The sequence below is a fragment of the Flavobacterium sp. genome (assembly GCF_029945805.1).
GTDB lineage: Bacteria > Bacteroidota > Bacteroidia > Flavobacteriales > Flavobacteriaceae > Flavobacterium.
In genome coordinates this window covers 1-57,671 of sequence record NZ_JAQSDH010000017.1, presented here as the reverse complement: position 1 = coordinate 57,671, position 57,671 = coordinate 1, and the positions used below count along the sequence as shown (strand labels likewise).

The 57,671-nt window shown below is 34.6% G+C and carries 50 protein-coding genes and 2 tRNA genes (1 of these 52 running past the window's edge); 26 read left to right on the top strand and 26 right to left on the bottom strand.

The genetic code is table 11. The features are described 5' to 3' along the window. Positions 1-713, top strand: partial view of a DNA primase gene (dnaG, locus tag PSU83_RS04225; RefSeq protein ID WP_300587054.1) — the 3' end only. Its footprint begins 1,267 nt before the window's first position; only the last 713 of its 1,980 coding nucleotides appear in the window; the start codon falls outside the window, past its left edge; the stop codon is at positions 711-713. A 79-nt stretch (positions 714-792) separates the two neighbouring features. On the opposite strand, the gene PSU83_RS04220 is transcribed toward dnaG, so the two are convergent. The 7 genes from PSU83_RS04220 to PSU83_RS04190 form a co-directional block, all read right to left on the bottom strand. Then, a complete protein-coding gene (locus PSU83_RS04220) occupies positions 793-2,901 on the bottom strand; it encodes a peptidylprolyl isomerase (RefSeq protein ID WP_300587052.1) in 2,109 nt (702 codons plus the stop codon). A gap of 108 nt (positions 2,902-3,009) precedes the next feature. Further along, positions 3,010-4,269, bottom strand: a complete 1,260-nt coding sequence (locus PSU83_RS04215) for a hemolysin family protein (protein ID WP_300587050.1) — start codon at positions 4,267-4,269, stop codon at positions 3,010-3,012. A 3-nt stretch (positions 4,270-4,272) separates the two neighbouring features. Beyond that, positions 4,273-4,464: a hypothetical protein gene (locus PSU83_RS04210; protein ID WP_300587048.1), complete on the bottom strand. Its 192-nt coding sequence runs from the start codon at positions 4,462-4,464 to the stop codon at positions 4,273-4,275. A 2-nt stretch (positions 4,465-4,466) separates the two neighbouring features. Beyond that, positions 4,467-4,964: an LPS export ABC transporter periplasmic protein LptC gene (gene lptC / locus PSU83_RS04205; protein WP_300587057.1), complete on the bottom strand. Its 498-nt coding sequence runs from the start codon at positions 4,962-4,964 to the stop codon at positions 4,467-4,469. Positions 4,965-5,020: 56 nt separating this feature from the next. After that, complete coding sequence (locus PSU83_RS04200; protein ID WP_300587046.1) at positions 5,021-6,292, bottom strand: hypothetical protein; 1,272 nt, start codon at positions 6,290-6,292, stop codon at positions 5,021-5,023. A gap of 10 nt (positions 6,293-6,302) precedes the next feature. After that, complete coding sequence (locus PSU83_RS04195; protein ID WP_300587044.1) at positions 6,303-7,562, bottom strand: hypothetical protein; 1,260 nt, start codon at positions 7,560-7,562, stop codon at positions 6,303-6,305. Then, positions 7,559-8,287, bottom strand: coding sequence for a type III pantothenate kinase (locus PSU83_RS04190; protein ID WP_300587042.1), 729 nt, complete (start codon positions 8,285-8,287; stop codon positions 7,559-7,561). The genes PSU83_RS04195 and PSU83_RS04190 overlap by 4 nt, the downstream gene beginning before the upstream one ends. A gap of 99 nt (positions 8,288-8,386) precedes the next feature. Here PSU83_RS04190 and PSU83_RS04185 point away from each other — a divergent pair. From PSU83_RS04185 to PSU83_RS04160, 6 genes are all read left to right on the top strand, one after another. Beyond that, positions 8,387-8,459 (top strand) — tRNA-Phe (locus PSU83_RS04185). A gap of 470 nt (positions 8,460-8,929) precedes the next feature. After that, entirely contained in the window at positions 8,930-10,621 is a 1,692-nt protein-coding gene (locus PSU83_RS04180; protein WP_300587040.1) for a peptide MFS transporter, read from the top strand. Between the two features lie 76 nt (positions 10,622-10,697). Next, on the top strand, positions 10,698-12,356 hold the full coding sequence (locus tag PSU83_RS04175) for a peptide MFS transporter (protein ID WP_300587039.1): 1,659 nt from the start codon (positions 10,698-10,700) through the stop codon (positions 12,354-12,356). A gap of 3 nt (positions 12,357-12,359) precedes the next feature. Next, the gene (locus PSU83_RS04170; protein ID WP_300587037.1) at positions 12,360-13,871 is read left to right on the top strand and encodes a peptide MFS transporter; all 1,512 of its coding nucleotides are present in this window, start codon (positions 12,360-12,362) and stop codon (positions 13,869-13,871) included. A gap of 12 nt (positions 13,872-13,883) precedes the next feature. After that, positions 13,884-15,689 carry an oligopeptide:H+ symporter gene (locus PSU83_RS04165; RefSeq protein ID WP_300587035.1) on the top strand — a complete coding sequence of 602 codons (1,806 nt, stop codon included), beginning with the start codon at positions 13,884-13,886 and terminating at the stop codon, positions 15,687-15,689. A gap of 52 nt (positions 15,690-15,741) precedes the next feature. Further along, positions 15,742-16,209 (top strand): thioredoxin family protein, encoded by a 468-nt coding sequence (locus PSU83_RS04160; protein WP_300587033.1) that lies wholly within the window; start codon positions 15,742-15,744, stop codon positions 16,207-16,209. 12 nt (positions 16,210-16,221) lie between these two features. Here the strand turns inward: PSU83_RS04160 and PSU83_RS04155 are convergent, their stop codons facing one another. The 4 genes from PSU83_RS04155 to surE form a co-directional block, all read right to left on the bottom strand. Further along, complete coding sequence (locus PSU83_RS04155) at positions 16,222-18,246, bottom strand: ComEC/Rec2 family competence protein (protein WP_300587031.1); 2,025 nt, start codon at positions 18,244-18,246, stop codon at positions 16,222-16,224. 42 nt (positions 18,247-18,288) lie between these two features. Next, on the bottom strand, positions 18,289-18,906 hold the full coding sequence (locus PSU83_RS04150) for a C40 family peptidase (RefSeq protein WP_300587029.1): 618 nt from the start codon (positions 18,904-18,906) through the stop codon (positions 18,289-18,291). Between the two features lie 80 nt (positions 18,907-18,986). Continuing rightward, positions 18,987-20,099 (bottom strand): lipid-A-disaccharide synthase, encoded by a 1,113-nt coding sequence (gene lpxB, locus PSU83_RS04145; protein WP_300587027.1) that lies wholly within the window; start codon positions 20,097-20,099, stop codon positions 18,987-18,989. A 9-nt stretch (positions 20,100-20,108) separates the two neighbouring features. Next, positions 20,109-20,879 (bottom strand): 5'/3'-nucleotidase SurE, encoded by a 771-nt coding sequence (gene surE, locus PSU83_RS04140; protein WP_300587025.1) that lies wholly within the window; start codon positions 20,877-20,879, stop codon positions 20,109-20,111. Between the two features lie 202 nt (positions 20,880-21,081). On the opposite strand from surE, the gene PSU83_RS04135 reads away from it, so the two are divergent. Continuing rightward, positions 21,082-23,352 carry a carboxy terminal-processing peptidase gene (locus PSU83_RS04135; RefSeq protein WP_300587023.1) on the top strand — a complete coding sequence of 757 codons (2,271 nt, stop codon included), beginning with the start codon at positions 21,082-21,084 and terminating at the stop codon, positions 23,350-23,352. 56 nt (positions 23,353-23,408) lie between these two features. Here PSU83_RS04135 and PSU83_RS04130 read toward each other — a convergent pair whose 3' ends face one another. The 7 genes from PSU83_RS04130 to purH form a co-directional block, all read right to left on the bottom strand. Beyond that, positions 23,409-23,546: a hypothetical protein gene (locus PSU83_RS04130; RefSeq protein ID WP_300587020.1), complete on the bottom strand. Its 138-nt coding sequence runs from the start codon at positions 23,544-23,546 to the stop codon at positions 23,409-23,411. 426 nt (positions 23,547-23,972) lie between these two features. Beyond that, positions 23,973-25,232, bottom strand: coding sequence for a rod shape-determining protein RodA (rodA, locus tag PSU83_RS04125; protein WP_300587018.1), 1,260 nt, complete (start codon positions 25,230-25,232; stop codon positions 23,973-23,975). A gap of 11 nt (positions 25,233-25,243) precedes the next feature. After that, entirely contained in the window at positions 25,244-27,199 is a 1,956-nt protein-coding gene (gene mrdA / locus PSU83_RS04120) for a penicillin-binding protein 2 (protein WP_300587016.1), read from the bottom strand. Next, positions 27,196-27,702, bottom strand: coding sequence for a rod shape-determining protein MreD (locus tag PSU83_RS04115; protein WP_300587013.1), 507 nt, complete (start codon positions 27,700-27,702; stop codon positions 27,196-27,198). The genes mrdA and PSU83_RS04115 overlap by 4 nt, the downstream gene beginning before the upstream one ends. Then, complete coding sequence (gene mreC, locus PSU83_RS04110; RefSeq protein ID WP_300587011.1) at positions 27,695-28,522, bottom strand: rod shape-determining protein MreC; 828 nt, start codon at positions 28,520-28,522, stop codon at positions 27,695-27,697. The genes PSU83_RS04115 and mreC overlap by 8 nt, the downstream gene beginning before the upstream one ends. Positions 28,523-28,577: 55 nt before the next feature. Beyond that, positions 28,578-29,606, bottom strand: coding sequence for a rod shape-determining protein (locus PSU83_RS04105; protein WP_121312631.1), 1,029 nt, complete (start codon positions 29,604-29,606; stop codon positions 28,578-28,580). A 52-nt stretch (positions 29,607-29,658) separates the two neighbouring features. Beyond that, on the bottom strand, positions 29,659-31,185 hold the full coding sequence (purH, locus tag PSU83_RS04100; protein ID WP_300587008.1) for a bifunctional phosphoribosylaminoimidazolecarboxamide formyltransferase/IMP cyclohydrolase: 1,527 nt from the start codon (positions 31,183-31,185) through the stop codon (positions 29,659-29,661). 196 nt (positions 31,186-31,381) lie between these two features. On the opposite strand from purH, the gene PSU83_RS04095 reads away from it, so the two are divergent. Further along, on the top strand, positions 31,382-32,635 hold the full coding sequence (locus PSU83_RS04095; RefSeq protein WP_300587006.1) for an ABC transporter permease: 1,254 nt from the start codon (positions 31,382-31,384) through the stop codon (positions 32,633-32,635). A 239-nt stretch (positions 32,636-32,874) separates the two neighbouring features. Here PSU83_RS04095 and PSU83_RS04090 read toward each other — a convergent pair whose 3' ends face one another. Both PSU83_RS04090 and nadE read right to left on the bottom strand, forming a co-directional pair. Beyond that, complete coding sequence (locus PSU83_RS04090) at positions 32,875-33,504, bottom strand: response regulator transcription factor (protein WP_300587004.1); 630 nt, start codon at positions 33,502-33,504, stop codon at positions 32,875-32,877. 79 nt (positions 33,505-33,583) lie between these two features. Beyond that, a complete protein-coding gene (gene nadE / locus PSU83_RS04085) occupies positions 33,584-34,396 on the bottom strand; it encodes an NAD(+) synthase (protein WP_300587002.1) in 813 nt (270 codons plus the stop codon). Between the two features lie 93 nt (positions 34,397-34,489). On the opposite strand from nadE, the gene gldB reads away from it, so the two are divergent. Both gldB and gldC read left to right on the top strand, forming a co-directional pair. Then, entirely contained in the window at positions 34,490-35,455 is a 966-nt protein-coding gene (gldB, locus tag PSU83_RS04080; RefSeq protein ID WP_300587000.1) for a gliding motility lipoprotein GldB, read from the top strand. Then, entirely contained in the window at positions 35,448-35,783 is a 336-nt protein-coding gene (gene gldC / locus PSU83_RS04075; RefSeq protein WP_300586998.1) for a gliding motility protein GldC, read from the top strand. Before gldB ends, gldC begins: the two co-directional genes overlap by 8 nt. Before the next feature lie 4 nt (positions 35,784-35,787). On the opposite strand, the gene PSU83_RS04070 is transcribed toward gldC, so the two are convergent. The 3 genes from PSU83_RS04070 to PSU83_RS04060 are packed head-to-tail and all read right to left on the bottom strand — an operon-like array spanning position 35,788 to position 37,794. After that, on the bottom strand, positions 35,788-36,369 hold the full coding sequence (locus PSU83_RS04070; protein WP_300586996.1) for a hypothetical protein: 582 nt from the start codon (positions 36,367-36,369) through the stop codon (positions 35,788-35,790). 1 nt (position 36,370) lies between these two features. After that, the gene (gene yihA / locus PSU83_RS04065; protein WP_300586994.1) at positions 36,371-36,991 is read right to left on the bottom strand and encodes a ribosome biogenesis GTP-binding protein YihA/YsxC; all 621 of its coding nucleotides are present in this window, start codon (positions 36,989-36,991) and stop codon (positions 36,371-36,373) included. 38 nt (positions 36,992-37,029) lie between these two features. Next, positions 37,030-37,794, bottom strand: coding sequence for an alpha/beta hydrolase (locus PSU83_RS04060; protein WP_300586992.1), 765 nt, complete (start codon positions 37,792-37,794; stop codon positions 37,030-37,032). 381 nt (positions 37,795-38,175) lie between these two features. On the opposite strand from PSU83_RS04060, the gene mraZ reads away from it, so the two are divergent. From mraZ to PSU83_RS03985, 15 genes are all read left to right on the top strand, one after another. Next, a complete protein-coding gene (gene mraZ / locus PSU83_RS04055) occupies positions 38,176-38,649 on the top strand; it encodes a division/cell wall cluster transcriptional repressor MraZ (RefSeq protein WP_300586990.1) in 474 nt (157 codons plus the stop codon). Then, positions 38,624-39,532, top strand: coding sequence for a 16S rRNA (cytosine(1402)-N(4))-methyltransferase RsmH (gene rsmH / locus PSU83_RS04050; RefSeq protein ID WP_300586988.1), 909 nt, complete (start codon positions 38,624-38,626; stop codon positions 39,530-39,532). Before mraZ ends, rsmH begins: the two co-directional genes overlap by 26 nt. 4 nt (positions 39,533-39,536) lie before the next feature. Next, entirely contained in the window at positions 39,537-39,884 is a 348-nt protein-coding gene (locus tag PSU83_RS04045; protein ID WP_300586987.1) for an FtsL-like putative cell division protein, read from the top strand. Beyond that, entirely contained in the window at positions 39,875-41,884 is a 2,010-nt protein-coding gene (locus PSU83_RS04040) for a penicillin-binding protein (protein WP_300586984.1), read from the top strand. Before PSU83_RS04045 ends, PSU83_RS04040 begins: the two co-directional genes overlap by 10 nt. After that, positions 41,881-43,344 (top strand): UDP-N-acetylmuramoyl-L-alanyl-D-glutamate--2,6-diaminopimelate ligase, encoded by a 1,464-nt coding sequence (locus PSU83_RS04035; protein ID WP_300586982.1) that lies wholly within the window; start codon positions 41,881-41,883, stop codon positions 43,342-43,344. Before PSU83_RS04040 ends, PSU83_RS04035 begins: the two co-directional genes overlap by 4 nt. 6 nt (positions 43,345-43,350) lie before the next feature. Further along, on the top strand, positions 43,351-44,580 hold the full coding sequence (gene mraY / locus PSU83_RS04030; protein ID WP_300586980.1) for a phospho-N-acetylmuramoyl-pentapeptide-transferase: 1,230 nt from the start codon (positions 43,351-43,353) through the stop codon (positions 44,578-44,580). Further along, positions 44,580-45,914, top strand: a complete 1,335-nt coding sequence (murD, locus tag PSU83_RS04025; RefSeq protein ID WP_300586977.1) for a UDP-N-acetylmuramoyl-L-alanine--D-glutamate ligase — start codon at positions 44,580-44,582, stop codon at positions 45,912-45,914. Before mraY ends, murD begins: the two co-directional genes overlap by 1 nt. Before the next feature lie 69 nt (positions 45,915-45,983). After that, positions 45,984-47,273, top strand: coding sequence for an FtsW/RodA/SpoVE family cell cycle protein (locus tag PSU83_RS04020; protein WP_300586976.1), 1,290 nt, complete (start codon positions 45,984-45,986; stop codon positions 47,271-47,273). Position 47,274: 1 nt separating this feature from the next. Beyond that, positions 47,275-48,366, top strand: coding sequence for an undecaprenyldiphospho-muramoylpentapeptide beta-N-acetylglucosaminyltransferase (gene murG, locus PSU83_RS04015; RefSeq protein WP_300586974.1), 1,092 nt, complete (start codon positions 47,275-47,277; stop codon positions 48,364-48,366). A 66-nt stretch (positions 48,367-48,432) separates the two neighbouring features. After that, positions 48,433-49,773 (top strand): UDP-N-acetylmuramate--L-alanine ligase, encoded by a 1,341-nt coding sequence (gene murC / locus PSU83_RS04010; protein ID WP_300586972.1) that lies wholly within the window; start codon positions 48,433-48,435, stop codon positions 49,771-49,773. Further along, entirely contained in the window at positions 49,770-50,492 is a 723-nt protein-coding gene (locus tag PSU83_RS04005; protein WP_300586970.1) for a cell division protein FtsQ, read from the top strand. Before murC ends, PSU83_RS04005 begins: the two co-directional genes overlap by 4 nt. Before the next feature lie 6 nt (positions 50,493-50,498). Then, the gene (gene ftsA, locus PSU83_RS04000) at positions 50,499-51,899 is read left to right on the top strand and encodes a cell division protein FtsA (RefSeq protein WP_300586968.1); all 1,401 of its coding nucleotides are present in this window, start codon (positions 50,499-50,501) and stop codon (positions 51,897-51,899) included. A gap of 97 nt (positions 51,900-51,996) precedes the next feature. Next, the gene (ftsZ, locus tag PSU83_RS03995) at positions 51,997-53,973 is read left to right on the top strand and encodes a cell division protein FtsZ (RefSeq protein WP_300586966.1); all 1,977 of its coding nucleotides are present in this window, start codon (positions 51,997-51,999) and stop codon (positions 53,971-53,973) included. 140 nt (positions 53,974-54,113) lie between these two features. Beyond that, complete coding sequence (locus PSU83_RS03990) at positions 54,114-54,563, top strand: GatB/YqeY domain-containing protein (protein WP_300586964.1); 450 nt, start codon at positions 54,114-54,116, stop codon at positions 54,561-54,563. Positions 54,564-54,626: 63 nt separating this feature from the next. Next, a tRNA-Arg gene (locus tag PSU83_RS03985) sits at positions 54,627-54,700 on the top strand. Here the strand turns inward: PSU83_RS03985 and PSU83_RS14770 are convergent. The 3 genes from PSU83_RS14770 to PSU83_RS03975 form a co-directional block, all read right to left on the bottom strand. Further along, complete coding sequence (locus PSU83_RS14770) at positions 54,654-56,207, bottom strand: recombinase family protein (protein WP_363319866.1); 1,554 nt, start codon at positions 56,205-56,207, stop codon at positions 54,654-54,656. The genes PSU83_RS03985 and PSU83_RS14770 overlap by 47 nt on opposite strands. Position 56,208: 1 nt before the next feature. Continuing rightward, complete coding sequence (locus PSU83_RS03980; RefSeq protein ID WP_300586962.1) at positions 56,209-56,346, bottom strand: hypothetical protein; 138 nt, start codon at positions 56,344-56,346, stop codon at positions 56,209-56,211. Between the two features lie 79 nt (positions 56,347-56,425). After that, positions 56,426-57,367 (bottom strand): hypothetical protein, encoded by a 942-nt coding sequence (locus PSU83_RS03975; protein WP_300586959.1) that lies wholly within the window; start codon positions 57,365-57,367, stop codon positions 56,426-56,428. Positions 57,368-57,671 lie beyond the last annotated feature (304 nt).

Genomic DNA, 57,671 nt, shown 5'->3' with positions numbered 1-57,671 from the left:
TTTTGCTGAATACGTTGGCGCAACTCGTTCAAAAAGATCTATCGGAAGCCGGAAAAAAACAAAAACAGGAATTCAAAGCATTAGAAGTTGTAAAGCCTGATACGTCGTCATCGCTTGAGAAAGTCAATATTATTTATGAACTCGAACGCAAGATTATCGAAATGTTGTTGCTTTACGGTTCACAGGAAGCCGATTTCGAGGACTTTATTTTAAAAGCCAACGAGGAAGGTGAAATGATTGAAGAAATGGAAACCAGCACCGTTAAAGTCCACCAGAGGATTTATCTGAGTCTGCAAGAAGATGAGGTAGAACTCGCTAATCCATTATTTAAGGAAATCTACACTGATTTGATTGCTTATTATAATCAAAATGAGAATTTCAATATTGAGCATTATTTGATGCAGTTGTCTATCGAGCATTCGCAGATGGTTACCGATATTTTAATGTTGGAAGAAAAGGAAGTGTTACACAATTGGGAAGCCAAACACATTTATGTAAAAACGAAGGATAAGAACGTTTCTCAATATGTTGCTGAAACCATTACTTCGCTTCGGGAATACCTTATCAACAAACTGATTATGGATTTGATGAACAGTTTTACTAATGATGCGGAAAGTGATTTGGAAGAACTAAAATCCACTATAAACGACTACAATAAACTAAAAGTCAATCTAACGAACAAGATTGGAAGGATACGTTCGACTTATTTGTAAAGCATCTTTGTATTAAAACCTAAACAAAAAACCCGAAGCGTTTGCCTCGGGTTTTTTGTATTTTGAATTGAGCTTTTTGTTAATAGAAATTAGCTCTATCATCTGTAATATCAGCATCATTTTTCAACGCAGGCAACACTCTTCCTGAATAGTTTGCTACTTGTTGCTTTATTTTGTTGATGTAATCTGTGTATTTCTGAATTGCGGGCGCTTTAGTAACCATTTTAGTATTGATTACATAAACACCAGAATTTCCTTGAATTGGTTTAGAAACCTGACCTGCTTTTGATGTAAATGCCATACCCACTACTTTTGGTTCAAAACCTGCGCCAAGAAGATTTGGATTTTCGATTGTAGAGTCAACAGCGTTCATAACAGCAACTTTGTTTTTTGAAGCGATGGCTGCAAGAGAACTATCTTTCATGTTTGCTATAATTTTTTCCGCTTTTTTGTTGTTTTTCAATACAGTTTCCACTTGTGGTCTTGCTTCTTCAACAGACATTAAACCTTTTTCAGCGATGCTTTTTAGCTTAACAATAACATGACCCATATTTACAATTTCGAAACGTTTTACGCTACCTATTTTGGTTCCGCTTTCAAAAGCCCATTTCACAATTTGTCTTTGGTTTTGCATAGTTCCAAAACTTTCGTCAATTGCTTTTACTCTAACCGCTGGATTAACGTTAAGTTTCATTTCTTTTACTAATGCACCAAAATCTTTCTTTTCAGCATCAGCTTCAAATTTAGTTGCAGTCGTATAGGTTACGTCATTTGTAGCTTCCGAAGGCTCAATTTTTTCAGCAATAGTAGCTAATTTAATCGCATCTTGTTTGTCAGTTACATTGATGATGTGATACCCAAATTCAGTTTCAGCTAAACCAATTTTTCCAACAGGATTACCGAATACGAAATCTTTGTACCCTTTTGCAAAGCCTGTGTCTCTTGAAATATATCCCATATCTCCACCATTTTGTTGGACAGATGGATCTTCTGATGAAGTCATTGCAAGCATTTGGAACATTCCAGGATTAGCTACTGCTTGAGCTAATATACCTTCTGCTTTAATTTTTGCTTGTTCTTTAGTTCTTTGTTCTTTTGGTTGCGCTCTTTCAGCACCAACCCAGCTAATTAAAATATGACTTGATTTTGCTTTTGCTCCAGGATTTCTTCCTAATGCTTTTGAAATACAGTAGTAATCATTGTTCATGTATGGACCATAAACTTGTCCAACAGGCAAATTAAATAATTGTTCAGCTACTGCTGCAGGCAAATCTTGTTTTGCGATATAAGTTGAATCAAATGGAATATCAGAATTTGCATTTACAAACTCAGCATTATCAGTAACTGTTCTGAAACCTGGAATGGTATCGGTTACACCTGTTTCTTTGTTGTAACGAGCACTAGATGATAACAAACCGTCAATGTGTTTCTTTACATCCGCTTCGTCTTGTGCAGATGGTTTTTCCTGAACCAATACATAATCCAATTCACGAGATTCTTCTGATTTGAATTTTTTCTCTTTCGTTTTCATGTAAGCAACGATTTCTTCGTCGGTTACTTTAATATCACTGTCTTTTACAGACGAAAATGGAACCATTACAAAGTCAAAATTTACTTTATTAGTTTCTGATTCGTATTTGAATTTCCCTTCAGCATTTGTGGTGTACATGGCACCTTTTACTAAAGAATTATAAATTTGATATTTTGCATTCAAATCAGCATCTTTTTCTCTGTCTTTTAGTGCTTTTTTACCTTCTGGTGTTGCTTCAAAATAATCTTTAAACTTTTTCAAATCAAATTTCTTAGCAGCATTTAAAAACATCGGGTTTTGCCCAATATTTGGATCCGCCTTGAATACTTCGATTAGGTGTTTTTCACCTACACGAATTCCCAATTTATCGAATTCTGCTTTTAGTAACTCAATTTGAACTTGTTGGTTCCAAACTTGGTTTGAAGCTTGCATCGAAGTAACATTCTGGCCTTGAGCCTGAGCATTTTTTTCGGCATTTGCCACCATGATTCTGAATTCGTCATAAGAAATATCTTTTCCGTTCACGCTTCCAACATCCGTAGATATACTTTTCATGCCGCTGCTGAATAGATCTTGTACTACAAAAGCCAATAAAGCAAATCCAATGGCTAACAAAAGTAAGCCCGAACGATTTCTAATTTTTGATAAAACTGCCATTTCTATTTTTTGTTAATTTTATTTCAGTTTGCGAAAATACAATTATATGTGTAATAACAAAACTCACAAAGCTATAATTTCGTTTAAATGTATATTTTTTACGAGAAACTAATCTAATATCGTCAATTTTACCAATTCTATTTTCTTATTCGTCGCTTCTTCAATGACGAACTGGAAATTTCCAATGGTAATCTGATTTCCTTTTTGTGGAATTTCTTTAGAAAAATCTACAATAAATCCACCCAAAGTTCCATAAGAATCACTTTCGGGAATGTTGAGCTTGTATTCTTCGTTAAGATATTCAACATCGAGGCGCGTTGAAAAAATGTAATTGAATTCATCTATTCTAGTCTCAGTTAGTTCTTCGGCGGAATCATGTTCGTCTTCAATTTCACCAAATAATTCTTCGACAATGTCTTCCATTGTCATGATGCCCGAAGTTCCGCCGTATTCATCCAAAATTACGGCGACACTTTTACGTTTTTTTGTCAGTAAGCTCATAGCATCTTTTATCAGAATTGATTCGGGAACAAACTCTACAGAAATCATAATCGATTTAATGCTTCGCGGCTTTTTGAAAAGTTCAAAAGAATGCACATAACCTACAATATCGTCAAGCGTGTTGATGTAGACTAAAATTTTAGAATAACCAGTTTTTATAAATAGTTCTCTCAAATCAACCACCGAACTGTGTAATTCTGCGGCAACCAATTCGGTTCTGGGTGTCATAATATCTCGAGCTTTTACAGCCGAAAATTCTAAGGCGTTCTGGAAAATCTGAATTTCTGAATCCACGGTTTCATGATCTTGAACGGCATTCATTTGTTCCGATATGTAATTCCCTAACTCAATCTTGCTGAACGAAAGGTTGATTTGGTCGCCTTGGGTTTTGAAGAATTTACGCAGTACATAATCTGAAATCCAAATCAGGAAAGATGAAATATAATAAAATAGTCTGTAGAAAAAATAGGCTGGAACCGCAAAAAACTTGATAAAAGTATTCGCGTAAATTTGGAAAAACACTTTCGGTAAAAACTCTGAAGTCATCAAAACAATCAGTGTGGAAACTACCGTTTGTAATAATAAATTGGAAAAAGGAGTAAGGTTTAATTCAAAAGTATCAAACCACCGCATCAATAAATCGCCCATAAAAAAACCGTACACAACCATTGCGATGTTATTGCCTACAAGCATGGTAGCAATAAACTTAGAAGGTTTACGGGTTAATTTGGTAAGGATTTGGGATATGAAATCGTCTTGCTTTTTTTCAATCTCGAGATAAATTTTATTCGACGAAACAAAAGCAATTTCCATCCCAGAGAAGAAAGCGGAAAGTATCAAGCATATAATGATTATTCCGATTTCCATGAATTAGGGTTTTTTGTTTCGTTCAGCAAATTTCTTTCCAAAATTTCTTCTGAAAAAAAACATAAAGATACCAACGAATGCAAATAGTAATTGGATCGTATAATTTTCTTTTTCTTGCCATTTTAAATAAGCATCAACTGCAAAAAGAAGTGCGGCAATTAAATAAGCGTATTGCGTAAATTTTAAATAGTTCATGATTAATCCGTTGACTGGACTTCTCCAGATATTTTTTGTGAGTTTACTTTTTTGAAATCCTTACTAAAGTCGATTCCTTCTCCGTAGGAGATTCCTTTCGGCGAGGTAAATTTAAACTTTTTTTCGGTAAAAAACCATTCATTTTTTTGATCGTAATACAATTGTTGTGTTTCCAATAATTGCCCTTCTTGATTGGATATTTTCACATCATTCTGTAAATCTATTATATTAGTTGCTTTGTGAGTGACCGCATACTTAGAATCAATATAGGTTTCCTTGCCGTTTTTATCGTACAACGTCAAATGAATACCTTTTGGAAATTCGGTGAAAGGATATTCAACAGTGGTATAATCCAACATTTTCGGACTTACCAAATTTGCGGTAATTCTACCCGAATCCGTATATTTTAAATTAATTCCGTCCGCATCGCCGCTCGGAGAAAATTCGGCAAATCCCATTTTTTGAACTTCACGAAAGTTACTCTCGCAGCTTATCATCATAGAACAAAAAATTATTGCCGCTAAAAAAGGGATGCTGTTTCTGGAACTACTTTTCATTATTTTGATGGAAAAGTGATGGTTTCATTTATCCAACAACCCACAGTTATTGATTTGCCATTCATTTTTTCTTTCGAAATTTCTGCAGACGTCAATGATTTGGAGGTCAATCCCTCATTAAGTTTATCGGCAGTTGGTTTAAGTCTTGGTTGTGCAATAGCCGCTTTTTTATTGGTTTCGATAGCCAAATAAACAATTGCTTTCTTTTCAAAATTGGTTTTACCGCATTGAGCTGCATTGTTCGTGTACAGTTGTGCTAAAAAAAGATACGCTCTACCCATTTTTGGATCAAGTGCTAAAGCTTTGTTTAAAAGTTCTTTTGATTTTGATGCATCGCCAGCTTCTAAACCCGTCGCAAGTGTATAATATATTTTCGCTTTTTCAATAGGATTGCTTTGTAATTCAGCCGATTCAGTATAGAACGTTTTCGCTTCAGGAAACTTTTTTAAATTCAGGTTTGCCAATGCCATAAAATTAGCTGATTGCGCCGTTGCTTTAGTGCTGTATAACTTTTCAGCTAAAGTATAGAAAATTGGTTTTGAAGCACATTGTCCCGAAAGGTTAATCAGTGCCGACATAATCCAGTCGCTGTTTTCTTTATTGGTTTCAAAGTTTTTGGCATAGAAGTCGGAAAGGTTTTCACAAGTAGCTAATTCTTTAATTTGCTTATTAATAGATCTTAGAGCAGTTGCATACTCTTTCTGTTCCGGATGCGTATTTTGAAGTTGTAAAAGCAATGAATTTACTAATGTGTATTTGTCTAAAACCGAATTTGAGGTAATATTTTTATCTCCCGATTTGAATTTATCAAGATATAAGTTAAAGTAAGTGGAAATTGCATTAGCAGAAGTAACGCTAGAAGCAGCTTTTGAGAAACCGTTATCTAGTAAATTAAATATTTCTTCTTTACTGTCAATATTATTTTCAACTAGTGTCATTCCTTTGTTCACCTCATAATCACTGGCAAGTAAAGGGAAGTTTTTATAATACTGGTCGTATAATTTTAAAACATCGCGAACTAACTTTTCTTTTTCTTCCGCAGAAGATGCGTTGTCAATTTTATATTGCAGAATTTGAACTCCATCCGTATAAATAACATTATTCTCTTTAGGACAATTTTTTCGAATTTCGTCCCAAGTATTAAACGATTCAGTAAATTTCTTTGCCTCTAAAAGCTCTTGATAGACCTTTGTTTTTGAAATACAATCATACTTTTGAGCCGCACCATTTGTAATAAACAAAATCCCAAGTAGTAAAATAATTGCTTTCATAATTAAAGTTTTAGTCGTATTTACGTTTCACGAACCATCTATCACTTAGTGATAAACCTACGCTGATGTTAAAGTAATTTTCTTGTACTAAGTTATAATATTTAGTTCCTCTTTTTCCAATTTCAAGACCAATATTTATGTTGCTAAACGTTCCGCTTAAAGGTAAGCCCATGCCAAAAGTTCCTGCAATATCATTTATGGACTTGTTTTGAATAACCAATCCAGTGTTCTCATAGCGCAATCCACCGCGATATACAATTCTCTTAAAATAGTTAGAATACGAATTGTAGTTAGGGATGAAAAATCCACCAATACTATAGCGCACCGTATTTTCAAAAGTCGCACCTTGAATGTCGGTAAAACGATTGGATAACACGCTGTTTTGGAGTAAAGTAATTTCTCCACCAACTAACCATTTTTTTACTTCGCCAAAACCACTTCCAAAAGCAAGTTTAGAAGGAAGTTTTATTTTGGTATCTGAAATCGGAATATCATTTGTTTCAACAACACTCACTGCGCCAGACGCTAAGAACTGCACTAGTTCAATGGTACGTGAGTTTTGAAATGTTAGTGTAGCTTCCGGACTATATATCAAACTGCTATAAAAAGAATATTTTGAATTCAGTTTGGTTTGATAACTTAAACCTAAATCAAAATTTACACCTCTCACATCTGAGATGTTGTTTTCTCTAGTTCCATATTCAATAAAATCAAGCCCACTCAAATAGCGTGCATTGGTAGTTTCAATTTTTCCGAAATTGTATTGTATGTCAGCGCCAATGTTCAAGTCTTTCGTTATTTTATATCCCAACCCAGCAAAAACCTTATTGATTCCTCCAGTTCCTGTGTAATTTGAATACGTTGTATTAGTTGCGCTAGTTCTTTTTTCAATTTTGTATCCCACAGATGAATAAGGAATAAGTCCAAATCCAATACCTAATTTTCCAACGGGAACAGCAATGGCGAGGTAATCTAAAGATGTTCTTCTGGCTTTTCCTTCTTGAACTTCTGTCTTAGATTTTGAGTTAGCATAAGTTCCTCCGATGGCAAAATTTGTCAGCTTTAAACTAGCATAATGTGCTGGATTTTGGATGTTCATATGGATGCTATCCGGTAAAACTGAAAGGCCTCCCATAGAACGGTTTTCCACTGTTCCTTTAAATTTAACATCGCCAATTCCGTAAAAAGAATAGGGAGAAGAGGTGCTTTCCTGAGCAAATAGTGTCAATGAAAAAAGTAAACTAATGCTTACTATAATTTTTTTAATCATTTTTGATTGTATTGAAATGTTTGGTTCAAGCTTTCTAGTAGAAAATTTGAATTGGCAAATATGGTATTTTTTAATCGCACCGCCAAAAAATCTGCATCACCACCCGTTAAAATTATGATAAATTTAGCGTATTGTAATTTGTAAAGTTCAATAAATCCGTCAATTTCTAGAGCAACACCATTTATTATCCCAGAGTGAATTGATTCGTGAGTAGAATTTCCAATAAAGTTGTCGGGTTGCTTTTTAGTAAGCAAAGGCAATTTTGCAGTATATTGAGGTAATGATTCATAACGCAATCGTACTCCAGGAGAAATGGCACCGCCAAGATAATTGTCATTTTCATCAATAAAATCATAGGTTATGCAAGTTCCGGCATCAATAACAAGACGATTTTGTTTGGGATAAGTCAGAACGGCACCGGCAGCTAAAACCATTCGGTCAATTCCGAGTGTATTGGGTGTGCTATATAAATTGGTAAACGGAAAGTGGCTTTCGTGACTTATAAAATGGATTTTAACCTTAACGGTTAAAGATAAAAAAAGTTCTTTTTCGACATTTCCGACCGAAGCAACAACTATATTTTCAATTTTTTGAAACTTATTCAGAATAAAATGCACTTGATTTAAAAGTTCTTCTTTCGTGAAAAAAAAATATTCAACTGCCGTATTATGTTCAAATACAGCGGCTTTGATTCGGGTATTTCCAACATCAATTGTTAAAATCATGACAATGTTTTAGAGGGTCAAAGTTACGAATAGTTTTTTTTTAGTATTTGTTTTGGATAAATTAAAAATCATCTTATATTTGCACCCGCAACAAAGCAAGGTACCTTAGCTCAGTTGGTAGAGCAATGGACTGAAAATCCATGTGTCCCTGGTTCGATTCCTGGAGGTACCACAACAAAACCCGTCACTGAAAAGTAGATGGGTTTTTTGTTTTACACTTAACTTCAGGCACAACTAGTGTAGCTGTAAAAATGATTAGAAGCACAACCTTGTTTTATTCCGGACGTTCGGTCCCGCTATCCACTCTATCTTTTTCTAAAAAAATAGAAAAAGGATGCCGCTACTATCGGGGCTAAAGAGTACTTATTGAATTCGATATAGAGTACTATTTTCTAATTGATATGGAGGTGTTTTAGTATCTTAAAAAACTGCATAATCATAAAAATCAAGCCAGTAAATCAAAAACAGATGTTCCTACATTTAGCGATGTATTTCGTTTTTCAAAATTAGTTTTTAAACCGTATCGTATCAAATAATGGCATTTAACATAAAAAAGTACTGTTTATTGTAATTTTTTCACTAAAATTGACGGTTTTTATAAAGCAAACTAAACTATTCAAAACCAATATAAAATAATTTAAAATGAGTGAAACAACTGTAAAATCAGGACATCCAAAAGGACTTTGGGTATTATTTGGCACAGAAATGTGGGAACGATTCAACTTCTACGGAATGAGAGCCATATTAACATTGTTCATGATAAATGCTTTAATGATGAAAGAGGCCGATGCTTCAATTATCTATGGAGGATTTTTAGGACTTTGTTATTTGACACCAATGTTAGGCGGTTTTGTTGCAGATCGATTTTTCGGAAATAGAAATTGTATCCTTTTAGGAGGATTAATGATGGCGGTTGGTCAGTTTTTACTTTTCTTTAGCGCAACTGTTTTCGGTAGCGATTTAAGTTTAGCAAACACTTTACTGTGGTCAGCACTTGGAATTATTATTTTCGGAAATGGATTTTTCAAACCAAACATCTCCTCTATGGTGGGCAGTTTGTATCCAAAGCAAGAAAAAAGTAAATTGGATACTGCTTTCACAATTTTCTATATGGGAATTAATCTCGGAGCATTCCTTGGACAATTAATTTGTCCACTTGTTGGCGATGTTAAAGATGCCGGTGGAATTAGAGATATTCATGCATTTAAATGGGGATTTTTAGCTGCGGCGATTGCAATGCTTCTGGGAACACTAATATTTTATATCCTAAAAAATAAGTACGTTGTAACTCCTGAAGGTAAGCCGCTTGGAGGTTTGCCCTCTCAAAATGACGGATCAGAATATGAAGAAGGTGAAGCTCAGAAAGCTGTTTTTTCTCCAACATCACTGATTGTAGCTGGAGTTGCTTTCGTTGGTTTGTTTTTTCTTTTCCGATATGTTCTGGGCGGAGAAAATTTTGTAAAAACAATAATTTATCCAATAATTTATGCCAGCGGACTGACCTTGGCAGGATTAATTGTTTCAGACAGTTCGTTAACGAAAGTGGAAAGAGATCGAATTTTTGTAATTTATATTGTTGCCTTCTTTATCATATTTTTCTGGGCTGCGTTCGAACAAGCAGGTTCATCATTGACATTTATTGCAGACAATCAAACTGACCGGAATTTCTTTGGTTGGAATATGCCACCTTCAATGGTTCAAATTTTTAATGGTGCTTTCGTATTTGCATTTGCTTTGCCCTTTAGTATTTTATGGGATAAATTAAGAGCAGCCGGAAGAGAACCAATTTCTCCTGTAAAACAAGCAATAGGTCTAGCTTTAATTGCTTTAAGTTATTTTATTCTAGCTTACAATGTAAAAGATTTAGGAAATAGCGGATTATTGGCTATCAAATGGCTAATTCTTTTATACTTAATTCAAACTTTTGCTGAGTTGTGTTTGTCTCCTATCGGATTGTCTTTAGTGGGAAAATTATCTCCAAAGCGTTTTTCTTCGCTACTTTTTGGTGTTTTCTTTTTGTCAAACGCTGCAGGGTACGCTTTAGCAGGAACGTTAGGGTCAATCCTTCCTGCAACTGGAGATAAATTTGTAAAAGCAAAAGAATTAGGAATCGATTTACAGGCGGTGTTAAATAAATCAGTAGTAGCAACGCCAGAGCAATTAGGATTATTGGAGAAAGCACAAATAAGTGCGTCAAATCCTGTAATTGCTGGTTTTGAAATTCATAATCTTTTCGAATTCTTTATGGTCTTTGTTGTTTTAACTGGATTTGCTGCCGTATTGTTATTGTTATTAACACCGCTTTTGAAAAAAATGATGCACGGAGTTCGTTAATTAAATTTCAAAATATTTTTATATCTTTCAAACCTACAAGAAATCCTTGTAGGTTTGTTTTTTAAATTCAATCATTATGTGGAAATCACATCCAAAAGCACTGCCTTACTTGTTTTTATCTGAAATGTGGGAGCGTTTCGGTTACTATTTAATGATAGGGATTTTCACCCTTTATCTTAAAGATGTAGAAGCCGGTTTCGCCATGACCGAAAAAGAAGCATCGGATTTATATGGAACCTTCATTGCACTGGTTTTCTTAACGCCATTTGTAGGCGGACTCGTAGCCGACAGGTATTTAGGCTACAAAAAATCGATTGTAATTGGCGGTTTAATGATGGGCGCTGGTTATTTTATGATGGGCATCCATAGTTTGACCATGCTGTATGTTGCGATGACCTTGGTAATTGTGGGAAACGGATTCTTTAAACCCAATATCTCTACCTTATTGGGAAATTTTTATAACGAAGATAAATTTAAAGACAAAAAAGATGAAGGCTATAATATTTTCTATATGGGAATCAACGTTGGCGCTTTTATTTGTAACTTTTTTGGAGCAGCATTACAGATCCTTCTAGGATGGCAGTATGCCTTTATGGCTGCCGGTTTGGGAATGTTTATAGGTGTGATTGTATTCTTATTGGGAACAAAACATTACGGAAACAAAACTGAGAAAAAAGGAATTCAAGAAGGTGATATGCCTTTTTATAAAATCGTACTTTATATTTTAGTTCCATCAGTTATATTTGGGATTATCGGATGGTTTCTAAAAGGAATAACATCGGATGCAAATCCAGACAGTTATATCTTTGGTTCAGACAGTACAGATGCTTTTATCTTTGCCTGTATTCCGATCGTTTATTTTTACGGAAGTCTTTATTTTAAAGCTAAAGTAGAGGACAAACGACCAATTGGTGCATTACTTTCCATATTTGCCGTAGTGATATTATTTTGGGCAGTTTTTAAATTAAACGGCTCTGCATTAACAACATGGGCAGATCGATATACTGATCGAGAAATCACAGGAAATACGCAGGCAGTTTTCAGCAATCTTAAATTGTCAAAAGAAATAACTTATGAAAAAAGTTCCACTGAATTATATGATGCCAATTTCAGATTGCAAAAGGTAAACGGCGAAGTGCAGAAAGTGGTGGATTATCCAATTTATTTCAGAAATGTCCATAAAGAAAAAATACCACAAGAAGGCAGTAAGATAAGTATTTGGGCAACCAATCTGAGCCAATCCATTAATCCAGGTTGGGTGATTATACTGACACCATTAGTTGTTGCGTTTTTTACCTTTTTACGTAGTAGAAAAAAAGAACCTTCAACACCAACAAAAATAGCCTTCGGATTATTAATTTCGGCATTATCCGTATTGGTTATGGTTGCTGCAGTTCATATAGGGAATAACGGGATGGAAAAAGTTTCCGTTTGGTGGCTCGTTGCAAATTACGGAATCATTACTATTGGTGAACTATTTCTGAGTCCGATGGGATTGTCAGTAGTATCCAAATTATCGCCAAAAAATATAACAGCATTAATGATGGGCGGATGGTTTTTATCTACGTCTATCGGAAATAAACTCAGCGGCGTTTTAGCCAGTATGTGGGACACTTATGATGATAAAGCGAACTTCTTTTGGGTAAACTTTGCATTATTAATGTTCGCCACTTTACTGATGTTTGCCTTGGTGAAAAATTTAAATAAAGTAATGAAAGAAAAAGGAATTAATTAAAATATGGAACAACAAATTACACTAGACCAAATACAAAACTTTAAAGGAAAGTATCCAAAACAATTATGGTACTTGTTTTTTAGCGAAATGTGGGAACGTTTTTGTTTCTATGGAATGCGAGGAATGTTGGTAGTTTTCATGGTAAATCATTTAGCCATGGATGAAAAAAATGCAAATCTTCAATACGGTGCAACGCAAGCATGGGTTTATGCTTTCACCTTTATTGGTGGATTATTTGCCGATAAAATTTTAGGATTAAGAAAATCGCTTTTTTGGGGAGGAATACTCATGATCGTAGGAAGTGTTATTCTCGCAATAGATCCAAAAAATTTCTTTTTTATTGGTTTGGGTTTTACAATAGTTGGAACAGGTTTCTTTAAACCAAACATATCCTCAATGGTAGGCCAATTATACACCATTGATGATCCTAGAAGAGATGCTGGTTTTTCCTTCTTTTACATGGGTGTAAATTTAGGCGCTTTAATTGGTGGTTACATTTGTATAGCCGTTGCTGAAGGTTCTATGTGGCAATCGTTAGTTCCTGAAAATCTTCGTTGGAATGTTGGTTTCGGGTTTGCCGCGATTGTGATGATTATTAGTTTGCTAACCTTTACTCAAACTCAAAAAAGCTTGGGACCAATTGGACTTTCGCCTTTAATGAATATTGAAAGTTCAAAGAAAAAAACGTTAGAGATTGTAACTTATGTAGGTTCACTGTTAATAGTTCCAGTAATTATTGTCATGGTTGCCAATACAAGATATACAGATTATTTCATGATGGTTATCGGACCAGCATCTATCCTCTATTTGTTCTATGAAATGAAGAATTTCTCTTCTGCAGAAAATAAGAAGTTGTTAGCCGCTTTAGTTTTTATTATCTTTTCAATTTTCTTTTGGGCATTTTTTGAGCAGAGTGGAGGTTCCTTGAGTTTATTCGCAGCGAATAATTTAAATAATGAAATCTTAGGTGTTAAATTAAGTCCAAATGGCGTCAACAATTCGGCCAATTCCTTTTTTGTGATTGGTTTTGCAGCCTTAGTAGGATTAGTTTGGTTGTGGATGGCAAAAAGAAAAATCGAACCTAATACTGTCGTTAAATTTGGATTAGCGTTTATATTCCTTGCCGGTGGTTTTTGGGTATTCTATTACACCAAATTCTTTGCCGACTTTAACGGAAAAACTTCATTAGGGATTTTTACTTTTGGATGGTTTATTATCACTTTTGGCGAGCTGTGTTTATCTCCGATCGGAATGAGCGCCATGACAAAATTATCACCACAGAAAACGCAAGCAGTTATAATGGGAATGTGGTTTTTAGCGAGTGCTTATGGTCAATATTTTGCTGGATTATTAGGGGCAAATATTGCTGAAGCTGCTGAAAACGCTACGAATTTAGAAAAATTAAACACGTATGCCAATGGATATCAACAATTGGCTATTTACGCCTTAGTAGCAGGAATAGTTTTGCTTCTTATCTCTCCGCTAGTTAAAAAATTAATGCAGGAAGTACGTTAAAATTAAATTTATATGAGTCAGAATTCAACCGATCAGTTTTTTAAAAATAATGTTTTAGGCCATCCTGCCGGATTATTCGTTTTGTTCTTTACTGAGATGTGGGAACGTTTTTCGTTCTACGGGATGCGCTCCTTGTTAATATTATTCTTCACAGCTTCTATTGCAGATGGTGGCTGGGGTTGGGTAAGAGAAAACGCTTCCTCTTTGTTTGGGTCTTATGTTGGATTGGTTTATCTTTCAACTATGTTAGGAGGTTATTTTGCCGATAAAGTCATTGGCTTTAGATGGGCAATTGTTATTGGAGCTACCTTAATGACTTTAGGTCACGCTTCAATGGCAGTCGAAAGCGAGACTTCCATTTATTTAGGATTGGTCTTATTGGTTTTCGGAAACGGATTTTTCAAACCGAATATGACTTCAATTATATCTGAAATGTACAAAGACCGACCTGAAAAAAAAGACGGTGCCTATACTTTGTTTTATATGGGTGTTAATGCTGGAGCTTTCTTCGGAATTCTGCTTTGCGGGTATTTGGGTGAAAAAGTTGGGTGGAGTTATGGTTTCGGATTAGCTGGAATTTTTATGTTTTTCGGAACATTACAATTTTGGTTGTCACAAAATATTTTCGGTGATATCGGTTTAAAACCTAATAAAGAAAGCAAAGCACTGAAAGAAGCTTCAGATACAGATAAAAGAAATCCTTTTCATGCTTGGCAGTTAGTGGTGATTGCTATTTCAGTTACTTTAGGATTGTTTTGGATTATCAATGCACCTGCTTCAAAGATATCGGGTGGCGAAATAGATGTTTTCCGATTTTTAGGACCAAATGGAAATTCAATTGCTATTCTAACTGCATTAAGTTTATTCATACTTCTGTTGATGTATCGTTTAACGCAGTATTCTAAAATCACACGCGAAAAATTAATTGCGGTTACTTTCTTTGCCTTTTTGACTATTTTCTTTTGGGCAATATTTGAACAATCACCAAACAGTTTAACCATTTTTGCAAGCGATTATACCAATAGAATTTTAGTGGGCAATTGGAGTATGATATTTTTAATTGTAAATTCTTTAATTACTATTTTACCTTTAGTAATTATTACTTGGGTATTGTATTTAATGTTTAAGCAAACGTTTAAAGACTATGCAGTGGCCAATGTGATTTTAAGTACAAGTTTCGTTATCATTTGGGGTATTGCCATTTGGATGTTGGTCAAAGATTATTATACAGCTGGAGTTTTATCCCTTTCTGATGGTACGCTTGAAATTTTAAAAATTGCTAAAGTTACAACGCCTTTGACAGAAGTTCCAGCAACGTGGTTTTCAACACTAAACTCTCTATTCATTATTTCTTTGGCACCATTATTTTCTAAATGGTGGGAAAGCAAATACAATCCAACAGCTAATATTAAATATGGAATTGGTATGTTGCTTTTAGGATTGGGAATGGCTTGTGTGGCCATCGGTGCATCCGGAATCGAGCCTGGAGCTAAAACAGCTTCGGTCAGTATGATTTGGTTGATCTTAGTGTATCTTTTTCATACAATGGGAGAATTGTGTATTTCACCCGTTGGATTGTCCTACGTAAGTAAGTTGGTTCCGGCCCGAATGATAGCCTTTATGTTTGGGGTTTGGTATTTAGCCGTAGCCATCGGAATGAAAGGAGCCGGAATATTTGGTGAAAATATTGATAAAGTGGCCAATGAACATGGATTGAGTTATTTCTTCTGGGTTCTGACCATAATTTCAGTTATTATGGCGCTGTTATCAATAATTATGTCGCCAGTTATTAAAAAATTAATGCATGGTGTCAGATAACTGACATTTATTTGGCATTCTTTTTGTTATATTTGAAAAAAAATTTAGAACAATGAAAAAAATAGCACTTACCTTATTTTTAGTATTGGGCTCGTTAACAATACAAGCTCAAGAATTATCTTGGCAAACAGATATGAACAAAGCAATGGAGATTTCTAAAAAATCTAAAAAACCATTGTTTTTATTTTTCACAGGAAGCGACTGGTGTGGCTGGTGTATCCGTTTGCAAAAAGAAGTATTTAAAACACCAGAATTTCAAAAATGGGCAAAAGCAAATGTAGTTTTGGTTGAATTGGATTATCCAAGACAAACGCCTCAATCTCCGGCAATTCAAAAACAAAATCAGGAATTACAACAAACCTTTATGGTGCAAGGATATCCAACGGTTTGGTTTGTGAATGCAAGTAAAAAAGATGGTAAAATAAACCTTGAAAAATTAGGAAGTACAGGATATGTTGCTGGTGGACCAGATGCATGGTTAAAAGTAGCAAATGAAATTTTGACAAACAAAAAGTCATAATTTTTAATAGAATTAAATCTGATAAAATCCCTTTTCATTGGTATAGTGAAAAGGGATTTTTGCTTTTTTACAAGTTGCTTCCCAAAGCCGAACATAGGATTTAAAATTAGATCCGTCAACAATAATTTCTTTTGGCTTATAAGTTTTCACCAAGCGTTCAATGTTCAGTTTTGGCGATTGAATGATAAGTAAAATATCCGGATGGATTCCTTTTGTGTAAACACAGGAACTATCGATAATTAGTATCTTTTTGTTTTTAAAGTACAGTAGATTCTTTAGCGGATGCTGTGCTCTAATGTTGCAGAAATTTTCAACTAAATAGGATTGAATCAGTACATTTTTGCTTATATTTTTCAAAATACTGTCATTGCTATAAATGGTTACGTCTGCACCTAGTCTTTCCGTTATGATTGTATTTTTCGAAACATGAAAAACAATCAATTCCTCTTTTTTTAAGGTTGCGTGTTTCTGATAAATGAATATAGTCTGCAACAGTATTATATTAAAAAACACCATAACTAATCGTTTAAAATCAGAGGTTTTTATCCAAAGAATAATTAGAATTATTGTGAGATAAGAGCTTATTAGCATTTCTTTTGAAAACGAAATGTTAGTGATGACAAAGGAATCAAAATCAGCAACCCAATGAATAATTTCATTTAGAAAACGAATTAAAAGCTCAATAGTTTTAGCAATATAAAAAGGAACAGTAGTATAAGTTGCAATCAAAATTGCAATAATACCAAAAGCCATAATTACGCCAAGCAGCGGAAGAACCAACAAATTAGTCACAAAAAACAATCCAGGAAACTGATGAAAATAGTAAATGCTCAACGGCATGGCTCCAATTTGAGCTGAAAAGGAAACGGTAACAATATCCCAAAAGTAGTTGATGATTTTATTTTTGGGTTGCCAAATACTAGCTAAAATCGGCTGCAGCCAAATAATGAAAAATAAGGCGAGATAACTCAATTGGAATCCGACATCTGATAAAAAGGAAGGTTTGAATAGCAAAATTAACAACATTGATACGAGTAAGGTGTGGTATATATTGACCGATCTTCTTAAATGTAGTCCAATAGCCAAAAACGAAAACATCGTTGCTGAGCGTACAATAGAGGGCGATAATCCAGTTAGGACAGCAAATGACCAAAGTGACACAATAATAATGCACAGTTTAATCAATGATCCTTTTCTCGAATTGCCAATAGTTTTGAGAAAAAACGTAAGGAATAACATAATGAATCCGACATGTAAACCCGAAACGGACAACACATGCACTGCTCCTGAATACTGATAATCTTGCAGAATTTCAGGAGAAATGTCTTGTTGCTGACCCAGAATCAAAGCATTTAAAACATTCAATTCTTTTTCGGAGATTGCCGACTGTTCCAGATTTGAAATGATTTTTTCTCTAAAATTTGAAAAATAGGACCATATACTTGATTCGTAATTACCAACCACAATTTTTTTGGGATAAATCTGCGCATATATTTCTTGATTTTCTAAATACTTTCCGTAATCAAACAAGTTGGGATTTGATGGGGCTTTGTTTTTGAAAACGATTCCGTTTACTTGTAAATGAGTTCCGATTTGAAGCTTACTAATCGTATCTTTTTTAGCGATGTTCAAAATTATTTTTCCAAAACTTTTTTTTCCATCTAGTTCATTTACAACACATAAATAGCGAATGTTTTTAGTCGTGTTTTTAAGCTTTTCAACTAGTACCAAATCCAGATAACGAATTTGCTCGTAATCTGAAATTTGATTGCTGTAATGATTCGGATTGGTATTTTCTTTGTGGATTATGGCCGTTGTAAATCCAATCATCATCGAAATTACCAGAACAAAACAACCAAAAATAAGATTGTATTTAGTATTCTTTTTACTGTGGAAGTAAGAAATTAATAATCCGCTTAGCCCAATTATTAAAACATAAATCACAAAACTGCCGTTTGGATTAAGTATCCTAAACAAAAGAAGACCGGATAAAAATCCGATAAAAATTCGAGCTAAAGGGAATTTTAAAATTTTCACATAAATTTAATTACGCAAAAATTCAGATAATTGTGGTGGGAATTACTGTATTACTCTATTGATTTGCTTGAACGTTCGGTCATAATAGGATTCTTTTAAAGAGGAAATGATTACGCCGCTTTGGGTTGATGAATGAATAAATTTAATTTCGTCACCCTTTACATCCACGATCATTCCCACATGATTAATTCTACTCTGACCTCTATTAATAAAGAAAATTAAATCACCTTTTTTAGCTTCATTCAAGTCAATATTTTTCCCAACCTCCGCCATCTGATAAGAGGAACGTGGAAGGGAAATATCAAACTTTTTGAAAATGGAATACATCAAACCCGAGCAGTCAAACCCGGCTTTTGTTGTTCCGCCGCCGCGATAAGTAACTCCTAAATTATCCGAAGCGGTATTTATTAATTGTGAAATCAAATAATTAGGATTGTCGCTATCAGTAAATATATCATTATCGTTCTGTTCATTTACTTTGGAAGGTTTTTTAAATTGTAAAATTTGAGTAATACCTTGTTTTGAACGAGTTTCTTTTTGTGGTTTCGTTGCTTTACTAGTACTAGTTTTTACTACAGCCGGTTCTTTGTAAATACCTTTTTTAATAGCATCATCTTTAGAAGTAATGATACTAGATGTTGGTTTACATGCAGTAAACAAGAAAAGGATTGATAATATGTATAAATAATTTTTCAGAAAAAAGATTTTTGTAAAGTTAAAGAAATCAAGTTAAACACCAACTATTTTATGTCATTTAAGATTAATTTAGCAGTTTTTTCACTTGCGCCAATGCCGCCAAGTTTGGTTTCTAAAATGTCGTACTTTAGCAACAAAGCCTTTCTGTGCTTATCATCCAAGATTTTTGACAGTTCTTTTTTTATGTTTTTTTTATTGAATTTATCTTGAATAAGTTCGGTTACAACTTCTTCATCCATTATTAAGTTTACCAATGAAATGTATTTTAGTGTAACGATTCGCTTTGCAATTTGATACGAAGCCCAACTTCCTTTATAGCAAACAACTTCTGGAACTTTGAATAAGGCGGTTTCTAATGTTGCTGTACCGGATGTAACCAATGCTGCACTGGCAATACTCAGCAAATCATAAGTTTTATTCGAAACAAATTTTACGTTATTAGTAGTAAGAAACTGCTCGTAAAAAAGATAATCCTGACTTGGAGCGCCGGCAATTACAAATTGATAATCGGGAAAGTCGGAAACTATGCTTAGCATTACACTCAGCATTTTCGAAATTTCCTGTTTTCTACTTCCTGGGAGAATGGCTATGATTGGTTTTTCGTCTAAATTATTTTCTTTTCTAAAGGCATCGCCATCTGATTTTTTGCGATTGTGAATTGCGTCAATTAGCGGATGACCAACAAAATCAACGGGAAAATTGTGCTTGACTTCGAAAAAATCTTTCTCAAACGGAAGAATTACAAATAGTTTATCAAAATCTCGTTTTACTTCTTTGATGCGACTTTCGTTCCAAGCCCAAATTTGTGGGGCGATATAATAATGTGTTTTGATACCGTTCAACTTAGCCCATTTTGCAATACGCATGTTGAATCCCGGATAATCTATGAAAATAATTACGTCAGGTTTAAATTGTTCAATGTCTGCTTTACATATTTTGATATTATTTAAAATAGTTCGCAAATTCAGTACAACTTCTGCAAAACCCATGAAAGCTAATTCACGATAATGTTTGACCAAGGTTCCGCCAACATGTTTCATTAAATCACCACCCCAAAACCGTATATCAGCTTTAGGATCTCCTTTGTAAAGCGCTTTCATCAAATTGGAACCGTGTAAATCGCCCGATGCTTCGCCGGCAATGATGTAGTACTTCATGATATAAATTTATAAATCCCAAGTATTCAATTGCTGAATCGCATGGTACGCCGTTAAATCAAATTGCACAGGAACTACAGAAATATAGCCATTTGAAAGTGCCCATTCATCCGTGTCTTCTCCTTTATCCTGATTAACAAATTCTCCGGTTAACCAATAATAATCTCTTCCGTAAGGCGTTTTTCTTTTATCAAATTTCTCCATCCAAATGGCTTTCGCTTGACGACATATTTTGATGCCCTTAATTTCGTCTGTTTTCAGTTTCGGGAAATTAACATTTAAAATGGTGCTTTCCGGTAATTTTTTTGATAAAACTTCCAGCGTAATTTTTTTTATAAATGGTTTTATCTGTTCAAAATCTGCATTCCAATCATAATCTAATAAGGAGAATCCTATCGCGGGAATTCCTTCAATCCCAGCCTCAACAGCGGCACTCATAGTTCCAGAATAAATCACATTTATAGAAGAATTTGAACCATGATTTACTCCGGATACGCATAAATCGGGTTTTCTTTTTAAAATTTCATTGACTGCTAATTTTACGCAATCAACAGGAGTTCCTGAACAACTATACTCGGTGATTTCAGCATTTTCTGAGGAAATTTTATTCAAATATAAAGTACTATTAATAGTAATAGCATGTCCAGTTGCACTTTGCGGACTATCAGGCGCCACTACGATAACTTCGCCAATTTCTGCCATGACCGAGATTAATGCTCGGATGCCAGGTGCGTTAATACCATCGTCATTGGTCACTAAAATTGTGGGTTTAAAAGTCATATTTTGATGATTTGTAATTTATCTGTATTTACTGTCTGATTGTGTGGCAAAATTAAACTATTTTTAAGATTAGTATTGATGCATTTTCATAACTTTGAACCTGAATGGTATACAGACCAACCGAAATAGGGATTTTTAACAAAAATTTATCGCAATTTGAAATTCTTGGCATGGTTTTTTGTTTACTTTAGACTAAAATTTAATGAATAAAATAATTCAATTTATGAAAAGGAACTATAAGATTATTCTATTAGTCACAGCCCTAGCCGCTGGACTTTGGAGTTTTATTCCAAAAGAAAAAGCCTCTGATCCAGAAAAAGATAAAATGTTGATAGAACTGTTAACATTTGTAATCGAAAAAGGACATTATAATCCTGCTGCTATAGATGATACATTCTCAAAAGGAGTTTATAAAGATTATTTAAATGCGATTGATCCTTCTAAACGTTTCTTTCTTCAGTCTGATATTGATGAATTTGCAAAATATGAAACTCAAATTGATGATGAAATTTTAAACAAAGATTTGACATTTTTTGATTTGACATATTCTCGTTTGATGAAACGGATGGAAGAGAGCAAAGAGTACTACAAACAGGTTTTAAGTTCCCCATTTGATTACAAAAAAATCGAATCTATTAATACTGATTATGAAAAACTTCCTTTTGCAAAAAACACTCAGGAGTTAAAAGAAAGATGGCGGCTACAAGTTAAACTATCTGCGTTGGCGTCTTTAGTGGAAAAGCAAAAATTAGAAGATAATTTAGTTAAAGATAAAAATAAAACTTTAGATGAAAAATTAAAAGATTTTAGAGAAACTCAAGGCGATGCTCTAACTGATGAAAGCGAAAAGAAATTTATCGCTGATGTTGAGAAAAAGAAAAATCAAACTCCGAAATCTTACGAACAACTCGAAAAAGAAACTCGTGAAAGTACCTTGTCTTCTTTGGATGATAACTTTAATTTCATTAAAGATTTAGATCGAGAAGATTGGTTCTCTGTTTTTATTAATGCAATAGCTTCTCGTTTTGATCCACATACTTCTTATTTTGGCGCAAGCGAAAAAGAGAAATTTGATGTTAGTATCAGTGGGAAATTAGAGGGAATTGGTGCGCGTTTACAAAAGAAAAGTGACTTTACAGAAATTACTGAGTTAATCTCTGGAGGACCAGCCTGGAGAGGAAAACAACTAGAGGCAGGAGATGTTGTTTTAAAAGTTGCGCAAGCAGATGGCGAACCTATTGATGTTGTTGGTATGCGATTGGATGATGTGGTTAAAAAAATCAAAGGTCCAAAAGGAACAGAAGTTCGTTTGACTGTGAAAAAACAAGATGGAACCATTAAAGTGATTACGATTATACGCGATCAAGTTGAAATAGAAGAAACTTACGTTAAATCTAGTATTGTTGAGAAGGACGGATTCAAATACGGAATTATTTATTTACCGAAATTTTACATTGATTTTGAAGATCAAAATAGTCGTGATGCTGGAAAAGACGTTGCTTTAGAAGTGGAGAGATTGAAAAAAGCTGGTGTTCAAGGAATCGTTATGGACGTTAGAGATAATGGAGGAGGTTCATTGAAAACGGTGGTTGATATTGCAGGTCTTTTTATAGATCAAGGGCCAATTGTACAAATCAAATCGGCAGCAGGAAAAAAAGAAGTACTCTATGATAGAGATGCAAAAGTGCAATGGGATGGGCCACTTGTGGTAATGATCAATGAATTTTCGGCATCGGCTTCAGAGATATTGGCTGCTGCGATTCAGGATTACAAACGTGGTGTTATCATTGGAAGTAAACAATCTTACGGAAAAGGAACGGTTCAGAATGTAATCGACTTAAATCAGTTTGTTCGCGGAAGCACTTATGGTGATTTAGGAGCATTGAAAACTACCACTCAAAAATTCTATAGAATAAACGGTGGTTCAACGCAACTAGAAGGGGTAAAAAGTGATGTTGCTATTCCAGATAGATATGCTTATCTGAAAATGGGAGAGCGGGATATTGATAATGCTATGCCTTGGGACAAAATTGATGCTGCCGATTATAAAGTTTGGGACAAGCAAAATAACTTTGATTTAGCTATTTCAAAAAGTAGAGAGCGAATGAGTAATAATGCGCAGTTGAACCTAATTGATGATAATGCTAAATGGTTAGACGAACGCAATAAAGAAAATGTATATAGCTTAAATATTGATAAATTTAAAGCTGAACAAAAGGCATTGGATGAAAAAAATAAAAAATACAAACCTATTGTTGACTATAAAAATTCGTTTAAATTCAATTCGCTTCCTTATGAAGTTGATGAAATGAACAAAGACACCGTTCTAAAAGAAAAACGCGATAGATGGCACGAAAGTTTATCAAAGGATATCTATGTTGAGGAAGCCATTCATATTTTAAATGACTTGCAATCGGAGAATAATAAAGGTTTAACAGCAAAATCTAAAAAAGAAAAATTAGTGAAATCGTAATCTTATTGCACAAAAAAAAATAGCCATCCGATCGGATGGCTATTTTTTTTAATTTATTAAGTTTCTTTCGTTCTTATCAATATCTTGTTGTAATTCTTGTATTTTGATTGCTTGCTGATCTTGATGTTTTCTTTCTCAATATCAATGTCACTCCGCTTTCCTTTTCGTTTGTCTTTGGCTAATTTGGCGTTCATCTTATCAAGTCGTCCCTTTTTGTTAGTAATCTTATCCTTTAATTTGATGATATGCTTTTCAGCATCGGAAATTCTATCTTGTGTTTTTTCAAAACGTTTCTGTTCTTTTTCTAGCTTTTTTGTTCTTTTGCTACTGCTTTTGCTTCGCGTTCAGCATCTGATTTTAGCTTTTTTCTTATTGGCTAAAGTGTTTTCTGAATTTCTAAAATTTGTGCAGTTGATAAAGTAGCCGCAGCTCCTATTTCTGTTTTTTTTGTGAAGTTGTATCGGTTTGTTTTATATCTTAAACTTTTTTTTCTTGTGTCATTGATGGAACAACTTTCAAAAGAAATACTAATGCAATAAGTTTAAGTTTCATTTCAAGGATATAGAAAAGTTAAGCAGAAACGCTTGCATATTAAAGTCGGAACTCAATAATTTATTGATCTACCATTCGTTAACCTTATTGGCATCCATTTTTAAGAAGATAAAAAGTAAAATGGTGAAACCCCATAATCCGGAACCTCCATAAGAAAAGAAAGGAAGTGGCACTCCAATAGTTGGGAATATCCCTGCGACCATTGCAATATTTACAAAAAAGTGTATGAACAATATTCCCGCAACACAATAACCATATACGCGACTAAATTTCGTTTTCTGTCGTTCTGCTAAATAGATAATTCGCATTATTAAAGAAACAAAAAGCGCTATTACGAAAAGGCAACCTAGAAATCCCCATTCTTCACCAACAGTAGTAAAAATATAATCGGTGTGTTGTTCTGGAACAAATCCTCCTTTGGTTTGCGTGCCTTCCAGGTATCCTTTACCAAAGAGTCCTCCAGAACCTATCGCAATTTCAGATTGATTAGTATTGTATCCGATACCTTTCATATCAACTTCTTTTCCAAGTAGAATATTAAATCGGTCGCGGTGATGTTGCTTGAAAACATTCTCAAAAACATAATCGACCGAAAAAACGAATCCACCAATGGTAAGGAATAGTACCGTGCTCAGAATCCAATTACGGTTAATCAATCGGCTTCTGAAATAAATAAAAAGGATGACTAATAACGCAATTCCACATATTACTAATGGTTTTATAACCAAAGCTAAAACAAATAAAACCAAAGCAATAAATCCAGTCCAAACATACCAAGACGGTAAACCTTCCCTATATAAAACTATAATAAAAATACTGTAAATTAAGGCACTTCCTGGATCGTGAGGAACAATCAATAGTATAGGTAAGAAAAGAATACCTAACGCCTGAATTTGTCTGTTTTTGTCTTTTAAATTAACTTGAACATCGCTTAAATATTTTGCTAAAGCCAATGCTGTAGCAGCTTTAACGAATTCGGCAGGTTGTAAACTGAAAGAACCGAAAGAATACCAATTGGCTTGTCCTTTTATCGTTTTACCAAATACAAATAAACCAGCTAAAGACAACAAACCGACGACATAAATGACGCTTGAGAATTTTTCGTAAAACTTGCCATCAACTGATAAAATAACAAAAATCAAAGGAATCGAAAGAATGATAAACATAAACTGCTTACCATAAATTTGAGTAAAATCAAAAATGGAACTTTCTTCAGCAATAGAAGATAATGAAGACGAGTAAATATTCAGCCATCCTAATATCACTAATGCAATATAGATGCCGATGCTTATCCAATCTAAATTATTTGTTACACTTTGATTTTTCATTTTCCTTGAAATTAATTTTCTGGAGTTTCTTCTACTTTAACTTCTGGCTTTTCAACTTTAGTTTGGGGTTTTGCTATGAGGGGTATAGAAGGACTGTCAACTTTCGTTTTAATTAATGTATCAACTATCGGTTTTGATAAATATTTATTGTATTCACCCTGAAGACTTCCTTCTAGCATTCGTTTTTCTAAATCGGTTCTGGTGATTTTTCTCTTGATGTATTTTTCAATCATTAAACTTGTTATCGGACCAGCCCATCGTGAACCCCAATATCCGTTTTCTACAAATACAGCTATTGCTATCTTTGGATTATCCTTTGGAGCAAAGGCAACAAAAATAGAGTGGTCTTGGAGTTTTACTCGTTTACCGTTTATTTTGGCAAAGTTTTCAGCCGTTCCTGTTTTTCCACAAATCTCGATTCCTTCCACATTCAATCCGTGTGCCGTTCCCATATTATAAACATCAAACAATCCGCTTACCATTGGTTCAAAATATTTTTTATCAACAGTAGTCACATGCTTCGTTCGGAAACGTTTGTCTATAGTTCCGCCTTTAATTTTTTTGATAATATGAGGCGTGTAATAGTAACCGCGATTGGCCACTGCAGCAATCATATTCGCTAGCTGAATGGGTGTCATCAAAACTTCTCCCTGACCAATTGCATTGGAAACGATTGTTTTACTAGACCAAGCCCAACCCGGATACATTTTTTTATAAGTTTTAGATGTGGGTAGATTTCCTTTTCTTCCAGTTGGTAAATCATACCCCATGAATTGTCCTAAACCAAAACTCTTTAAGTGATTGCTCCACACATCAACTCCTTTAGGCGGATTGCCATATTTGTCGATGGTTTTCATATACGAACTTGCAAAAAAAGTATTGCACGATTCATAAATTCCTCGGTGAAGTTGCAAAGCACCTCCGTGGCAGTGGCATTTCATGAAACGACCAGGGGCATAACTAAATCCGTGTCGACAAACAAAAGAAGTACTTTCATCAATAGCACCTTCTTGCAAAGCTACTAAACCCGTTAGAATCTTAAAGGGTGATCCTGGCGTGTATTCTGCTAATAAACCTCTGTCGTATAATGGTTTAGCGATAGAATCATGATATAACATAGTGTAATTTTTGGACCGTTGTCTTCCAACAAGAATAGCCGGATCATAAGAAGGCGCGGTAACTAAAGCTAGAATCTCACCTGTTTTTGGTTCGATGGCTACTATGCCACCACGTTTATTAATCATTAATTCTTCTCCATATTTTTGAAGTTCAGCATCAATGGACAGCGTAATGTCTTTACCCTGAACGGATATAGTATCAAATTTTCCTTCTTTGTACGACCCGATATCTCTATTGTATTTGTCTTTCTGAATGTATTTCACCCCTTTAATACCACGTAGAATATCCTCGTAACTTTCTTCAACTCCTTGTCTTCCTATTAAATCACCGCTTCTGTAATAATCGTTTTTCTCAATTATTTTATCATTTACTTGTGTTATAAAACCAAATACATTGGCTCCAAAGGCTACTTGATAATCTCGTAATGCACGTTTCTGAATGTAAAAGCCAACAAATTTTCGCTGAATTTCCTGAAAAGCAGCATATTCTTTTTTGTTAAGTTGTGACAAAAATACAGAAGGAAGTCTTGGACTGTAAATTTTTGCCTTAGCAATTTTTTTAAGGAACTCCTCTTTCGTAATTTTTAACAAGGAACAGAACTCTGTGGTATCTAACTCTTTAACATCTTTAGGGATCACCATGATGTCATAAGAAGGTTGGTTGGCCACTAAAAGTTTGCCGTTTCTGTCGTAGATGTAACCGCGTTCTGGATAATCATAGCTTATTTTAATAGCGTTATTATCCGATTTTAATTTTAATGAATCATCGATTACTTGAAGGTAAAACAGACGCATTATAAGTAAAATTGTGGCAATGAAAATGATTGTGGGCAACAAAACTTTTCTCATCGTTTACTTGGCTTAATGATATAAATGATAATAATACAAGTGATAATAGTGAAGATAGTACTTAAGAAAGTCCGTACTAAAATATCCCAAATGAAACTGATTTTGAATACTTCCAAAATGAATAAAACAAAGTGATGCAGCACAACCGAAATCAGAATGAACGAAAAACGTTCAGGTGTCAAAACATCATTTAATTTCACTGTTTGATATTCGTAGCTTAGTCCAAAAGAAAATTTAAAGATAGATGGGCGATAATAGGCTAGAACCACACAAGCTGCAGCATGAACCCCGCCGGAATTCCAGAACATATCCATCAATAAACCTAAAAAAAAGCTGGCTACCAATAAGCCACTCTTATTTCCGTTTACGGGATAAAGAATTATAAAAAGTACATACGGAAACGGATTTATGAATCCAAACAAGTCAATCCTGTTGAATATCAAAACCTGTGCTGCAAGCAACAAGATAAAGCGACCAATATTGGCTAGTAAGGTACTATTCATCTTTTTTGCTTTGATTTTCTAAATTATGTACTTCGTCAGCATCTTTTTGTTTGATTACGTAGACGTGTCCTAAATTCGTCATGTCATTAAACAGCTTAATATCTAAAGTGTAATAATTTGTTAGGTCATCAATATAAACTTTGTAAATGGTTCCAATACCAATATTTTCTGGAAAGATGATGGACTGTCCACCAGTTACAATAGTATCGCCTTTGCGTACTCCCGCCAAACGCGGAACATCAATCAATTGAGCAAAACCTGTGCTTTTCCCGTTCCAGACTAAAGAGCCAAAGTGATTCGATTTCTTAATTTTCGCATTAATTTTCGAATTGATATTCAAAACACTAATAATGGTAGCATAATTTTTAGAAGTTTTGTCGACAATACCAACAATTCCCGCGCTGTTGATTACGCCCATATCAGGTTTGATGCCTAAAGCTGAGCCTTTGTTAATTGTGATAAAGTTTTCCTGAATGCTATAGGAGTTGTGAATTACTTTTGCAACAAGGATTGCTGTTTTTTTAACGCCTTTAATCGAATCAATCTGTGGAAGTTTAGTGGTGTCTTGTTGATTAAACACGAGAGATTTTAAACGCGCATTTTCTTTTGCTAATTCTTCATTTTGAGCCCTTAAGCCAAAATATTCGTCAATATTATTTACTTTTTCGTAAATTCCGCCGGTAAAGAAATTGGCCGAACTTATGATTTTACTTTTATGAAATGAATGGGACTGAATTGTAAGCGAAAAGGAGATTACTAAAAGCAGCAAAAACAGTAAGCGATTACTGTTTTTTAGTATAAAATTAAAAATCTGCTGCATGTTTTTCTAGTGTTCAGTGTTCAGTAATCAGTGCTTCGTGTTTTCACAACAAACACTATTTTATAAGTATGCTTCTGAATTTTGGGATATTTTTAAGCGCCATTCCAGTTCCGCGAACAACCGCTCTTAATGGATCTTCCGCAATATAAACTGGTAAATCTGTTTTTTGAGAAATACGTTTGTCTAATCCTCTCAACATCGACCCTCCACCTGCAAGATAAATTCCGGTATTGTAAATGTCAGCTGCTAATTCTGGAGGCGTTTGAGATAATGTTTCCATAATAGCATCTTCAATACGTTGGATAGATTTGTCTAACGCTTTGGCAATTTCTCTATACGATACTTCCACTTGTTTAGGTTTTCCAGTCAACAAATCTCGACCTTGAACTGACATGTCATCTGGTGGTGTTTCTAAATCATCTGTAGCCGCACCAATAGTAATTTTGATTTTTTCAGCAGTACTTTCACCCACAAATAAATTGTGCTGTGTTCTCATGTAATAAACGATGTCATTGGTGAAAACGTCACCGGCAATTTTAACCGATTTATCACAAACAATTCCGCCTAAAGCGATAACCGCAATTTCTGTTGTTCCTCCACCAATATCAACAATCATGTTTCCTTTTGGTTGCATAATATCAATACCAATTCCAATTGCCGCAGCCATTGGTTCGTGAATTAAGTATACTTCTTTTCCGTTTACACGCTCGCAACTTTCTTTAACCGCACGCATTTCTACTTCGGTAATTCCGGATGGAATACAAACCACCATTCTAAGGGCTGGTGTAAACATTTTTTTCTTTAACGCTGGAATGCTTTTGATGAACATACTGATCATTTTTTCAGATGCATCAAAATCGGCAATAACTCCATCTTTCAACGGACGAATTGTTTTTATGTTTTCATGAGTTTTCCCTTGCATCATGTTGGCTTCTTTACCAACAGCGATTATTTTTCCCGATATTCGGTCTCTGGCAACAATTGAAGGGCTGTCAATTACAACTTTGTCGTTGTGTATTATCAGAGTGTTGGCGGTACCAAGGTCAATGGCGATGTCCTCGGTCATGAAATCAAAAAATCCCATAGATTATGTAGGGTTTAACGTTTATAAAATTGAAGCTACAAAGTTAAACAAATTAATGTTTAAAATGACGCGTTCCTGTAAATACCATTGCAACTTTATTTTCGTTACAAAAATTAATACTCAATTCATCTTTTATTGAACCTCCAGGTTGAATAACAGCCGTAATTCCTGCGTTGTGAGCCATCTCGACACAATCTGGAAAAGGGAAAAAAGCATCACTCGCCATTACGGCACCGTTCAAATCAAAACCAAAAGTTATCGCTTTTTCAATCGCTTGTTTCAAAGCATCTACTCTCGAGGTTTGACCTGTTCCTGATGCCACTAATGTACTGTTTTTTGCAAATACAATCGTGTTTGATTTAGTGTTTTTACAAATTTTTGAAGCAAATAATAAATCCGCAGTTTCTTGTTCGGTTGGAGCTGTTTTGCTGACTACCTTTAAATCTTCTTTTGAGTCGGTAATGTTATTTCTATCCTGAACTAGTAATCCGTTTAAGCATGTTCGAACTTGACTGTTTGGCAATTCCACTTTGTGTTGCACCAAGATAATTCTGTTTTTCTTTTCAGATAAAATAGCTACCGCTTCTTCGTCATACGATGGAGCAATAACTACTTCACAGAAAAGTGAATTAATTTCGTTGGCTGTAGCCGAATCTATTTTTTCGTTAGCAATCAAAACACCGCCAAACGCTGAAGTAGGATCGCATGCTAAAGCAGTTAAATAAGCTTCTTTAATGGTGTTTCTTGTTGCCAATCCGCATGCGTTATTGTGCTTTAAGATAGCAAATGTTGGATCGTTGTCTTTGAATTCTGCAATCAAATTTACAGCGGCATCTACATCTAATAGATTGTTATACGACAATTCTTTTCCGTGCAATTTGGTAAACATTTTGTCAAATTCGCCAAAGAAAAATCCTTTTTGGTGTGGGTTTTCCCCATATCTTAAAATCTGTCCTTCCGAAATACTTGTTTTGAAATATGTATCGTCAGTATTGAAATAATTAAAAATAGCTGTATCGTAATGAGAAGAAACGTGGAACGCTTTTGTTGCCAACAATTTTCTTTGTTCTAATGTTGTTGCTCCGTTTTGGGTTGAAATGAAATCCAACAAAAGTGAATATTCATTTACGGAAGCTACAATTACAGTGTCTTTAAAATTCTTAGCTGCTGCACGAATTAACGAAATTCCACCAATGTCAATCTTCTCAATGATATCGGCTTCACTTGCGTCAGATGCTACTGTTTTTTCAAACGGATACAAATCGACAACCACTAAATCAAGTTGTGGAATTTCAAATTCTTTCATTTGAGCTACATCCGTTTCGTTGTCCTGACGATTTAAAATTCCGCCAAATATTTTAGGGTGCAACGTTTTAACTCTTCCGCCAAGGATAGAAGGATACGAAGTAACATCTTCAACTGGAACTACAGGAATTCCTAGATTATTAATGAATTCTTCTGTTCCGCCAGTAGAGTAAATAGTAACATTTTGTTCGTGTAGTTTGCGAACTACCGGCTCTAAACCATCTTTTGAAAAGACAGAAATCAAGGCCGATTTAATTGCTTTTGTAGTAGTCATGTTTTGTGTGTTGTGCCTATCCGAAGACAGTTCGATTTAAGCCAACAAAAGTAGTTTTTTTCAATCTGAACTTGATTCAGATTTTCAACTTTTTTGTAACAATATTTTATTTTTGAACACCTATAAAGCATTCGATAAAAAAGTAGTGAATTTCGATATTTTTATTGAAATTTACAATTCCATAAACAGATACTAAATGTTATTATACTTCAGACTGCTTAAAGAGAGTTTTGCCTTTGCTATGAATGCTTTGCGCAATAATAAATTGCGTACAATGCTTTCTTTATTAGGTGTAACCATCGGTATTTTTTCAATTATTGCTGTTTTAGCCGCGGTGGATTCTTTAGATAGAAAGATAAAATCTGATTTAAGTTCCTTAGATAAAAACACAATTTATCTCACCAGCCAATCTTTTGGACCTACGGAGGTTCCGAGATGGAAAAGGGAACAATTTCCAAATGTTAGATATGAAGAGTATCAATATTTAAAAACTTCTTTAGATAATGTTGAAAATTCTTGTTTTCAATATTTTGCTGCTAGTCAGAACTTAAAATTTGAATCGAAAACGGTTTCAAATGTAAATATGGTTGCTGTAACTCATGAATTTGTAGATATCCAAAGATTGGAATTTGATAAAGGTAGATTTTTTAACGAATTAGAGTCTACCTCAGGAAAACAGGTCGTGGTTTTAGGTCATGACATTGCAGAACAACTTTTTGAAAGCAGTGATCCTATTGGAAAAACAATCCGAATGTATGGTCAACGTTTTACAGTAATTGGCGTGACCAAAAAGAAAGGTTCAGGAATGGATATTGGCGGAGGCGATGATACATCGGCATTTCTACCGTCTAGTTTTCTTAGAAGTTTATATGGTGATAACAACGAGAATGTTTTGCCAGTTATTGTTTTAAAACCAAATCAAGGAACGGATATGGATGCCTTAAAAGGAGAGATTTCTCAAAAATTGAGAGCTTTTAGAGGCGTCAAGCAAGGTGAAATAGATAATTTCTTTGTAAATGTTTTGTCTGGACTTACTGATATGATAGATGGTATCTTATCAAGCGTTCGGATCGGCGGAATTATTATTAGTGTATTTTCATTTTTGGTTGGCGGATTTGGGATTGCAAATATTATGTTTGTTTCTGTAAAAGAAAGAACGAATCTGATTGGAATTCAAAAATCACTAGGCGCAAAAAACAAATTTATTTTGTTTCAGTTCTTGTTTGAAGCTATTATCCTGTGCTTAATTGGCGGATGTATTGGTTTGTTGATCGTTTGGCTATTAGCGCTATTGCTTACTAATATTCTTGATTTTGAATTTGTGCTAAGCTTTTGGAATGTTTTGATCGGATTTGGATTGTCGGTAATTGTAGGGCTGCTATCTGGAATTCTTCCTGCGATTTCAGCTTCTCAACTTGATCCAGTCGAAGCAATTAGAAGTGGAATGTAATATAAATAGTAATATAGAGCCGTTGAGTGCAATTATTATTATTATAAAAAATTTTAGCTTATTTTCAATCCAATTAAATGTAAAAATGCCATTCTGCGCTTGTCGAAGACTTTTTTTAAAAGCACTTCGACAAGCGCAGTATAACAAACTGCAAATTATTGACCTTAAGAAATAATTATACCCAACGGGTTATTCTAGGTAAAAAATCCCGTCTAGTTTGAAATTAGACGGGATTTTTTTTAAACGATTTCTAAGGTTTTGGCTTTGTTAACTAGGTCAACCAAATTCGTTACATTCAACTTGGTCAAGAGACGAAGCTTATACGTACTAATGGTTTTTTCGTTAAGCGCTAAAATTTTAGCAATCTCATTGTTTTTCTTCCCGTCACTCAAAAAGCGCAACACTTCGATTTCTCGATTAGAAAGCTTTCTGTATAAACGTTCTGATTTGTTTTGCTTAGCAATTAATGCTAAATTCTTCTTGATTTCCTCATTTAGGATAATTTGTCCTTGACTAACTTTAACAATGGCAATTCCTAAATTTTCAAGTTTTGATGTTTTGTGAACATAGCCTGCGCAACCCGCTTTGATGGCGTTTGGAGCATAGATATGTTCTGAAAGACTACTGAAAATGATGACTTTAGTTTTTGGGAAGTTTTTAATAATAGACTTGATTTCATAAATACTTTTCAATCCTTCAAGTTCAAGGTCAATGACTAAAATATCAATTTCTTTGTTTCTTAAAGCGTCTGGAACCATAAAAAAATTCCCAACGTTTGAAACTACATTTATTTCTGGATGGTCCTTAAAATAGGCCTTCATTCCGAAGTGGACAACAGGATAGTTGTCGGCGATGCATAAATTTATCATAATTGTGGTATTTGATAAAAATTAATATAAATAATTGCGGTAAAGCTACAAAAACAATATTGAAAAACACTACAAAATATTATAATTTTTTAAAATTTATTGGGATTATACATACAGGAATTGGATTCATTTTATGTTTGTTCGCCGAGTTTAATCTTTTAAAAATATCAAAAACTTCCTTCTCTCTTCCTGTAAAGTCTTCGGTTGTTTTGTTTTTTTCTACTTCCAACATGGCCCATTCTAATTCGTCGTAACTTGCTCCTAGTTGCGCTTCGTCCGTTCTTGAATCTCCAAAAAGCCCGTCCGTTGGAGCTGCATTTTGAATTGATTTCGGAATTTCTAAATATTCGCCCAAAGCAAAAACATCACTTTTCATTAAATCAGCAATCGGACTTAAATCAACTCCGCCATCGCCATATTTGGTATAAAAACCAACTCCAAAATCCTCCACTTTATTTCCTGTCCCAGCAACAAGCAATCCGTGAATTCCAGCAAAATAATATATAGTCGTCATTCGTAATCTAGCTCTGCTATTGGCTAATGATAAATGAAATTTTGTCTCATTATCCGAAATTGGCACTTCCGTTTTAAATAGTTCAAATACAGAAGTTAAATCTACAATTTCATTTTTTACATTAGGAAATCTTTTCTTCAATTGATCAATATGCTCTTTTCCTCTACTTACTTGTGTGCTGTCTTGATGAATTGGCATTTCCACGCAAAGAGTTGTTAAGCCCGTTTCGGCGCATAGTGTTGATGTTACAGCAGAGTCAATTCCACCTGAAATTCCCACTACAAAACCACTTGCATTTGCTTGTGCTGCATAATTCTTCAACCATGTAACAATTAAAGTGCTTACTTCCCCTACCTTAATAGTGCTTTTTTTTGCCATTTGTTATGAAAATTTTTAGAAACTGCAATGTATATTTGCAAATGTAAAAAATCAGAAGTTTCAAAATTGATTATTGTGCATTAATTTCTTTATATGAAAAAATATTTTGTATCGTTTTTAATACTAGCTGCTTTTGTTTCTTGCGATAAGAAATCAAAAGTTGAAAAAGAAGTAGAAGCTATTCCTGTGGAATTGAAAGTAGATCGTTTTGATAAAGCTTTTTTTGAAAGTAGTCCAAAAGATTTGATGCGACTGAAAGCGGAATATCCTTTTTTCTTTCCTAATGATGGAACTCCAGATAGCGTTTGGATTGAAAAGATGCAGAATAAAGATTGGAGAGATTTATACAATGCTGTAGAGAAAAAGTATCCTGATTTCAACAAACAAACTACTGAAATAGAAGATTTGTTTAAGCATTTCAAATATTATTATCCACAAACTATAATGCCGAAAATCTACACGGTAATTGGAAATATGGATTACAATACGAAAGCAATTTATGCTAATGATAAATTGATCATTGCACTCGAATTGTACATCGGAAAAGACAGCAAGTTTTATACGTTTCCAGAATATTTGAGACAAAATTTTGAAGAAAGACAGATGATGCCAGATATTGTCACTAGCTTTTCATTAACAAAAATTCCTCCTTCTAAAGATATGACTTTACTAGGTGAAATGATTTATTATGGTAAGGAATTATATTTAAAAGATCAAATGCTACCAGAGTACACGGATGCTGAAAAAATTGGATACCAACCTGGGCAAATCGCCTGGTGTCAAGAAAACGAGAGTTACATTTGGCGTTATTTTATAGAAAAAGAATTGTTGTACAGTGGTGATTCCAAATTGCCAGGCCGATTTATAAATGTTGCGCCATTTTCTAAGTTTTATCTAGAAATTGACAACGAATCTCCTGGAAGAGTTGGGCAATGGATTGGCTGGCAGATTGTACGTTCGTTCATGGAAAACAACAAAGTTAGTATGCAGGATATGCTAAAAATGAATGCAAAAGAATTATTTGAAAAATCAAAATACAAACCCAAAAAGAATGAGTAATAGTATCACTTCCGAAATAAAATTCATAGTCGACTTAGACGAAAACCGTGTTCCTGAAAAATTAACATGGTCAGCCCAAGATGGCGGCGTTCAAGACGAAGAGGCAAAAGCAATAATGCTTTCCATTTGGGATAGTAAAGTGCAGGAAACCCTTCGTATTGATTTATGGACAAAAGATATGCCTGTTGATGAAATGAAGAAGTTCTTTCACCAAACATTAGTTGCCATGACGGATACATTTCAGCGTGCAACTCAAGATGAAAAAATGACGGATACTATGAAAGATTTCTGTGATTATTTTGCTGAAAAAATGGAGTTGAAAGAATAGGCAATTATTGCTTTAAAGATTTTTTTTCAATATCATCCCAGATTTTTTTATAACAACCCATGATTACATTATACATTGGTCGAGAAGTAATGCTTGCATTTTCATCAATATTGCCTCTGGCTGTTTGAGTGTATATTGTTTTGCCAGCTTTTAAATCATAAACTTCTACTATGATTTGGGCAAATGACATTTGCTTTAAATAGTAATTGTGTTCAATTAGTTTGAAATCACTTATATCGTTCCTGCTGTTTTGGCATTTGATATTAATGTAGTAATCATAACCAGTCCCAATTCGTAGCTTTTCTATTTCTGCCTTACTTGGTTCGGTTGGTACTTTATTTGCAATCAATAATGATTTTTCATTTAAAGCGTATTTTACCCTTTCTCCTAAATGGGATTCAAAATTTTTAATGGCTAATTCTGTCAACTCCTCTTTGAAATGTGAATTTACATCGATGTTCCCCATCAACCATTTTCCATTTGAAAAATCTAGACCATTGGTTTTGTCGCTATTGTATAAAACAAAATGGTTAGTATTGCAGCTTGAAAAACTAATCAGTATAACAAAAATAATTATTTTCCTCATATTAAAACTGACTCATGTCTTTAAAAACCTCTTCGTTTACGGCATCGATGTAGTCTAAGACAGCTTCTTTTCCCGTAGTTTCCGTTGCGGATGTAACAAAATGTTGGGGCATTTCTTCCCAGTTATTTGCTAATAATGCTTTACGGTAAGCGGCAATATGAGAGTCGATTTTTCCTCGGCTGATTTTATCGGCTTTAGTGAATATGATGCAAAATGGAATTTGAATTTCACCTAAATAAGTGATGAATTCCAAATCGATTTTTTGAGCTTCCAGTCGGATGTCAATCAGCACAAAAGCACACACTAATTGTTCGCGTTTCTCGAAATAATCGGTGATGAACTCTTGAAAGACTTCTTTTGTTTTTTTGGAAACACGAGCATAACCATAACCTGGCAAATCGACCAAAAACCAATTCGAATTGATTTTGAAATGATTTATAAGTTGTGTTTTTCCGGGTCTTCCAGATGTTTTTGCCAAATTCTTATGATTCGTCAACATGTTAATCAAAGAAGATTTTCCCACATTGGAACGACCAATAAAAGCATATTCGGGCAAACGTTCTAGCGGACATTTGCTAACATCAGAATTGCTAATAATAAATTCAGCAGTATTAATTTTCATGTTTTTAAAATAAAAAAGTCCCCAAAAAGGACTTTAGTTTATAGATGAACTTCTTTTAACCAGTGGTCAAGCAAACGGTTAAATTCGTCTGGATGTTCCATCATGGCAGCATGACCACATTTGTCAATCCAATATAATGAGGAGTTTGGCATTAGTTTATTAAATTCTGTAGCAACTTCGGGTGGCGTTACTTGATCATTTTTACCCCAAATGATACAAGTCTTCACATGCATTTTTGGTAAATCTTTTGCCATATTATGACGAATGGCACTTTTGGCAATCGTTAAGGTTTTAATCACTTTTATTCTGTCATTAACCACTGCAAAAACTTCGTCAACAATTTCTTTTGAAGCTACTTTTGGATCGTAAAAAACAGCTTCCGCCTTATTTCTGATATAATCATAATCGCCACGTTTTGGATAACTGTCGCCCATAGCGCTTTCATAAAGACCAGAACTTCCGGTAATTACAAGTCCAGCTACTTTTTCCGGATACATCTTAGCGTGATATAAAGCGATGTGTCCGCCAAGAGAATTACCTAAAAGAATTACGCGATCAAATCCTTTGAAGGTGATAAAATCTTTCACATATTTTGCAAAAGCTTTTACATTGGTTTTAAGAATATTTTGAGTATAAATAGGCAATTCAGGTATTATAATTTTATAACCCCGATCAGAGAAATAATCAGCAACTCCTTGAAAGTTACTCAATCCGCCCATAAGTCCATGTAAAACGACAATTGGTGTGCCTTCTCCAGCTTCATAATAGGAGTATCTACCTTCTTTTTTAAATTTTCCTTCCATGTTGTTTTTTGACTTTTACATCGGCAACAAATATATGATTTTAAAGATAAAATTTCATTTCTAAAGGGATTATTTACTATTAAAATTATGAATTTAATTGACAAGAGCAAGAGCAAAATAAAGTGCTAATTATCAACAAAGAGGAAATTTTTGTTAAGGGCAATAGGCTCTAACTAGAGAATATAAATTAGTTCGTTTTATTCCGTTGTAGTTGACTCTACAACATTTCTTAATCTTTTGTTAAAAATTCGGCCTACTATTTTACTCCGAATTTGAACATCAAAATGGATTAAAGTGGTAAAACTTATTAACAAAGTGGTAGTTTGTGGTAAATTGTGGTAATATATTTTATATTTTTGCTCGTAACGAAAACAAAACCAATTGGACACCATAATCGGAACATACGAATGTAAAGTTGATGCCAAGGGAAGACTCATGATTCCTTCGGCGTTGAAGAAGCAACTCGCTAGTTCTCTTCAAGATGGCTTTGTCTTGAAGCGTTCCGTTTTTCAGCCTTGTTTAGAGTTGTATCCAATGACAGAGTGGAATTTGATGATGGAAAAAATCAACAAATTGAACCGTTTTGTAAAGAAAAATAACGACTTCATTCGTCGTTTTACTGCTGGAGTAAAAGTAGTAGAGGTGGACGATTTAGGAAGGTTATTAATTCCGAAAGATTTGTTTGCTTTTAGTAAAATTTCAAAAGATATCGTCTTGTCTTCTGCAGTGAATATTGTAGAAATATGGGATAAAGATTTATATGAAAAATCAATAGCTGGAGAAGATGTTGATTTTGCAGACTTGGCTGAAGAGGTGATGGGAAATATAAATGACGATGACAATGGAATATCATAACCCGGTTTTACTGAAAGAAACTGTTGACGGATTAAATATCAAACCTGACGGAGTTTATGTTGATGTGACTTTTGGCGGTGGCGGTCACTCCAAAGAAATTTTAAGCCGATTAGGGCCAAACGGAAAACTGTTCGGATTTGATCAAGATGAAGATGCTCAGGCTAATGATTTGCTGGATGAACGATTTGTATTGATTCCAGAAAATTTTAGATACATCAAACGCTTTTTGAGATTTCAAGGTGTAAAATCGGTTGATGGAATTTTGGCAGATTTAGGGGTTTCATCACATCAGTTCGACGTTCCAGAAAGAGGTTTTTCTACGCGTTTTGATGCCGATTTGGATATGAGAATGAGTAAAAGAAACGAATTGAATGCGTTTAAAGTTATCAATGAATACGACGAAGCCAATTTGAAAAGAGTCTTTCTTGATTATGGCGAATTGAAAGTTGCTCCAGCTTTAGCCAAAACAATTATTGAAGCCAGAGAACTAGACGCCATCAGCACAACCGACGAATTAAAAAGTGTTTTGTCAAGATTCTTGCCGGAACAATTCAAAAATAAAATTTTAGCCCAAATCTATCAGGCCATCCGAATTGAAGTGAATCAAGAAATGGATGTTTTGAAAGAATTTTTAGAACAATCTCTAGAACTATTGAAACCCGAAGGAAGATTGAGCGTGATTTCATACCATTCCTTGGAAGACAGACTGGTGAAACGATTTATCAAAAACGGATTATTTGAAGGAGAACCAGAGCGTGATTTTTTTGGAAATTTTTCAGTTCCATTTAAAAGTATCGGAAAGTTAATCGTACCAAGTGAAGCCGAAATCAAAGAGAATAATAGAGCAAGAAGTGCCAAGCTTAGAATCGCTGAAAAAAAATAAGAAGATGAAGAAAGGAGTTTACGGCATATTAAAAGCGCGTTTTTTAGTCAATGAAGATGCTACCAGAAATTGGCGTTTCATCGTGTTTCTTTTTTTATTAGCGCTTTTTATGATTGCCAATACACACCGATTTGAACAAAAAGTCTTCCGCATCACCGCTTTGACCAATGAAGTAAAAGAATTGCGCTCCGAGTTTGTTGACAAACGTTCCGAATTAATGAAATTAAAAATGGAATCGACGGTTTCAGAAAAAATGGAAGAACGAAAAATTTTTCCATCGTCCGTTCCGCCACAAAAGATAAAAGTTAAAAAACCAGCAGAAAAAAGTTTCTTTCAAAAATTATGGCATTAGAAGATAAACATATCTCTTACCGAATCTACTTAGTTGCATTCAGCATCTTCCTTATGGCTATTGGGATAATCTTTCAGTTGACCAAAATTCAATGGTCGCAAGGGGATTATTATAGAAAATTAGCCAAAGAAAGAACCGTGCGTAATTTTGTAATTCCAGCCAATAAAGGAAATGTGTATTCTGCTGATGGAAGTTTGTTGGCAACCTCTATTCCAAATTACAACATCCGTTTTGATGCTATGGCGCCAAAAGGGGATGCTTTCGATAAAAACGTTAATTCTTTATCGGATTCTTTGTCAAAGATGTTGGGTAAACCAAGTTCTTTCTACAACACACAATTAAGAATGGCCCGTTCTAACAAGAATAGGTATTTATTGATTGCACGTGATTTGAGTTATACGGAATACATCAAAATTAAAGGATTTCCGATGTTCAATTTAGGCGCTAATAAAGGCGGAATAATTACGGAACAAGAAACGGTTCGGGAACATCCAATTGGAAAAATAGCAGAAAGAACTATAGGATACGACCGAATTGACGAAAACGGAATTCGCGTTGGAAAAGGCTTAGAATGGTCGTTCAGAAAATACCTTAACGGAAAAGACGGTAAGGTCATGAAGCAAAAAATCGCAAAAGGGCAATGGAAACCGATTCGCGATGTTAATGAAGTGGATCCACAGGATGGCTATGATGTGATTTCTACTATTGATGTCTATATTCAAGATATTGCGCATCATGCTTTGTTGAAACAATTAAAACAGTTCAAGGCAGAACACGGTTGCGTGATTGTAATGGAAACCAAAACCGGAAAAATCAAAGCTATTTCTAATTTAGGAAAGCTAAAGGAAACGGATTCGACTTATTTCGAAACTCAAAATTACGCTATAGCAGAATCGCACGAACCAGGCTCTACCTTCAAATTGGTTGACATGATTGCTTTATTGGATGACAATAAAATTGACACGAGTGCCGTTTTTGATAGTAAAGGAGGAATTGTTGTTTATGGAAAAGATAAAGTACGAGATTCTCACGAAGGTGGTTACGGTAAAATTTCTTTAGCCCGAGGTTTTGAAGTTTCGTCAAACACCATAATGGTTCAAGCGGTTTATGAAAATTACAAAAATAATCCACAACAATTTATCGACAGAATTGTAAATATGGGTCTAGACAGACCATTAGGATTACCATTTCAGGGCGAAGGCAAACCAATTGTACATAAGCCAGGAGAAAAGGGATGGAATAGAAATACACTTCCGTGGATGGCGTTTGGCTATAGTGTTGCAATGACTCCTTTACAAACGTTGACATTATATAATGCAGTTGCCAACAATGGTGAAATGGTAAAACCACAATTTGTTTCTGAAATAAAAGAGTGGAATAATGTCATTAAAAATTACGACAAGCAAGTTATAAATCCAAAGATTTGTTCGGCTGAAACCATCAAAAAACTAAAAGCCGTTTTGCAAAATGTGGTAAAAAAAGGAACAGGTTCTAAATTGTATTCTAAAGATTTTTCAATGGCCGGTAAAACCGGAACAGCACAGGCAAATTATGGTCACAGTGGAGGAAGTGAGAAGCATTACATTTCTTCATTCGTTGGTTATTTTCCAGCCGATCATCCTAAATATTCTTGCATCGTTGTAGTTCATAAACCAAATACTTCGGGGAATAATTATTACGGTGCTGATGTTGCTGGACCCGTTTTCAAACGAATTGCCCAAAAGATTTTTACCGATTCGCCATCTACAAATGAAATTACTAATCTGAACCGAAAAATCAGCAAACAGGAATTGGCTTACGATGATTATAAAATCAAAGCGTCAACAGAAATGAAAGTAATTCCAAACTTAAGAGGAATGAGCGGAATGGATGCAGTTGCACTTCTTGAAAATTTAGGAATTAAAGTGAAATTAAAAGGAATCGGGAAGGTGAAAAATCAATCGATTCAATCCGGAGAACCAATTACTAAAAATACCATTATAACATTAGAATTATCGTGATTATTTTAAAAGACATATTGTACAAAGTTGGTATCGAAGCGGTGAAAGGTTCGACAGAAATGACTGTGAATAAAATCGAATTCGACTCTAGAAAGATTCAAGAGAACGATGTTTTTGTTGCGATTCGAGGAACGGTCTCAAATGGTCATGATTTTATAGAAAAAGCCATCAATCAGGGCGCTGTAGTTGTAGTTTGCGATATATTTCCAGAAGTAATTGTAACTGGAATAACTTACATACAAGTGAAAGATACCAATTCAGCTTTGGCTTTTATGGCTTCTAATTATTATGGAAATCCATCGTCAAAATTACGATTAATTGGAATTACAGGAACCAACGGAAAGACCACAATTGCATCTTTATTATACCAATTATTCCAAAAAGCAGGTTACAAAGTAGGTCTGCTGTCAACGGTAAAAATTATGGTTGGTGATGTCGAATACAAAGCAACACACACCACGCCGGATTCATTAACAATCAATTACTATTTGGATGAAATGATTGAAATTGGATGTGAATACTGCTTCATGGAAGTGAGTTCACACGGAATTCACCAAAAACGTACCGAAGCTTTACAGTTTGAAGGCGGCGTTTTTACCAATTTGTCTCACGATCATTTAGATTACCATCCAACTTTTGCAGAATACCGCGATGTGAAAAAATCATTCTTTGATCATTTGCCAAAAACGGCTTTTGTATTAACCAACATTGATGACAAAAACGGTTTGGTAATGATTCAGAATACAGCAGCACGAAAACTAACGTATGCTTTAAAATCGTACGCTGATTACAAAGCGCAAATTCTGGAAAATCAATTGACGGGATTGTTGTTGAAAATTAATGAAAATGAGGTTTGGGTGCGACTAATCGGAACATTCAATGCTTATAATTTGTTGGCAATCTACGGAACAGCGGTCGAATTAGGTTTGGATAAACTAGAAGCGTTACGATTATTATCAGAATTAGAAAGTGTTTCTGGACGTTTTCAATTTATTGTTTCGGATTTAAAGATTACGGCAATCGTAGATTATGCTCACACACCTGATGCTTTAGAAAATGTCTTGAAAACTATCAATGATATCCGTACCAATGACGAACAGTTAATTACAATTGTAGGTTGTGGTGGTGACAGAGATAAAACAAAAAGACCAATTATGGCGCATATCGCGACGACAATGAGCAACAAAGTAATTATTACTTCGGACAATCCAAGAACAGAAGATCCAATTGATATTATCGCCGAGATGGAAGCGGGTGTTGAAGTACAAAATCAAAGAAAAACAGTTTCAATTGTCGACAGAAAACAAGCCATTAAAACCGCTTGTCAGTTGGCTGGACAAAATGATATTATCCTAATCGCAGGAAAAGGGCACGAAACCTATCAGGAAATTAAGGGTGTTCGCCACGATTTCGACGATATGAAAATGGTAAAAGAGTTTTTAGAACAACTAAACAAATAACCAAATATGTTATATTATTTATTTGAATACCTAGACAAAACAATGGATATTCCGGGCGCCGGAGTTTTCCAATACATCACATTCCGTTCGGCTTTAGCGTTGATTCTTTCGTTAATGATTTCAACCATTTACGGAAAAAAAATAATCATGTTTTTGAGAAATCAGCAAGTTGGTGAAACGGTTAGAGAGCTAGGTTTAGCCGGTCAAACTCAAAAAGCTGGAACGCCAACAATGGGTGGATTAATCATCATCGTGGCCACTTTGATTCCGGTTTTGTTGTTGACCAAACTGAATAATATCTACATCATCCTTTTGGTTGTAACGACACTTTGGATGGGGACGATTGGCTTCATTGATGACTACATTAAAATTTTCAAAAAAGACAAACAGGGGTTGAAAGGAATTTTCAAAGTAATTGGTCAAGTAGGATTAGGAATCATTGTAGGTTCTGTTCTTTATTTTAATCCGACAGTAACCGTAATCGAAAAATCTAATAATCCTCCAGCCAATTTTAATCAGACCGAAACTATCGTAAGACAATCTCCCGTTGAATCAAAATCCACGGTTACTACAATTCCGTTTACCAAAAACAACGAATTGGATTATGCCAAAATTATTGAATGGACTGGTGACGGGTATGAAAACTGGGCTTGGTTGGTTTTTATTCCAATAGTGATTTTCATCATTACCGCCGTTTCAAATGGAGCAAATCTTACAGATGGAATTGACGGTTTAGCGGCCGGAACATCAGCAATATCAGTACTCGCACTCGGAATTTTTGCTTTCGTCTCCGGTAATGTCATTTTGTCAAATTATTTGAACATCATGTACATTCCAAATTCGGGTGAAATGACCGTTTTTATCGCGGCATTTGTCGGCGCCTTAATCGGATTTCTTTGGTACAATTCATATCCAGCAACGGTATTTATGGGTGATACCGGAAGTTTAACCATTGGAGGAATCATAGCAGTTTTGGCAATTTCTGTTCGAAAAGAAATGTTACTTCCTGTTTTATGCGGAATATTCTTTGCCGAGAATTTATCCGTAATTCTTCAGGTTGCTTACTTCAAATACACCAAAAAACGATACGGTGAAGGAAGACGAATATTCCTAATGTCGCCATTGCATCATCATTATCAGAAGAAAGGCTATCACGAAAGTAAAATCGTAACGCGTTTCTGGATTGTAGCAATTTTGCTAGCCATTGTTTCAATTGTGACATTAAAATTGAGATAATGCAAAGGTTAGTAATACTCGGAGGTGGAGAAAGTGGCGTAGGAACGGCCATTTTAGGGCAGCAACAAGGATATGATGTCTTTGTCTCTGACTTTGGAAGAATAAAAGATAAATACAGAGAAGTTCTTAAGCAATATGAAATTAAATGGGAAGACGAAACGCATACCGAAAACCGAATTCTGAATGCGGATGTGGTAATGAAAAGTCCGGGAATTCCAGATAAAGCGCCCATCGTAAAAAAGTTGGTTGAAAAGGGAATTCCGGTGATTTCTGAAATTGAATTCGCAGTTCAGTTTACCAATGCAAAAACCATTGGGATAACAGGAAGCAACGGAAAAACGACTACCACAATGCTCACGTATCATTTGCTAAAAGAAGGCGGATTGAACGTAGGATTGGGAGGAAATATCGGAAAGAGTTTTGCCTGGCAAGTTGCCGAAGAAAAGTACGATTACTATGTGTTGGAATTAAGCAGTTTTCAGTTGGACGGAAGTGTGAAGTACAGACCGGACATCGCCATATTAACCAACATTAGTCCAGATCATTTGGACCGATACGAATATAAATATGAAAATTATATCGCATCAAAATTTAGAATAACAATGAACCAAACCGAAAAGGATTATCTCATCTATGACGCAGATGACGAAGCGATTGCAGAATGGTTCACAAAAAATAAAACTAACGCCCAATTAATTCCTTTTTCATTAACAAAAACATTTGAAAACGGAGCATTTATAAAAAACCAAACTATGGACATCATCATCAACAACGAAGAATTTGAAATGAAAACTGGAGAAATTTCTCTAGAAGGTAAGCACAACATGAAAAACGCTATGGCAGCGACTTCTGTTGCGCAACTGATGAAAATCAGAAAGCAGACGATTCGTGAAAGTTTGTCCAATTTTCAAGGTGTCGAGCATCGTTTGGAAAAAGTGCTAAAAATACAAAATGTACAATACATCAATGATAGTAAGGCTACCAATGTAAATGCGACTTTCTTCGCTTTAGACAGCATGACGGCTCCAACAGTTTGGATTGTTGGTGGTGTGGATAAAGGAAACGACTACAGCGAAATCATGTCTTTAGTAAGAGAAAAAGTAAAAGCAATCATCTGTCTTGGTGTTGATAACAAGAAAATTATTGATGCTTTCGGAAATGTTGTTGATATGATGGTTGAAGTTGATAACATGCGTGATGCCGTAATAACAGCAAAACACCTTGCAGAAAAAGGCGATGCCGTTTTATTATCTCCGGCTTGTGCGAGCTTTGACTTGTTTCAAAATTACGAAGACAGAGGCGATCAATTTAAAGCAGCGGTTAGAAATTTATAATTCGGTTATGTGGTTATTGGGTTATTTGAGTTTCGAATAACCGAATCCACAAATTCACAAATTCACACAATGAAAGAACTAGTAAACAGTTTAAAGGGAGATAAAGTCATCTGGGCATTCGTTGCCTTGTTGGCGCTATTCTCGTTTATGCCTGTTTTTAGCGCGAGCAGTAACTTGGCGTACATGCGCCATGGTTCTGGTAATACTTTTACGTATTTACTGAAACATGCGGCTCAGGTGTCTGTTGGATTTTTTATTTTGTATAAAATTCACAAAGTTCCTTATCATTATTTTAAAACGATATCCAAAATCTTATTACCCGTCGTTTGGGGATTATTGCTTTATACTTTATTGAAAGGAACAATAATCGATGGTGCTAATGCGAGTCGTTGGATTCAGATTCCATTTATAGGGATTACGTTCCAAACATCAACTTTAGCATCCATAGTGCTTTATGTTTTTGTGGCTCGATATTTATCCAAAAAACGAGAAACGCCAATCACGTTTCAAAACTCACTTTGGGAATTGTGGACGCCTGTTTTTGTAACTTTGATTTTTATTCTTCCAGCGAATTTATCCACGGCAGCGCTTATATTCTCCATGGTAATTATGTTGGTTTTCATTGGGAAATATCCATTAAAATATAGTGCAATAATTTTAGGGGCCGGAGCTCTTGGGTTGCTCTTCTTCATATTGGTTGCCAAAGCTTTTCCAGATGCTTTCCCAAATCGTGTGGATACTTGGATTGCCCGAATTGACAATTTTACAACAGACAAACCAGACGAAGACGAGTACCAAATCGAGAAAGCTAAAATTGCCATCGCTTCTGGTGGAATTTACGGACTTGGACCTGGAAAAAGCGTACAGAAAAATTTCTTGCCTCAATCTTCTTCCGATTTTATTTATGCCATTATTGTTGAGGAATATGGTTTGATTGGTGGATTATTGGTTTTGGGATTGTATCTTTTATTGTTGTTCCGGTTTGTTGTTGCGGCCCATAAAGCCAATTCACTTTTCGGAAAACTCGTCGTCGTCGGATTGGGTTTCCCGATTATTTTTCAAGCAATGACTAATATGGCTGTCGCTGTCGAATTACTTCCTGTAACGGGACAAACCTTGCCGTTAATTAGCTCGGGAGGAAGTTCTATCTGGATGACGTGTATCGCACTTGGAATCATTTTGAGTGTGACCAGAAAAGAAGAAGAAGTTGCACAAGAATTGGCGGATCAGGAAAAGCGGAATGACGCATTACAAAAGCTTATCGATAAACAATTACAAGACGATGAAGCCGCAGAATTGGAAGATTATTCAATTGTCGATTCGGCAAATCCAATGAATGCTGTTTTGAATAAAAAATAAAATGGGAAAATTAAAATTCATATTAAGCGGTGGCGGAACAGGTGGACATATCTACCCGGCAATTGCTATTGCGAATGAATTAAAATTGCGTTTTCCCGAAGCAGAATTTCTTTTTGTAGGTGCGAAAGACAAAATGGAAATGCAAAAAGTTCCAGAAGCAGGATACAAAATCGAAGGGCTGTGGATTGCAGGTTTACAACGAAAGATAACGTTAGAAAACATAATGTTTCCACTAAAATTAGTAAACAGTTTAGTAAGGTCACGACAGATAATCAAAGAATTTAAACCTGATGTCGTAATTGGAACCGGGGGTTTTGCGAGCGGACCATTATTGCAAATGGCCAATGCATTTAGAATTCCAACGGTAATTCAAGAACAAAATTCGTATCCGGGGATTACTAATAAATTATTGAGTAAGAAAGCCAGTGCTATTTGCGTAGCATATGAAAATTTGGAGCGTTTTTTTCCAGCAGATAAAATAGTATTTACCGGAAATCCAGTGCGGCAGGATTTATTAGAAATTAATTCTAAAAGAATAGAAGCAATTAAATATTTTAATCTGAATCCAAATAAGAAAACACTTTTGGTTCTTGGTGGAAGCCTTGGTGCACGAAGAATGAATCAATTAATTGAAAAGGAAATTTACAACATTGTTGCAAAAGATATTCAAATTATTTGGCAATGTGGCAAATTGTATTATCACGATTACAACCATTTCACTGATGGGGCAGTAGTGCAAGTTTTGGCTTTTATTGACCGAATGGATTTGGTTTATGCTGCTGCAGATTTTGTGATTTCACGCGCCGGAGCATCGTCTGTTTCGGAATTGTGTTTGGTTGGAAAACCAGTAATTTTCATTCCATCACCAAACGTAGCCGAAGATCATCAGACCAAGAATGCCAAAGCAATTGTAGATAAAAATGGAGCGCTTTTAATTAAAGAAAATGATTTAGATACCACTTTTGAAACGGTATTTTTTAATCTGGTTTCCGATGAAAATCTACAGAAAGAATTAAGTGAAAACATCAAAAAGTTAGCTAAACCAAATGCTACAAAAGATATAGTGGAACAAATAATAAAATTGATTAAATAACAATATCAATGACAATGTCAATATCAAAATTGATTATTGACATTGAAATTGCAATTGACATTGAAAATGAATTTAAGTCAGATACATAACGTATATTTCATCGGAATCGGAGGCATCGGAATGAGTGCTTTGGCTCGGTATTTCCAAAACATTGGTAAGAATGTTTCGGGTTACGACAAAACGCCAACTATGCTTACGGATGAATTAATTGCCGGCGGAATGAACATTCATTTTGAGGATAGTATCGCTTTGATTCCAGCGGAATATTATGTTGAAAATACGTTGGTAATCATAACACCTGCGGTTCCCATTTTGCATTCGGAATGGAATTATTTTATCGAAAGAGACTATGTTGTAAAAAAACGCGCCGAAGTCTTGGGTATCATTACCAAAGATACCTTTTGTTTCGCCGTTGCCGGAACACATGGGAAAACTACAACATCAAGTATTCTGGGTCATATTTTATATGAAAGTGGCGCCGATGTAACTGCTTTTATTGGTGGAATCGTTGAAAATTATCACTCGAATTTAATTGGAAACGGAAAAACAGTAACTGTTGTTGAAGCTGATGAATTTGATCGCTCCTTTTTACACTTGCATCCCAACATTGCTTGTGTTACCTCAATGGATGCTGATCATTTGGATATTTATGGCGACAAAAATGCGATTGAAGAGTCGTTCCGTGAATTTGCCGCAAAAGTTGAAGATACCAATAATTTATTTGTCCCTGTGGGATTGCCTTTAAAAGCGCTAACCACCGGAATTGATGAAGAAGCAACCTATAAAGCGTTTAATATTCGTATAGAAAATGGATTTTATGTTTTTGATGTGCAAACGCCGTCAGAAATTATGAAAGATTTAAAATTCGGTTTGCCTGGAAGACACAATTTAATGAATGCTCTGATGGCTTTAGCAATGGCCAAGACTTATGGCACCCCAACCGAGTCTATCGCTAAGGCCTTGGCATCATTCAAAGGAATTCAGCGTAGATTTTCCTATCAGATTAAGAATGAAAATTTAGTTTATATTGATGATTACGCGCATCATCCGACCGAAATTAATGCAGTGCATCAAGCGGTTCGCGAGTTGTATCCGAATCAAAAAGTAATGGCGATTTTTCAGCCGCATTTATTTAGCAGAACTAAAGATTTTGCAGATGATTTTGCCAAAAGTTTGGCGCAATTTGATGAAATTTTATTGATGGATATTTATCCAGCACGTGAATTACCGATGGAAGGAATTTCGTCTGAATGGTTGCTTTCAAAAATTAAAAATAAGAACAAAAAATTAGTTTCAAAAACCGATTTAATTCCGTCAATTTTAGAAAGTGAAGCAAAAATAATTGTAACAATTGGAGCGGGAGATATTGGTGAATTAGTTCCGAAAATTAAACAAGCATTATCATGAAAATAGTCACTTGGACAAACATACGACTTGTACTGATGATTCTATTGGTAATCTTGCTGTATTCGTTCACTTCGTATAAAAATGAGCATCGAAAAATCAAGAAAACTGAAGTGATTTTTGTAGGCGAAAACACTCTTTTTTTAAAAGAAGAAACGGTTAATAAATTGTTAATAGAAAAAAATAAGGACATACAAACTTTGAATAAAGTTGATTTAGATTTGAAGAAATTGGAGTCGTCTATCAACAAACAACAATTGATTCAAAAAGCCGATGTTTTTGTCAGTGTTGATGGGGTTTTAAAAGCAGTGGTTAAACAAAAGACACCAGTCGGAAGAGTATTTGACGAGACGGGTTCTTTTTATATTGACAGTGAGGGAAATAAGATGCCGTTATCGGATAAGTATACCGCGAGAGTTCCGCTAGTTTCGGGAGAAATTCCCGTAGTGAAAAAGGGAAAATTATCTGAAGTTTTACGGATGATTGCGGAGGATGAGTTTCTGAAAAAAAACATCATTGGTGTGCAAGTTTTGCCTAATGGAAGCTTAGTTATGGCTACCAGAAATTACGATTACAAAATCGATTTTGGCAGAACTATCAACATTGAGAAGAAATTTAAGAATTATAAAGCGTTTTTTCAGAAGGCAGTTTCAGATAGCACTTTGAACAAATACAAAAGGATTAACCTGAAGTTTACTAAGCAAGTTGTTTGCGTTAAATAGAAGATTATGGAAAAAGAGAATATTGCAGTCGGATTAGACATTGGAACAACCAAGATTGTTGCCATGATTGGCAAGAAAAATGAATATGGAAAGTTGGAAATTTTGGGTGTTGGAAAATCCAAAAGTCTTGGTGTGGCTCGTGGTGTTGTTAATAATATTACACAAACCATTCAATCTATTCAGCAGGCAGTTGTTGAGGCAGAAACAAATTCAGGCTATAAAATAAATGATGTTGTTGTTGGTATAGCTGGGCAGCATATTCGAAGCATTCAACATACGGATTACGTAATAAGAACAAACCCTGAGGAAGTTATCAGCGGAAGAGATATTCAGTTGCTAATTGACCAGGTTAATAAATTGGCGATGCTACCGGGAGAGGAAATTATCCACGTATTGCCACAAGAATTTAAAATTGACGGGCAATCTGAAATCAAAGAACCAATCGGAATGTATGGTGGAAGATTAGAAGCAAGTTTTCACGTAGTTGTTGGACAAGCGTCTTCGATCAGAAACGTCGGTAGATGTATTCAGAGTTCTGGAATTGAATTATCAGGATTAACATTAGAACCCTTGGCTTCTGCTGATGCCGTTTTGAGTCAGGAAGAAAAAGAAGCCGGTGTTGCTTTGATTGATATTGGTGGCGGAACAACAGATTTAGCCATTTTTAAAGATGGAATTATCCGTCATACCGCAGTCGTTCCTTTTGGGGGAAATGTAATTACAGATGACATCAAAGAAGGGTGTTCAATCATTGAAAAGCAAGCCGAATTATTAAAAACAAAGTTTGGGTCTGCATGGCCAGGTGAAAATAAAGACAACGAAATTGTTTCGATTCCGGGATTAAGAGGAAGAGATCCAAAAGAAATTTCGTTGAAGAATTTGTCTAAAATAATCCACGCACGTGTTGTGGAGATTGTTGAGCAGGTTTTTACCGAAATAAAAGTATACGGACACGAAGATCCGCGCAGAAAACTGATCGCCGGAATTGTATTGACTGGTGGTGGCGCACAATTGAAGCACATCAAACAATTAGTAGAATACATTACCGGAATGGACACCAGAATTGGATATCCAAACGAACATTTGGCTGGAAATTCAAGCGAAGAAATTTCAAGTCCATTATACGCAACAGCGGTAGGATTAGTAATGAACAGTATCGAAAACAATTCGAACAGCGCTTACAAAATTGAATTAAAAGAATATGTTCCTGAAACGCCTAGACAAATTGCATTTCAACAGCCTATGCAGCAGGTAGCGCAGCAAGAAGCAGTTGCGGAGGAAGAAATTATCAAAGAACTATCTCCTGAAATCAATCTGGAAACAGAAACAACTGAAAACAAGATTAAAAGATCATTCTTTGACCGTTATGTTGAAAAAATTAAAGACTTTCTAGATAACGCAGAGTAAAAAAGTGTTCAGTTTTCAGTGTTGAGAAAGTAGCATTGGAAACCTTAAACAAATAAACAGAAATACAGAATATATAAATACCTAATACCAAAATAGTATGATAAGCAACTCAGAATTTGGAAACATCTCGTTTGATTTACCAAAGAATCAATCAAATGTAATTAAAGTAATTGGTGTTGGTGGCGGTGGAAGTAACGCAATCAACCACATGTTTAAACAAGGAATCAAAGGCGTTGATTTCATTGTTTGTAACACCGATTCACAAGCGCTTCAAAATAGCCCTGTGCCAAATAAAATTCAGTTAGGAGTTTCCTTGACAGAAGGACTCGGTGCTGGAGCAAATCCTGAGGTTGGACAGCAATCAGCGATAGAAAGTATTGGTGACATTGAAAAAATGTTAGACAGCAATACCAAAATGGTTTTCATCACTGCCGGAATGGGCGGTGGAACTGGAACTGGAGCTGCGCCCGTAATCGCTCAATTGGCTAAAGAAAGAGGGATACTTACCGTGGGAATAGTTACAAAACCGTTTCAGTTTGAAGGTAAAGTGCGTTACGAACAAGCCTTATTAGGTGTTGAAAAATTAAGAAATCAAGTCGACTCTTTAATTGTTATCAATAATAATAAATTGAGAGAAGTATATGGGAATCTTGGTTTCAAAGCAGGATTTTCAAAAGCTGACGAAGTATTGGCTACCGCTTCTCGTGGTATTGCCGAAGTAATTACGCACCACTATACTCAGAATATCGACTTAAAAGACGCCAAAACAGTATTGTCAAATAGCGGTTCAGCCATTATGGGTTCGTCAATTGCTACGGGTGATAACCGAGCAAAAGAAGCCATTATTTCCGCTTTAGATTCTCCGTTGTTAGATGATAATAAAATTGCTGGAGCCAAAAACGTATTGTTGCTTATCGTTTCTGGGTCTAACGAGATTACAATTGATGAAATTGGAGAAATCAATGACCACATTCAATCAGAAGCGGGGCATGGTGCTAATATTATCATGGGTGTTGGTGAAGACGAAACTCTAGGTGAAGCTATTGCCGTCACTATTATTGCTACAGGATTTAACGTAGAACAACAAAACGGAATCGTAAATACAGAAGTTAAGAAAATTGTTCACGCATTAGAGGATGATCAAAAAATCGTTCGTGATTTAATGCAAAAATCAGTTGAGGCTTTTCAATCGATTGAAAATCCAATTGAAGCTAAGGAAGAAAAAATCGTTTTCGAATTAATCGAAGAAGAAGTTGAAAGTATGGCAGTTGTTGAAACTCCAGCTGTTGCTGCTGCTATCGATGAAAACGAATTGATTGCTATGAATCATTTTATCAGAAATCTAGACGTGACTTTTGAAATTGTTTCTCCAATTAAAGATATTGACTTCAAAATAACCACTCCTGAAGTTCGTGAAATTAAGGTGATCGAGCCTTTGGCTGTTACAGAAAAAGAAGAACAAATTGTGTTTAGTTTTGATATGCCTGCTATGCCAACATTTGAAAGAGTAGAGGAAGTGAACCCAATTGAAGCTGTTCAAGAAAGCAGAATCGTATTCGATTTATCGGAATCAGTAAATGAAATTGTAGTTAATGAGGCGGTAGAATTCGTGCCAGTAACCGAACTTAATGAAGGTGGTATCATCAAATATTCTTTGGAAGAGTACATGGAGTTGGAAAACGACTTGTTGAACTCTAAACCAGCTGCAGCAGTAGTTGTAGAAGAGCCGATTGCTGAAGAATTAAAGATTACAATGAAGCAGGTTGAACCAACAGTAAATCCTTTTGCTACGTATTCAGAAGATCTTTCTCCAGTAGAAATGACTATCGAGGATTCGTTGAAAAACAGAGCGGATGACAGAAGAAGAAAAATGAAAGAGTTCAATTATAAATTCCATAACAACCCTTCAAAAATTGAAGAAATGGAAAAAGAACCAGCTTACAAACGTTTAGGAGTAGATCTGTCACACAACCCTCAATCGAATTCAAACTCAAGAATGTCAATTGGAAAAGACAGCAACGACGATACCCAGTTGCGTTCAAACAATTCCTTCTTACACGATAATGTTGACTAGTCTCTAACTTCTTTAAAAAATTGTTAACCCGATAATTTCATTGCGATTTTCGGGTTATTTTTTTTACCTTCGCGAAGCTTTTTTAGAGGTGCAAGAATCTAAGCAGTCTAAAAATCTAATTCAACTAACAAATCTAGAATATGAGTTTATCAACCCAAATAATGGACGAAATCAAAAATGCAATGCGAGCCAAAGACACCGTTGCGTTGGAAGCATTGAGAGCCATCAAATCAGAAATACTATTAGCACAAACGGCTACTGGATCAAAAGAAGAAATCACAGAAGCTGACGAAATTAAAATATTGCAGAAATTGGTTAAGATGCGCAAAGACAGCGCAGAAATTTTTACCACGCAAAACCGTCCAGACTTAGCAGAACCTGAATTGGCTCAAATCGCAATAATTGAAAAATTCCTTCCAGCTCAGTTGTCAGAAGCAGAAGTAGAAGCAATCGTTGCCAAAATCATTGCAGAAACTGGAGCATCTGGAATAGCGTCAATGGGAAAAGTTATGGGATTGGCTTCAGCCCAAATTGGTGGATCAGCTGAAGGAAAAACGATATCGACTATTGTTAAGAAACTTTTAGTTTAGACAACTTAGACTTCATAGATTTTTCTAACTATCTAAAATGTCTAACAATCTTTAAAAAAAAACGGCTCCGTAGTTCAACTGGATAGAATATCAGATTTCGGCTCTGATGGTTGCAGGTTCGAACCCTGCCGGGGTCACGCAATGGGACAACTCTAATTTTTTAGATTTGTCCCATTTTTTTACACCTCCGTAAGCCCTGTTTACACTGGTAATTTTGTTTAAAATTGGGTTTACATCAGCGGTTCGAACTTTTTTATTTTCAAAATGGATTTTATTTGGAAATATCGAACCAATTAGCATTCGTTTTCCTTCTATATCCGCCTCAGTGTATTGTTTTTCAATGACATCTAATTTATTAAGTCCTTTTTGATATAGTTGAATAACATCTTTTTTATCAATAGTGTCATTCTCTTTGTCTTTTAGTTCCAAGTAGATATTCTCATATCGCGTTTTAGTAATTTGATAATCATTTTTATCAATCTCACCGTCCACAAACATATCTTGAAGACGTTCTATTTTTTGTTCTATTTTATCTACTTGTTCAAAATGTTTTGGCCCAAGCTGTTTTGATTCAGTTTGTTTGGCGAGTTGTTCTTTGACAATTTCCTCAAATAGAATCTTGACTTGTCCTTTCAGAGTAATACTCTTAAGATAATCGTTTAGCCATATATTTACATCATCAAGCTGATATCGTCCATTACAAGGGCTAATACAATGATAATACGAATAATATTTCGAACGGCCTTTGGAAGTGCTGGCTGTTAAAGGATTATTACATACCGGACATAATAAAAAACCTTTTAATGGAAAGTTTTCATTTAATTTTTTATGATTTGTATGGTGCTTTTTTCTTCTGTTATTTAAAACATCTTGTACTTTGTCAAATAAAGATTTAGTAATAATAGGTTCGTGCAATCCATTTACATAACATTCCTTTTCATCTTTGTAAGCTTTAATGAAAATGGCTCCATAGTAGACAGGATTTCTTAAAAGTGCTGCAAAAGGAGTTCTACTACTTTTTAATCCTTTTGCTTTTAGTTTATAAAGCACTTCTTTTTGGTTATACAAACCAGTACCCATTAATTCGTATGCTTCTTGAATGAATACTGCGTCCTTATTTGGAACTAAAATAGGCTTTTTAAAACTATCTCTTTCGTTGGAGTACCCAATTGGGGAACTTCCCATATATCTGCCCTCTTTTAATGCTCTGCGCATTCCAGCAATAACATTTAAAGACCGGCGATGATTTTCTACCTCTGGTATAGAAAGATAAACTGCAAGCATTAATCCTTGTTCTGGAATGGTTAAATCAAGAGGCTGCTCTATAGCGTTTACTCTAATAACTAGACTATTGAAAGTTGCTATCATTTGATATGACTCAGCGGTATTTCGAGAGAACCTATCCCATTTTATAAAAACAACTTGATTTACTATTTTTTTATTTTTTTTACAAAACTCCAGTAGCTTTTTAAATTCAGGTCGCTTAAATGTTTTAGCTGAATAATCTTCTCTGTAGATGGCCATCACATTCAAATTATTTTGTGAACAATAATTCAATAGTTTTTGTTCTTGGTCTCTAAGTGAATATCCTTTTCCTGCTTGTTCGTCCGTTGACACGCGCACATATAAAACAACATTAGTCATCTCAATTTCTTTTTAAAAGGTTGTTGATTGATAGTATGGCTAATACATCCAGAAAATCTAGCATTTGCATAATCTCTTCATCGGTGTACTCTATTTCTTTTTGCTCATTTAAAATTTGTTTGGCTTTTTCAAATTCCATTTTGACTTACGGACAGAAAGTAGTAGGCTATACTAGTTTATGTTTTTAGTCTATTTAGTGCTAAGGGCTTCTTAGGACTTTATCCTTTTTTTAAAATTTCTTTTCTAGTATTGTTTATTATTATATGTTTATCATTTCTATAAACCAACTCCATTTTTTCATATTTTTTAAAACCTAAAATCCTCCTAACCTCTTTTGCATTTTCATTTTTAACCTCTTGTTCAAAAGTCAAACTCAAAGTAATGTCACCAGTTAAATGTTTTGAAACTTTTATTTCTTTGCACAAATCATCATTCAAGGCATCAATAATTTTTTTTTCATTTTGATTGAATAAATCTAATTGGAAAGTGTATTTGTCAAAGTTCGAATTTTCAAACAACTTTCCTATTAAAGGTGCTATCGGAACATTTATGAAGGTATCTTTAAGAATACTATCTGATATTGATTTACCACTATTAGAATACGAATTATTGCTATCTATTTTTAAAATTTCTACTTCTAAAAATCCATTATTTTTTTTTATAATTAAAGAAACAGAAATCTCTCTTATTAAAATATCACTCAAAAATCCACCAATATTTTTAAATAAAATGGCATTTTTTTTATCGATAACATTATCTATTAATTTTAAAAAACTTCCATCAATCAAAAATGGCATTATCTTTTCTTGATATTCACTAGGTATATATTTTAGTATTGAATTAATAAATTCATCATTTGCTTTTGAGTCTATTTTTTCTTGATCTAATTGAATATTTGAATATATTATATCTTTCAAAGATCTGATGGTTTGAAAATCGACATTAAACTCTCTAAGTTCTTTTATTATTAACAACCAAAGCGCATCAAACACATTCAATAATACTCGCTCTCTTTTTTCAACACCATGGGATTTAATTTCTTTATAAGTATTCAATAAATTCTCTTTTTTCCAGTGGATGTAATTCCTTGATGGAATATTCAATAAGTTTAGAGGGATTTTTTTTTCAAAAATTTTCGGATAAAAATCGTAGATACTCATAGTTTTATTATTACTCTACAAATGTAACTTAATATATTTATGTTACAAGTATGTTTTTTAAATAATATTTGTATTTTTGTTGAAACAAAAAAATTATATGAAAAAACCAATTAAATACTGTGAAAATCCTGATTGTGGTGACACGATAGAATACAAATCATCTAAAAAGAAGTATTGTAATGATTATTGCAGAAATCATCATGGATACAAAAGAAGAACGGAAGAAAATCTAGAATTTTTAATATTTAAAAACATTATTGTCCGATAAAAAATAAAACCGTTTGATTTTATTTCATATCTATTT

Coding starts and splice junctions, on each gene's coding strand:
- rsmH (WP_300586988.1), top strand. CDS start 38,624: ATGACGATGACAATGGAATATCATAACCCGGTTTTACTGAAAGAAACT.
- gldC (WP_300586998.1), top strand. CDS start 35,448: ATGAGTAATAGTATCACTTCCGAAATAAAATTCATAGTCGACTTAGAC.
- PSU83_RS04190 (WP_300587042.1), bottom strand. CDS start 8,287: ATGATTTTAACAATTGATGTTGGAAATACCCGAATCAAAGCCGCTGTA.
- purH (WP_300587008.1), bottom strand. CDS start 31,185: ATGACTACTACAAAAGCAATTAAATCGGCCTTGATTTCTGTCTTTTCA.
- PSU83_RS04070 (WP_300586996.1), bottom strand. CDS start 36,369: ATGAGGAAAATAATTATTTTTGTTATACTGATTAGTTTTTCAAGCTGC.
- lptC (WP_300587057.1), bottom strand. CDS start 4,964: ATGATGATAAGCTGCGAGAGTAACTTTCGTGAAGTTCAAAAAATGGGA.
- PSU83_RS04195 (WP_300587044.1), bottom strand. CDS start 7,562: ATGATTAAAAAAATTATAGTAAGCATTAGTTTACTTTTTTCATTGACA.
- yihA (WP_300586994.1), bottom strand. CDS start 36,991: ATGAAAATTAATACTGCTGAATTTATTATTAGCAATTCTGATGTTAGC.
- PSU83_RS04045 (WP_300586987.1), top strand. CDS start 39,537: ATGAAGAAAGGAGTTTACGGCATATTAAAAGCGCGTTTTTTAGTCAAT.
- PSU83_RS04020 (WP_300586976.1), top strand. CDS start 45,984: ATGAAAGAACTAGTAAACAGTTTAAAGGGAGATAAAGTCATCTGGGCA.
- PSU83_RS03990 (WP_300586964.1), top strand. CDS start 54,114: ATGAGTTTATCAACCCAAATAATGGACGAAATCAAAAATGCAATGCGA.
- ftsA (WP_300586968.1), top strand. CDS start 50,499: ATGGAAAAAGAGAATATTGCAGTCGGATTAGACATTGGAACAACCAAG.
- mrdA (WP_300587016.1), bottom strand. CDS start 27,199: ATGAGAAAAGTTTTGTTGCCCACAATCATTTTCATTGCCACAATTTTA.
- PSU83_RS04130 (WP_300587020.1), bottom strand. CDS start 23,546: ATGAACGCCAAATTAGCCAAAGACAAACGAAAAGGAAAGCGGAGTGAC.
- PSU83_RS04040 (WP_300586984.1), top strand. CDS start 39,875: ATGGCATTAGAAGATAAACATATCTCTTACCGAATCTACTTAGTTGCA.
- PSU83_RS04005 (WP_300586970.1), top strand. CDS start 49,770: ATGAAAATAGTCACTTGGACAAACATACGACTTGTACTGATGATTCTA.
- PSU83_RS14770 (WP_363319866.1), bottom strand. CDS start 56,207: ATGACTAATGTTGTTTTATATGTGCGCGTGTCAACGGACGAACAAGCA.
- PSU83_RS04200 (WP_300587046.1), bottom strand. CDS start 6,292: ATGAAAGCAATTATTTTACTACTTGGGATTTTGTTTATTACAAATGGT.
- murD (WP_300586977.1), top strand. CDS start 44,580: ATGCAAAGGTTAGTAATACTCGGAGGTGGAGAAAGTGGCGTAGGAACG.
- ftsZ (WP_300586966.1), top strand. CDS start 51,997: ATGATAAGCAACTCAGAATTTGGAAACATCTCGTTTGATTTACCAAAG.
- mraY (WP_300586980.1), top strand. CDS start 43,351: ATGTTATATTATTTATTTGAATACCTAGACAAAACAATGGATATTCCG.
- murG (WP_300586974.1), top strand. CDS start 47,275: ATGGGAAAATTAAAATTCATATTAAGCGGTGGCGGAACAGGTGGACAT.
- PSU83_RS04060 (WP_300586992.1), bottom strand. CDS start 37,794: ATGGAAGGAAAATTTAAAAAAGAAGGTAGATACTCCTATTATGAAGCT.
- surE (WP_300587025.1), bottom strand. CDS start 20,879: ATGACTTTTAAACCCACAATTTTAGTGACCAATGACGATGGTATTAAC.
- gldB (WP_300587000.1), top strand. CDS start 34,490: ATGAAAAAATATTTTGTATCGTTTTTAATACTAGCTGCTTTTGTTTCT.
- PSU83_RS03975 (WP_300586959.1), bottom strand. CDS start 57,367: ATGAGTATCTACGATTTTTATCCGAAAATTTTTGAAAAAAAAATCCCT.
- PSU83_RS04220 (WP_300587052.1), bottom strand. CDS start 2,901: ATGGCAGTTTTATCAAAAATTAGAAATCGTTCGGGCTTACTTTTGTTA.
- PSU83_RS04115 (WP_300587013.1), bottom strand. CDS start 27,702: ATGAATAGTACCTTACTAGCCAATATTGGTCGCTTTATCTTGTTGCTT.
- PSU83_RS04175 (WP_300587039.1), top strand. CDS start 10,698: ATGTGGAAATCACATCCAAAAGCACTGCCTTACTTGTTTTTATCTGAA.
- PSU83_RS04180 (WP_300587040.1), top strand. CDS start 8,930: ATGAGTGAAACAACTGTAAAATCAGGACATCCAAAAGGACTTTGGGTA.
- PSU83_RS04165 (WP_300587035.1), top strand. CDS start 13,884: ATGAGTCAGAATTCAACCGATCAGTTTTTTAAAAATAATGTTTTAGGC.
- mreC (WP_300587011.1), bottom strand. CDS start 28,522: ATGCAGCAGATTTTTAATTTTATACTAAAAAACAGTAATCGCTTACTG.
- nadE (WP_300587002.1), bottom strand. CDS start 34,396: ATGGCAAAAAAAAGCACTATTAAGGTAGGGGAAGTAAGCACTTTAATT.
- PSU83_RS04105 (WP_121312631.1), bottom strand. CDS start 29,606: ATGGGATTTTTTGATTTCATGACCGAGGACATCGCCATTGACCTTGGT.
- PSU83_RS04170 (WP_300587037.1), top strand. CDS start 12,360: ATGGAACAACAAATTACACTAGACCAAATACAAAACTTTAAAGGAAAG.
- lpxB (WP_300587027.1), bottom strand. CDS start 20,099: ATGAAGTACTACATCATTGCCGGCGAAGCATCGGGCGATTTACACGGT.
- PSU83_RS04160 (WP_300587033.1), top strand. CDS start 15,742: ATGAAAAAAATAGCACTTACCTTATTTTTAGTATTGGGCTCGTTAACA.
- PSU83_RS04095 (WP_300587006.1), top strand. CDS start 31,382: ATGTTATTATACTTCAGACTGCTTAAAGAGAGTTTTGCCTTTGCTATG.
- murC (WP_300586972.1), top strand. CDS start 48,433: ATGAATTTAAGTCAGATACATAACGTATATTTCATCGGAATCGGAGGC.
- PSU83_RS04215 (WP_300587050.1), bottom strand. CDS start 4,269: ATGGAAATCGGAATAATCATTATATGCTTGATACTTTCCGCTTTCTTC.
- rodA (WP_300587018.1), bottom strand. CDS start 25,232: ATGAAAAATCAAAGTGTAACAAATAATTTAGATTGGATAAGCATCGGC.
- PSU83_RS04090 (WP_300587004.1), bottom strand. CDS start 33,504: ATGATAAATTTATGCATCGCCGACAACTATCCTGTTGTCCACTTCGGA.
- PSU83_RS03980 (WP_300586962.1), bottom strand. CDS start 56,346: ATGGAATTTGAAAAAGCCAAACAAATTTTAAATGAGCAAAAAGAAATA.
- PSU83_RS04135 (WP_300587023.1), top strand. CDS start 21,082: ATGAATAAAATAATTCAATTTATGAAAAGGAACTATAAGATTATTCTA.
- PSU83_RS04210 (WP_300587048.1), bottom strand. CDS start 4,464: ATGAACTATTTAAAATTTACGCAATACGCTTATTTAATTGCCGCACTT.